56 protein-coding genes and 1 pseudogene (2 of these 57 cut by a window edge) are annotated in these 56661 nt (G+C 62.9%); 29 read left to right on the forward strand and 28 right to left on the reverse strand.

Translation table 11 applies throughout. The features are described 5' to 3' along the window. Positions 1–402: the 3' portion of an alpha/beta hydrolase gene (locus tag V1273_RS22565; protein WP_334410890.1), read on the forward strand. The gene continues 1716 nt to the left of window position 1, outside the view; 402 of the gene's 2118 nt are visible here — the last part of the coding sequence; the start codon falls outside the window, past its left edge; it ends in the stop codon at positions 400–402. 21 nt (positions 403–423) lie between these two features. Here the strand turns inward: V1273_RS22565 and hisI are convergent, their stop codons facing one another. Together hisI and folE are read right to left on the reverse strand one after the other, a co-directional pair. Beyond that, positions 424–852: a phosphoribosyl-AMP cyclohydrolase gene (hisI, locus tag V1273_RS22570; protein WP_334410891.1), complete on the reverse strand. Its 429-nt coding sequence runs from the start codon at positions 850–852 to the stop codon at positions 424–426. A 31-nt stretch (positions 853–883) separates the two neighbouring features. Continuing rightward, positions 884–1606: a GTP cyclohydrolase I FolE gene (gene folE / locus V1273_RS22575; RefSeq protein WP_334381712.1), complete on the reverse strand. Its 723-nt coding sequence runs from the start codon at positions 1604–1606 to the stop codon at positions 884–886. 244 nt (positions 1607–1850) lie between these two features. On the opposite strand from folE, the gene V1273_RS22580 reads away from it, so the two are divergent. Next, positions 1851–2300: an iron-sulfur cluster assembly scaffold protein gene (locus V1273_RS22580; protein WP_028349133.1), complete on the forward strand. Its 450-nt coding sequence runs from the start codon at positions 1851–1853 to the stop codon at positions 2298–2300. A gap of 150 nt (positions 2301–2450) precedes the next feature. Here the strand turns inward: V1273_RS22580 and V1273_RS22585 are convergent, their stop codons facing one another. Continuing rightward, entirely contained in the window at positions 2451–3308 is an 858-nt protein-coding gene (locus V1273_RS22585; RefSeq protein WP_442893838.1) for a hypothetical protein, read from the reverse strand. A 322-nt stretch (positions 3309–3630) separates the two neighbouring features. Here V1273_RS22585 and yidD point away from each other — a divergent pair, with 322 nt between their 5' ends. Beyond that, on the forward strand, positions 3631–3984 hold the full coding sequence (yidD, locus tag V1273_RS22590) for a membrane protein insertion efficiency factor YidD (RefSeq protein WP_334363450.1): 354 nt from the start codon (positions 3631–3633) through the stop codon (positions 3982–3984). A 25-nt stretch (positions 3985–4009) separates the two neighbouring features. On the opposite strand, the gene V1273_RS22595 is transcribed toward yidD, so the two are convergent. Then, the gene (locus V1273_RS22595; RefSeq protein WP_334368943.1) at positions 4010–5245 is read right to left on the reverse strand and encodes a hypothetical protein; all 1236 of its coding nucleotides are present in this window, start codon (positions 5243–5245) and stop codon (positions 4010–4012) included. A gap of 2 nt (positions 5246–5247) precedes the next feature. After that, a complete protein-coding gene (locus tag V1273_RS22600; protein WP_334410893.1) occupies positions 5248–6618 on the reverse strand; it encodes an APC family permease in 1371 nt (456 codons plus the stop codon). A gap of 293 nt (positions 6619–6911) precedes the next feature. Here V1273_RS22600 and V1273_RS22605 point away from each other — a divergent pair, with 293 nt between their 5' ends. Then, positions 6912–8222 (forward strand): alpha/beta hydrolase, encoded by a 1311-nt coding sequence (locus V1273_RS22605; RefSeq protein WP_334363453.1) that lies wholly within the window; start codon positions 6912–6914, stop codon positions 8220–8222. A 172-nt stretch (positions 8223–8394) separates the two neighbouring features. Here V1273_RS22605 and V1273_RS22610 read toward each other — a convergent pair whose 3' ends face one another. Together V1273_RS22610 and V1273_RS22615 are read right to left on the reverse strand one after the other, a co-directional pair. Further along, the gene (locus V1273_RS22610) at positions 8395–10731 is read right to left on the reverse strand and encodes a TonB-dependent receptor (protein ID WP_334381710.1); all 2337 of its coding nucleotides are present in this window, start codon (positions 10729–10731) and stop codon (positions 8395–8397) included. An 80-nt stretch (positions 10732–10811) separates the two neighbouring features. Next, entirely contained in the window at positions 10812–12002 is a 1191-nt protein-coding gene (locus tag V1273_RS22615) for an MFS transporter (protein ID WP_334363455.1), read from the reverse strand. 296 nt (positions 12003–12298) lie between these two features. Between V1273_RS22615 and thrS the strand changes: the two genes are divergently transcribed. Next, positions 12299–14344 carry a threonine--tRNA ligase gene (gene thrS, locus V1273_RS22620; RefSeq protein WP_334381709.1) on the forward strand — a complete coding sequence of 682 codons (2046 nt, stop codon included), beginning with the start codon at positions 12299–12301 and terminating at the stop codon, positions 14342–14344. Between the two features lie 82 nt (positions 14345–14426). Next, positions 14427–14990: a nitroreductase family protein gene (locus V1273_RS22625; protein WP_334363457.1), complete on the forward strand. Its 564-nt coding sequence runs from the start codon at positions 14427–14429 to the stop codon at positions 14988–14990. A 2-nt stretch (positions 14991–14992) separates the two neighbouring features. On the opposite strand, the gene V1273_RS22630 is transcribed toward V1273_RS22625, so the two are convergent. Together V1273_RS22630 and V1273_RS22635 are read right to left on the reverse strand one after the other, a co-directional pair. After that, the gene (locus V1273_RS22630) at positions 14993–17476 is read right to left on the reverse strand and encodes a putative bifunctional diguanylate cyclase/phosphodiesterase (RefSeq protein WP_334410894.1); all 2484 of its coding nucleotides are present in this window, start codon (positions 17474–17476) and stop codon (positions 14993–14995) included. A gap of 250 nt (positions 17477–17726) precedes the next feature. Beyond that, complete coding sequence (locus V1273_RS22635) at positions 17727–18800, reverse strand: hypothetical protein (RefSeq protein WP_334368944.1); 1074 nt, start codon at positions 18798–18800, stop codon at positions 17727–17729. Between the two features lie 234 nt (positions 18801–19034). Between V1273_RS22635 and V1273_RS22640 the strand changes: the two genes are divergently transcribed. Then, positions 19035–20090, forward strand: coding sequence for a patatin-like phospholipase family protein (locus V1273_RS22640; protein WP_334363458.1), 1056 nt, complete (start codon positions 19035–19037; stop codon positions 20088–20090). A 73-nt stretch (positions 20091–20163) separates the two neighbouring features. Here V1273_RS22640 and V1273_RS22645 read toward each other — a convergent pair whose 3' ends face one another. Then, positions 20164–20592 carry a CBS domain-containing protein gene (locus V1273_RS22645; protein WP_213289447.1) on the reverse strand — a complete coding sequence of 143 codons (429 nt, stop codon included), beginning with the start codon at positions 20590–20592 and terminating at the stop codon, positions 20164–20166. A 188-nt stretch (positions 20593–20780) separates the two neighbouring features. After that, positions 20781–21584 (reverse strand): rhomboid family intramembrane serine protease, encoded by an 804-nt coding sequence (locus V1273_RS22650; RefSeq protein ID WP_334363460.1) that lies wholly within the window; start codon positions 21582–21584, stop codon positions 20781–20783. A gap of 594 nt (positions 21585–22178) precedes the next feature. Here V1273_RS22650 and V1273_RS22655 point away from each other — a divergent pair. The 5 genes from V1273_RS22655 to V1273_RS22675 all read left to right on the forward strand — a co-directional run bounded on the left by V1273_RS22655 (position 22179) and on the right by V1273_RS22675 (position 25795). Continuing rightward, on the forward strand, positions 22179–22733 hold the full coding sequence (locus V1273_RS22655) for a PAS domain-containing protein (RefSeq protein WP_334410895.1): 555 nt from the start codon (positions 22179–22181) through the stop codon (positions 22731–22733). Between the two features lie 231 nt (positions 22734–22964). Continuing rightward, positions 22965–23741 (forward strand): transporter substrate-binding domain-containing protein, encoded by a 777-nt coding sequence (locus V1273_RS22660; protein WP_334363464.1) that lies wholly within the window; start codon positions 22965–22967, stop codon positions 23739–23741. 22 nt (positions 23742–23763) lie between these two features. Beyond that, entirely contained in the window at positions 23764–24426 is a 663-nt protein-coding gene (locus V1273_RS22665; RefSeq protein ID WP_334363465.1) for an amino acid ABC transporter permease, read from the forward strand. A 3-nt stretch (positions 24427–24429) separates the two neighbouring features. After that, positions 24430–25080, forward strand: coding sequence for an amino acid ABC transporter permease (locus V1273_RS22670; RefSeq protein WP_028349152.1), 651 nt, complete (start codon positions 24430–24432; stop codon positions 25078–25080). Further along, on the forward strand, positions 25067–25795 hold the full coding sequence (locus tag V1273_RS22675) for an amino acid ABC transporter ATP-binding protein (protein WP_334410896.1): 729 nt from the start codon (positions 25067–25069) through the stop codon (positions 25793–25795). Before V1273_RS22670 ends, V1273_RS22675 begins: the two co-directional genes overlap by 14 nt. 9 nt (positions 25796–25804) lie before the next feature. On the opposite strand, the gene V1273_RS22680 is transcribed toward V1273_RS22675, so the two are convergent. Continuing rightward, entirely contained in the window at positions 25805–26578 is a 774-nt protein-coding gene (locus tag V1273_RS22680; protein WP_334381705.1) for an enoyl-CoA hydratase-related protein, read from the reverse strand. Between the two features lie 217 nt (positions 26579–26795). Here V1273_RS22680 and V1273_RS22685 point away from each other — a divergent pair, with 217 nt between their 5' ends. Then, positions 26796–27413, forward strand: coding sequence for a PilZ domain-containing protein (locus V1273_RS22685; RefSeq protein WP_247513120.1), 618 nt, complete (start codon positions 26796–26798; stop codon positions 27411–27413). A gap of 332 nt (positions 27414–27745) precedes the next feature. Beyond that, the gene (locus V1273_RS22690; RefSeq protein WP_334363468.1) at positions 27746–28375 is read left to right on the forward strand and encodes a transglutaminase-like cysteine peptidase; all 630 of its coding nucleotides are present in this window, start codon (positions 27746–27748) and stop codon (positions 28373–28375) included. Between the two features lie 142 nt (positions 28376–28517). Here the strand turns inward: V1273_RS22690 and V1273_RS22695 are convergent, their stop codons facing one another. Continuing rightward, the gene (locus V1273_RS22695; RefSeq protein WP_334363469.1) at positions 28518–28787 is read right to left on the reverse strand and encodes a hypothetical protein; all 270 of its coding nucleotides are present in this window, start codon (positions 28785–28787) and stop codon (positions 28518–28520) included. Positions 28788–28962: 175 nt separating this feature from the next. On the opposite strand from V1273_RS22695, the gene V1273_RS22700 reads away from it, so the two are divergent. Further along, complete coding sequence (locus V1273_RS22700; RefSeq protein ID WP_334363470.1) at positions 28963–29175, forward strand: hypothetical protein; 213 nt, start codon at positions 28963–28965, stop codon at positions 29173–29175. A gap of 75 nt (positions 29176–29250) precedes the next feature. On the opposite strand, the gene V1273_RS22705 is transcribed toward V1273_RS22700, so the two are convergent. From V1273_RS22705 to V1273_RS22715, 3 genes are all read right to left on the reverse strand, one after another. Further along, on the reverse strand, positions 29251–29568 hold the full coding sequence (locus V1273_RS22705; protein ID WP_334381704.1) for a hypothetical protein: 318 nt from the start codon (positions 29566–29568) through the stop codon (positions 29251–29253). Between the two features lie 83 nt (positions 29569–29651). Further along, on the reverse strand, positions 29652–30107 hold the full coding sequence (locus V1273_RS22710; RefSeq protein ID WP_334381703.1) for an Hsp20 family protein: 456 nt from the start codon (positions 30105–30107) through the stop codon (positions 29652–29654). A 354-nt stretch (positions 30108–30461) separates the two neighbouring features. Then, positions 30462–32144 carry a phospholipase D-like domain-containing protein gene (locus tag V1273_RS22715; protein ID WP_334410897.1) on the reverse strand — a complete coding sequence of 561 codons (1683 nt, stop codon included), beginning with the start codon at positions 32142–32144 and terminating at the stop codon, positions 30462–30464. Between the two features lie 307 nt (positions 32145–32451). On the opposite strand from V1273_RS22715, the gene V1273_RS22720 reads away from it, so the two are divergent. Together V1273_RS22720 and V1273_RS22725 are read left to right on the forward strand one after the other, a co-directional pair. After that, positions 32452–33339, forward strand: a complete 888-nt coding sequence (locus V1273_RS22720) for an alpha/beta hydrolase (protein WP_334381701.1) — start codon at positions 32452–32454, stop codon at positions 33337–33339. Positions 33340–33494: 155 nt separating this feature from the next. Beyond that, positions 33495–34001, forward strand: coding sequence for a hypothetical protein (locus V1273_RS22725; protein ID WP_334363476.1), 507 nt, complete (start codon positions 33495–33497; stop codon positions 33999–34001). Between the two features lie 244 nt (positions 34002–34245). On the opposite strand, the gene V1273_RS22730 is transcribed toward V1273_RS22725, so the two are convergent. The 3 genes from V1273_RS22730 to V1273_RS22740 all read right to left on the reverse strand — a co-directional run bounded on the left by V1273_RS22730 (position 34246) and on the right by V1273_RS22740 (position 37144). Next, positions 34246–35085 carry a ShlB/FhaC/HecB family hemolysin secretion/activation protein gene (locus V1273_RS22730; RefSeq protein WP_334410898.1) on the reverse strand — a complete coding sequence of 280 codons (840 nt, stop codon included), beginning with the start codon at positions 35083–35085 and terminating at the stop codon, positions 34246–34248. Then, on the reverse strand, positions 35046–36146 hold the full coding sequence (locus V1273_RS22735) for a two-partner secretion domain-containing protein (RefSeq protein WP_334410899.1): 1101 nt from the start codon (positions 36144–36146) through the stop codon (positions 35046–35048). Before V1273_RS22735 ends, V1273_RS22730 begins: the two co-directional genes overlap by 40 nt. 599 nt (positions 36147–36745) lie before the next feature. Continuing rightward, a complete protein-coding gene (locus tag V1273_RS22740; protein WP_334410900.1) occupies positions 36746–37144 on the reverse strand; it encodes a hypothetical protein in 399 nt (132 codons plus the stop codon). 113 nt (positions 37145–37257) lie between these two features. On the opposite strand from V1273_RS22740, the gene V1273_RS22745 reads away from it, so the two are divergent. Both V1273_RS22745 and V1273_RS22750 read left to right on the forward strand, forming a co-directional pair. Further along, positions 37258–37479 (forward strand): hypothetical protein, encoded by a 222-nt coding sequence (locus V1273_RS22745; RefSeq protein ID WP_334363480.1) that lies wholly within the window; start codon positions 37258–37260, stop codon positions 37477–37479. After that, on the forward strand, positions 37476–37646 hold the full coding sequence (locus tag V1273_RS22750) for a hypothetical protein (protein ID WP_334363481.1): 171 nt from the start codon (positions 37476–37478) through the stop codon (positions 37644–37646). Before V1273_RS22745 ends, V1273_RS22750 begins: the two co-directional genes overlap by 4 nt. Before the next feature lie 309 nt (positions 37647–37955). Here the strand turns inward: V1273_RS22750 and V1273_RS22755 are convergent, their stop codons facing one another. After that, positions 37956–38486 (reverse strand): gamma carbonic anhydrase family protein, encoded by a 531-nt coding sequence (locus V1273_RS22755; protein WP_334363482.1) that lies wholly within the window; start codon positions 38484–38486, stop codon positions 37956–37958. A gap of 72 nt (positions 38487–38558) precedes the next feature. After that, positions 38559–38888, reverse strand: coding sequence for a DUF6949 family protein (locus V1273_RS22760; protein ID WP_028349167.1), 330 nt, complete (start codon positions 38886–38888; stop codon positions 38559–38561). A 306-nt stretch (positions 38889–39194) separates the two neighbouring features. Between V1273_RS22760 and V1273_RS22765 the strand changes: the two genes are divergently transcribed. Continuing rightward, positions 39195–39842: a hypothetical protein gene (locus tag V1273_RS22765; protein WP_442894165.1), complete on the forward strand. Its 648-nt coding sequence runs from the start codon at positions 39195–39197 to the stop codon at positions 39840–39842. A 168-nt stretch (positions 39843–40010) separates the two neighbouring features. Here the strand turns inward: V1273_RS22765 and V1273_RS22770 are convergent, their stop codons facing one another. Both V1273_RS22770 and cysE read right to left on the reverse strand, forming a co-directional pair. Beyond that, a complete protein-coding gene (locus tag V1273_RS22770; RefSeq protein ID WP_025590201.1) occupies positions 40011–40229 on the reverse strand; it encodes a DUF3126 family protein in 219 nt (72 codons plus the stop codon). 107 nt (positions 40230–40336) lie between these two features. Further along, positions 40337–41164: a serine O-acetyltransferase gene (cysE, locus tag V1273_RS22775; protein WP_213289429.1), complete on the reverse strand. Its 828-nt coding sequence runs from the start codon at positions 41162–41164 to the stop codon at positions 40337–40339. 206 nt (positions 41165–41370) lie between these two features. On the opposite strand from cysE, the pseudogene V1273_RS22780 reads away from it, so the two are divergent. Beyond that, positions 41371–42738, forward strand: a pseudogene (locus tag V1273_RS22780) (hypothetical protein); the annotation flags it as partial. Between the two features lie 3 nt (positions 42739–42741). On the opposite strand, the gene V1273_RS22785 reads toward V1273_RS22780, so the two are convergent. Both V1273_RS22785 and V1273_RS22790 read right to left on the reverse strand, forming a co-directional pair. Further along, entirely contained in the window at positions 42742–43494 is a 753-nt protein-coding gene (locus tag V1273_RS22785) for an alpha/beta fold hydrolase (protein ID WP_334363485.1), read from the reverse strand. A 56-nt stretch (positions 43495–43550) separates the two neighbouring features. Further along, positions 43551–44711 carry a hypothetical protein gene (locus V1273_RS22790; protein ID WP_334363486.1) on the reverse strand — a complete coding sequence of 387 codons (1161 nt, stop codon included), beginning with the start codon at positions 44709–44711 and terminating at the stop codon, positions 43551–43553. A gap of 249 nt (positions 44712–44960) precedes the next feature. Between V1273_RS22790 and V1273_RS22795 the strand changes: the two genes are divergently transcribed. Next, the gene (locus tag V1273_RS22795; protein WP_334363487.1) at positions 44961–45206 is read left to right on the forward strand and encodes a zinc-finger domain-containing protein; all 246 of its coding nucleotides are present in this window, start codon (positions 44961–44963) and stop codon (positions 45204–45206) included. Between the two features lie 7 nt (positions 45207–45213). After that, on the forward strand, positions 45214–46416 hold the full coding sequence (locus V1273_RS22800; protein WP_334410901.1) for an FAD-dependent monooxygenase: 1203 nt from the start codon (positions 45214–45216) through the stop codon (positions 46414–46416). Positions 46417–46447: 31 nt separating this feature from the next. Here V1273_RS22800 and V1273_RS22805 read toward each other — a convergent pair whose 3' ends face one another. Next, the gene (locus tag V1273_RS22805) at positions 46448–46888 is read right to left on the reverse strand and encodes a twin-arginine translocation pathway signal (RefSeq protein WP_334410903.1); all 441 of its coding nucleotides are present in this window, start codon (positions 46886–46888) and stop codon (positions 46448–46450) included. A gap of 652 nt (positions 46889–47540) precedes the next feature. Between V1273_RS22805 and V1273_RS22810 the strand changes: the two genes are divergently transcribed. Continuing rightward, positions 47541–48128 carry a TMEM175 family protein gene (locus V1273_RS22810; RefSeq protein ID WP_334368945.1) on the forward strand — a complete coding sequence of 196 codons (588 nt, stop codon included), beginning with the start codon at positions 47541–47543 and terminating at the stop codon, positions 48126–48128. On the opposite strand, the gene V1273_RS22815 is transcribed toward V1273_RS22810, so the two are convergent. Further along, entirely contained in the window at positions 48125–48859 is a 735-nt protein-coding gene (locus tag V1273_RS22815) for a lysophospholipid acyltransferase family protein (RefSeq protein ID WP_334363490.1), read from the reverse strand. The genes V1273_RS22810 and V1273_RS22815 overlap by 4 nt on opposite strands. Positions 48860–48964: 105 nt before the next feature. Here V1273_RS22815 and V1273_RS22820 point away from each other — a divergent pair, with 105 nt between their 5' ends. Beyond that, a complete protein-coding gene (locus V1273_RS22820) occupies positions 48965–49822 on the forward strand; it encodes an alpha/beta fold hydrolase (RefSeq protein WP_334363491.1) in 858 nt (285 codons plus the stop codon). 270 nt (positions 49823–50092) lie between these two features. Here the strand turns inward: V1273_RS22820 and V1273_RS22825 are convergent, their stop codons facing one another. Beyond that, on the reverse strand, positions 50093–51715 hold the full coding sequence (locus V1273_RS22825; protein WP_334410905.1) for an ABC transporter substrate-binding protein: 1623 nt from the start codon (positions 51713–51715) through the stop codon (positions 50093–50095). Positions 51716–51992: 277 nt separating this feature from the next. Here V1273_RS22825 and V1273_RS22830 point away from each other — a divergent pair, with 277 nt between their 5' ends. The 4 genes from V1273_RS22830 to V1273_RS22845 form a co-directional block, all read left to right on the forward strand. After that, positions 51993–53123 carry a M20/M25/M40 family metallo-hydrolase gene (locus tag V1273_RS22830; protein WP_334410906.1) on the forward strand — a complete coding sequence of 377 codons (1131 nt, stop codon included), beginning with the start codon at positions 51993–51995 and terminating at the stop codon, positions 53121–53123. A gap of 248 nt (positions 53124–53371) precedes the next feature. Beyond that, on the forward strand, positions 53372–54313 hold the full coding sequence (locus V1273_RS22835; RefSeq protein WP_065748014.1) for an ABC transporter permease: 942 nt from the start codon (positions 53372–53374) through the stop codon (positions 54311–54313). 12 nt (positions 54314–54325) lie between these two features. Next, positions 54326–55216 (forward strand): ABC transporter permease, encoded by an 891-nt coding sequence (locus V1273_RS22840; protein ID WP_334363494.1) that lies wholly within the window; start codon positions 54326–54328, stop codon positions 55214–55216. A gap of 148 nt (positions 55217–55364) precedes the next feature. Then, positions 55365–56661, forward strand: the 5' portion of a protein-coding gene (locus tag V1273_RS22845; RefSeq protein WP_334363495.1) for an ABC transporter ATP-binding protein. The gene runs 344 nt beyond the window's last position; 1297 of the gene's 1641 nt are visible here — the first part of the coding sequence; it begins with the start codon at positions 55365–55367; the stop codon falls past the right edge of the window.

A 56661-nucleotide genomic window follows, 5' to 3' on the forward strand; every position in this document is an offset into this window, starting at 1 on the left:
GCGTTGCGCATGGTGGTGGTCGCCGGTCCCCGCATTGATCCAGCGTCGCTGCGTGCGCCGGAGGGCGTCGAGATAAGGTCGTTCGTTGCCAATCTCGACCGGCATCTCGCAGCGTGTGACCTGGCGCTGGTTCAGGGCGGGCTCACCACTTGCATGGAACTCGCGGCTGCCGGGACGCCGTTTGTCTATTTTCCGCTGCGAAACCATTTCGAGCAGAACTTTCACGTCGCTCACCGGCTCCGCCGCTATGGCGCAGGCATCCAAATGGACTTCGCTTCGTCGACCCCCGATATGATCGCCGACGCCATGATGTTGGCTATGTCGAGGCCGGACAGACCGAAACCGGTCGAAGCCGATGGCGCAAGACGCGCAGCCGCCATGATCGGTGAGCTGTTGGCATGACCAGCCCGGAACCGACGCCAGTTATTTCCGGTAAACATTGTTCGGATCGAACTGCCGGTCGGCATCGACGAACGTCAGCAGCGCACCGCCCCCGGCGGCGTCGATCTTGCGGTAGAAGCAGGAATGCCGCCCGGTGTGACACGCAGCGCCCTGCTGCTCGACGCGGATCCAGATGGCATCCTGATCGCAATCAATGCGCATCTCGACCACGCGCTGGGTCTGACCTGACGTCTCACCTTTTCGCCACAACGCATTGCGGGACCGGCTGAAGTACCAGGCGTCGCCGCTTTCGATCGTCTTGCGCAGCGCTTCCTCGTTCATGTGCGCGACCATCAGCACGTCGCCGGTCGCAGCATCCGTCGCCACGCAGATCACGAGACCGGACGCGTCGAACTTGGGCTGGAAGGCCAGCCCCTCTTCACGTTCATTGGTCGTTGCGGAGGTGGACACGACGGGGCCTCGCGGAGAAATTTCGGCGAGGCTACCGGTTGGACCCTCGCACCAGGGACAGGAAACGCTGCTGCTCCGCCGGGTTGTCGCGGAACATGCCGGTGAAGCGGCTGGTGAACGTCATCGCGCCATGCTTGGCGACGCCGCGCACCGACATGCAGGTATGCTCCGCCTCGATCAGCACGGCAACGCCGCGGGGTTTCAGCACCTCGTCGATCGCGGCCGCGATCTGGGCCGTCAGGTGCTCCTGGGTCTGCAGGCGGCGGGCGAAGATATCGGTGAGCCGCGCCAGCTTCGACAATCCGACCACCCGCTCCACCGGCGTATAGGCGATATGCGCCTTGCCGTAGAACGGCATCATGTGATGCTCGCATTGCGAGGTGAACTCGATGTCGCGGACCAGGACAAAGTCGTCATAGCCGGCGGTTTCGCCAAAGGTGCGGTCCAGCACCTCGGCCGGGCACTGATGATAGCCCTGATAGAGCTCGTCGAAGGCTTCGACCACGCGGCGGGGCGTATCCAGCAAACCCTCGCGATCGGGGTTTTCGCCGATATAGCTGAGCAGCGTGTGCACGGCATGTTCGGCCTCGGCGCGCGACGGGCGCGGCAGGTCGGCGCGGACGGCAGCGGCCAGGAACTCGGCCGGATCGAGCTCGGTCGGGCGGGTTTCCGGGGCCACGTCGGGCGATTTCACTTCGGAAGGCTTCAAATCGGAAGGCTTGCCAGGGCGGAGGGATTTGATCAATGCGTCCATGTCTTCTCCGTTCGACCGGCCTGCAGAGACCGGAGTGTCACCGGGCAGACGGGGCGGTTTTGCCGCCGGGCGCCTGAGTCCCATCCACAACACGTTGACGGCCGAACTGGTTTCCATGTCTGGTCCATGTCCGTCCGCCTACGGCAAACGGCCGGGCTGTTTTTCCGCCGTTCCTGTCCATATATAGGACGATGAAATCCAGCCGCCAAGGGCGCTCGGATCGCCGCCCGGGACACCGATTCTCATGCTGAACGACATCTACAACAAGCGGATCATTGAATTGGCGGGCAATATTCCCCGCCTCGGTCGCCTCCCCGACCCCCACGCCAGCGCCACCGCCCACTCCAAGCTGTGCGGCTCGACCGTCAAAGTCGACCTCAAGATGGACGGGCCCGTGGTCAGCGACTTCGCCCATGACGTGAAGGCCTGCGCGCTCGGACAAGCCTCCTCCTCGATCATGGCAAGCCATGTGGTGGGCTCGACAGCCAGCGAGTTACGTGAATTGCGAGAAACCGTGCGCAAGATGCTGAAGGAAAACGGCGGTCCCCCGCAGGGCAAATGGGCCGACATCGCCCTGCTCGAGCCGGTGCGCGACTACAAGGCCCGCCACGCCTCGACCATGCTGACGTTCGACGCCGTGGTCGACGCCATTGGCCAGATCGAAGCCAAGGCCAAGCAGCCGGCGCAGGCGTAAGGGAAGTCCCCGCCTATACCCAATCCTGTCATGCCCGCGAAGGCGGGCATCCAGTACGCCGGGAATTCCCGTTTGATCACAAGCGCCGCGGCGTACTGATCATCCGCTTTCGTTTTCGCGGATGATGACACCGAGTGTTGGGGACGCAGCCTATTTCTGTTGCGGCTGATTCTGTTGCGGCTGAGCCGGCTGCACCGGCGCGGTCGCAGATCCGCCGGTCGGAACCGCGGCTTCGGCAGTCTTGGTCGACTTGCCCGCCTGCGACTGCGCGTCGCCCTCCGTCGAGGAACTGACGAAGCGATCCTGCGGCTTGGAAGGCTTCGCCTCGGCCATCGGCACCGACGCATTGTCCTGCGGGAACACGTCGGCGATCGCATCGGTCGTGACGAGATTGGCCAGGCGCAATTCATCGCGTGACAACTGGTGCAGATCTTCCCACGGCGGAACACTGAGCGCGAGCGACAGCAAATCGCCGGTGCCGCCCATGTCGAAGGTATATTTCGTGAGGCGACCGATGTCGCGTTGCACAATCATCAGGTCCTGCGCGCTGTAACTCGAGGCCTTGGCGTCATCGGCGCGATCACCCATCCAGATCTGGTGCACGCGGACGTGCGCGACCGGCGGCACGTAACGGGTCTTGCCCGCGAGAAGCAGGAACACGCACATCGACTCACAATAGGCTTCCGGCGCCACGCTGACGCGTTCACCACGCGGGGTCTTCGTGCGCACGGTGGCGCCGACCGTGGTCAGCGCGCCGAGACTGCGGAACCGCCGGCCAAGCGCGATGGAATCGTTGACCGAGCCGCCGCTGGAATCCAGCACGATGGTCGCGCCCGCGAGCTGGCGACCCTTGGCGAATTCGTCGAACTCCCGCGGACTATCCGCTGTGACGATGCCGACGGCCGAGACCCAGCCCCTGCAATCCGGCTGGCATGCATTCCACTTGAAATGCATTGGCTGTTTGCGTTCTTCGAGGGTGCCACCGGCATATGCCGAATTACCCAGCATCGTGATCGCGCCCGGCAATGCGAGACAAAAGGCGGTGGCACCGAGAAGGGCCCAACCGCGAAGTTTCAGCGACGTCTCAAACCTCAATTTGGTTCCTTCCCCCAAGCCCCGTTTACGACTAGTGGCAATGGCCCCGTTTTAGCGCGAGATGATTCTGTCATCGATCCGTATGAAAACGGTAACTGTGCTGACGTGTGTCGTCCATAATACCTTGGCTTGGTACGCCGCATTGCAGTGCGATAATTCCTAAGTGTGGCTAAATATCTGCAGGAATTGAGTTCCTTGCTTGGGAACCCCCGCAAGACTACGTACATAGTGCTGCATGGCATCGGCAGGTCCTTCATCGTCACAGCAAAAACAATGCACGGATTGTGCCAGCATCGCCCGTCGTCTGCCGCGCAATGCCGGACGCGCGCTGATATGGATCTATCGGCATTCGCTGTCGCTGCTGGTCGGCTACAACTGCCGGCATCTGCCGACATGCTCGGTGTATGGCGACGAAGCGATCGAACGTTTCGGTTTGTGGGGCGGCGGCTGGATGACGCTTGCGCGGCTGTTGCGCTGCCATCCCTGGGGCACGTCCGGGATCGACAACGTGCCGCTTACGGCGCCCGCGGGTGCGCGATGGTATCTGCCGTGGCGCTACGGACGTTGGCGCGGCGTCAACGCTTCCTGAGTACGACGCTTGCAGCGATTGCGGCTTAGCGCCAGACGAAGAACCCGCCGCCCCATGGCTGTGGTCCGCCCCATTGCTGCGGTCCGATATTCGCAGGCGGCCGCGGCCTGCGCGGGCGCAGTGGTGGCGGCGCCGCCTCCGCCGATGCCGTGGCGTCGATAGCGGGCGATCCATCGTCCGGCAATCTCACCGACAGCAGCACATTCGTTTCCGGCGTGCGCCAGCGATAGCCGATGCCGAAATCGACCGGCTGTGCGCGGCGGAACAGTGCAGCATACGACTCCTGGTAACGCCCCGCGAATTCGTCGATCGGTCCGAGATAGCGGCCGAAGGGGAACAAGCGCCATTTCCTAGTGCTGTAGTAAGCGAGCGGAATTCCGGAATCGTCCTGGATGATGGTGGCGCTGTTGTTGAGCAGGAAGTCGCGCACCGTGGTGAAGTTGCCGGAGTGCAGCAGATAGGACGCGCTCTTGACCAGGCTGTTGCCAGGCGCGAGCGTCGCACAGAATTTCAGGAAACCGCTCGCCTTGACGCCGGAGTTGGAAAGATCGGTCGAGAAATAATACAGCGTCTTTTCCTGACCGTCGGGGTCCACGAAGATGATGCGCACGCCGCGCACGGCATTCGGCCCGGGATTTTCGCCCGCGAAATACGCCGCGCCCTTGTCGTCCAGCGAGATCGGACTGACCTCCCTCACAGTCATGCCCGAGCGCGCCAGGAACACGTAGAGGATCGGCAGCGTGCCGCTGATCTGCCCTGCCTGCAGATCGGTCTTCATCTGCTTGGTGATGAAAAAGCTGAAGCTCAGGATTGAACTGAGCGAACGTTCGACGTTGTAGAGCGCCGACGCGATGCCGCCGCGCGGCAGCCTTGTCAGATCGGGCACCGAGCCGACCGGCTCCAGCGCACTCAGCACATAAGTCGATGCCTTCGAATAGAAGGCATTTGCGTAGAGAAAGTCCGGGCCTGAGAACATGTAGAACATGGTGGGCTTCGGCGCCGCCAGATTGGTATCGGCCCAGGTGCGGATCCGCGATATCTGGCGCTGCTCGAGTTGGCCGAACGCAGTGTCGAAGAATTTGGCGTGCCGTTGCCAGGCAGGATCTTTGGTGAGCGGCGCCAGCGGCGAGTCCGCCGAGGGCATCAGGCCTGCGAGAAATTTCGCGGTGTCGTCCACCGTTGCGGTTTGGGCGCGGACGGCAGCCACGGCCGCCAGCAGCATGACAGCAGCAAGCGTCGCCGTTCTCAGACAGTGCAGCATGCTCATTCGCGACCCGTTGCGGCCACGGCGACTTGATCTGCCCGCTTGCGGAAGACGGCGTAAATCAAGAGACCTGAAAACATGATCAAAAGACCCAGCAGCGACTGCAAGGGACGTTCGGTCAGAAGGTAGTACATCATGAACCCGGTCACGAGCAGGAAAACCACAGGAGTTACCGGGTATCCCCAGGCACGGTAGGGCCGCGGCAGGTCCGGCTGCGTGATGCGCAGCTTGATCACCCCTAGCACGGTAAAGAACGAGCAGAACAGCAGCGCGAACTGGATGAAGTCGAGCACCGCCTCGAAGCTTCGCGTAAGCAGCATCAGGCTCGCGACCGTGAGCTGAAACAGAATGGCGTAGGCCGGCGCACCGCTGGCCGAACGGCCGGCGAACGGCCGCAGCACCGGAATGTCCTCGCCCATCGTCATCATGACGCGCGGCCCGATCCACATCATCGCGCTGATCGAGGAGATCAGCCCGAAGCAGATCATCGCGCCGACGATGCGGCCGCCGAGCTCGCCGAAGATGTAGCTGCCGGAGATGCGGGCGACGTCGAGCTGGCCCGCAAGCTTGTCGATCGGCGCGGTGTGCAAGAACACGGCGTTGAGCGCGACATACAGCACGAGCACGATCAGTGTTCCGACCAGCATCGCCCGCGGCACGTTGCGCTCCGGCAACCTCACCTCGCCGATAATGTAAGTTGCCGCGTTCCACCCTGAGAACGAATACATCACGAACACCAGGCTGATCGCGAACGGTGCGCTGACGATATGGGTGAAGTCGGACGCCGATGGCGCGAACGAAACCGGCTGTGCGGTGCCGATCACGAAGCCGCAGACCAGGAAGGCGATGATGAGTACCACCTTCAGGATGGTCGCGACCAGTTGAAAGGTCGAGGAGTGCCTGATGCCGGCGAGTTGCACCAGCGACACCAGCCAGACCACGCCGATCGCAAGTGCCAGCGGCGGCGTGTTGGGCAGCACCGACTTGCCGTACTCGCCAAACGCCATGGCGGCGAGCGCCACCGGCGCTGCAAAGCCGACCGTCGCCGACACCCAGCCCGCCACGAAACCGAAGGCCGAGTGATAGGCCCGGCCGAGGAAGTTGTACTCACCGCTCGAGCGCGGAAACATCGCGCCGAGCTCGCCGTAGGAAAACACCCCGCACAACGCGACGATACCGCCGACCGTCCACAGCAACAGGATGGAAAAGCCCGAGGGGATATCCTTGACCTGAAAGCCGAGGCTGGTGAAGACGCCGACACCGACCATATCGGCAACCACGATGGCAACCGCCACTAGGACCGAAACGGTCGAGCCGCTGCCGGAGCGCGAGCCAGGCCAGGACCGGCTTTCCGTTTCTGATGCCGCCATCTCGGACCGTACCTTCAGCGCCCAGCCAGGACCTCATCGTGCAGGCTGACGCCCCTCAATTCAAGCAATGTTAACAAGGGTTTAAATTGAGACATAAAATAGGTTGCATGGTACCTCCAGCTGCCCGTGCCACTACTGGATTGCGAAGACATCGTGGCGGTCCCACAATCGCGACACGATTGCATGGTCTCCTTTGGGCTTCCGGATGCGGGGAGTTTTTCCGGACGCTTAACGTCGCCTAAAGGCGTGCGAGCTTACGCCGGTTGACGGTGGATCTTGGGACATTGGGGTGGATGGTCGGAGCTAATCCGAATTTCCCGACAGTTGATCGCGCCAGCCGGGCGACGTCTCCGGCCATGCCGCGCCGTGCGCTGCCCCTTCGATGGCACTGGGCGGCGATAGCCGCGCTGATCGTGCCGCTATCCTTCGTCCTGGTTCAATGCGGCAAGGCGCCGACCCCGGAAATGCTGGCGGCGAACACGGATGGCGCCAAATCCCGGGCCGCCAAGCCGCAGGCTTCCGCCGACACGTTCGACGACCGTTTCCCCCAGCCGCAATTCGCCGACCGTTTCCCGACCGCGGGTGAAAGCTTGCCGCAAGTCCAGCGCCAGGTCGCACTGGCGCCGCAGCCGCACGCGGTGCGTACCGAGCCAATGCGGGTCGCCTCGCTGACGCCAACGCTGACGCTACCCCGCAATGAGCGTGAAGAACTGACCACGCTGGTCAGCATGAAATCCTCCGCCTTCCCTTATTTCGGCACCAATCCGCGCTCGGAAGAACCGTTCCTCAACATCGTCAAAGGCGACCGCAAGGGCCATCGCAGCTACAGCGGCAAGGTCTACTGGCAGGACGAGACCTACAACGACAGCCGCGTGCTGGTACATGTCCCCGAGACGTTCGATGTCAGGAAGCCGGGCGTGATTGTGGTGTTCTTCCACGGCAACGGCGCGACGCTGGAGCGCGACGTCCGCGACCGCCAATTGGTGCCGCAGCAGATCTCGGATTCGGGCGTCAACGCCGTGCTGCTCGCCCCGCAAATGGCTGTCAACGCCGCCGACTCCTCGGCCGGCAAGTTCTGGCAGCCGGGCGGCTTCAAGCGCTTCATCGAGGAGTCGGCAAGCCACCTCGCCCGCCTCCACGGCGATCCGAAGTCGGCGCAGGCGTTCGCCAACATGCCGATCGTGATCGTCGGCTATAGCGGCGGGTTCCTGCCGACGGCGTGGAGCCTCGAAGTCGGCGGTCTTCCCAACCGGGTCCGCGGTGTGTTCCTGCTCGACGCCGTCTATGGCGAACTCGACAAGTTCGCTTCATGGATCGAGAAGAACCGGACCGGCTTCTTCGTCAGCTCCTATACCCGCTACACCAAGCGGCACGATCTGGAGCTGATGCAGATGCTCCGCGACAGGGGCATCAGCGTCACCGAGAGCATGGACGGGCCGTTGAAGCCCGGCAGCGTCGTGTTCGTGCAGACGCCTGACGGCGTCACCCATCGCGATTACGTCACGCAGGCCTGGACAGAGCATCCGGTCAAGGACGTGCTGGTCAAGATGGCCGCAACGCCCGCTTTGACCCGCGTCGCCGGTGCGCCCGACGCCAATCGCTAACGGCCTCGGCGCGGTATCGCGGCGTGCCTGCCATCATCCCGGATCGAATGGTCATCTTGATTGCGCGTGTCCCATGTCCGAACACGAACGCTTTGCCGGCCTCGGAAACCATGCGCGTCGCAGCCGGCGGAGCACGACGACGCCTGCTGCGAACGAGCATTCCAGGATCTACCTACCACCGCGTACGGAGAGAAAGCTCGAAGGTCCGCGGCGCGCCGAGAATGACGTAGTTCGCATCCGTAGCCCAAGCTGCATAGACCGCGTCGGTGATATTACGAACGCGGAATGTCAGGTCGGCGTTTTGCGCAAAACGGTAGGTGGCAAAAACATCCGCGATGGTGGCCGACGGCAACGTCACGAGGTTGGCATCGTCAGCGTTGATGGAGGCCCTGTGATTGATCCACGCGCCGACCGCCCAGTTTGTAAACGGCTGCCACGTGGCACCAAAGTTCGCCACGACCTGCGGCACATTCGGCGGCGTATTGCCCGTGTAATTCGCGGTCGTACTTGTTCGATATTCGTCATACCGGGCATTCACGTAGGCAAAGTTCGCCTCAAGGCGCAAAGTCTCGATCGGGCGATAACTGCCGGAAATCTCAAAGCCGCGGGATGACTGCTTGCCCACCTGAACCGTAAATCCCGTCAGAGGATCGGTTGAGGGGATATCGGTCTTTTCGATCTGATAGACGGCAGCCAACAGCTCACCTCGTCCGTTCGCGAAGGCGTGTTTGATACCGCCCTCCACCTGGCGCGCATTGGTGAGGCTGAAGGGAGTGTCGGTGACGCCCAATGTGAACAGAGCGAAGCGCGGCTCAACCGCAGTTGCATATTGCGCGTAGAGCGTCGTGTCGGCGCGAATGTCCCACAGTGCACCCATGCGATAGGTGCTGGGTTCGAACGTTTTGCTGTAGAGCTGGTTCGCCGGCCGCCGATTGTAGTCCACCTCCATTTGATCGACTCGAAACCCGCCAACAATTTTGACCCCTTTGAGCACCTCCAGGCGCGCCTCGCCGAAAACCGCCTTCTGCGTCAGATCCGCGCGCACGTTTTGTGTCCGTGCAGTGCCTCGGGTGAAGAAGTCCGTCGGTGCGGGATTATAGGGATCGACGAGTTGAAGCGATGTCACCTCGTTGCGCGGACTGTCCCATCGCGTGCTTGCAACCTCAACGCCCATGACCGTCGACAGCGGCATCGCTCCCAAGCTGCCGTTCCAGTTCACGTCGAAACGATCGCCGATAAAGCGATGGTCGTAGCCGAGATTCTCCCATGTTTGCCGGCAGACTTGGTCTGTACCGGTGTTGTTGAGGAGGTTCTGCCCGCGGAAAGAGCAGGTGCCGCCTGCGGGAATATAGGCAAAGCGGTACGTGTTGATCCAATCGCGATCGGATTGATAGGACCAGAAGCGATTGCGGATCTTTAGCTCCTCGGTGTCATACGTCGTATTCCAGCGCAGCCACAGCACACTGTCGTCGTATTTGTTGTTCGGCAGGTTGTTGTAGTTGACCTCGCGGAGATCGGAGCGGATTTTCCCTCGCACCAGGGGCGTGCCCCAATACGCGTTCTCGATTTTCGATTTCATGTAGTCAAAGTCGACGGTCGATGACAATTGCGGCGTCACATCCCAGCGCAAGGCACCTGCGACATTGCCGTATCTGACCTGGTTGTCATCGACCGGGCCGTTGTATCCGTTGACGACGCCGTCGAGTCGATAAGAGAAGCCATTCCCCAGCGGACCTCCCTTTCCCACGGCCTGGCGGACGCCTTCGCGAGTAGTGAGCGAGGAGATTGTTTCCGACGGCTCGGTGACCCCGCTCGGTTGCTTGCGAACGAGATTGACGGCGCCGCCGATGGCGCCTTCACCGTAAAGGACCGACGCCGGTCCGCGCAGCACGTCTACCCTATCGAAAATGAAGCTGTCGTAGTTGCGCGTGCTGATCGTGGTGTTGGTGACACGGATTCCATCATAGAGCACTGCGATGCCGTTCTCGGTGAACCCCCGCGTCGATGCAACGCCGGCAGCTCCTGGCCGGACGGCGGACGTAAAGCCGGTCAAGCCTTGAAGGGCGTCCACCCAACTAGTCTTGCCTCGCTCCTGCATCGTCGCCTGATTGACGCTCTCCGCGCTGCCCGGGATGTCGCGAGCCGTGCCCGGCAGTCGCGATCCGGTCGTATTGGGCACGTTGAGATCGGTCGTCGAACGGATGTGGTCGCGCGGCAAGCCACCTGGCCATCCGTCGATTGGGCCTTGCGGCGCTCGATCCGCGCCGGTCTGCGCCTGGCGCGCGACGGACGCAGCCCGCATCTGCAAGCGCTTGCTCGTTCGCTGCTTTTGCTTGGTGGCTGGCCGTCCTTCCACCGTAATCGGAGGCAGGACAGCCTGAGGAACGGTTTGAGCAATGGCGGGCCGTGCACCGCCCGCGGCAAAGGATGCTGCGGCCAGAACTGCCAAAAACCGCATTCGGCGTCCGATCCGCCTCCCGACTTCACACCAATTGCCAATCTTTTCCATTACTTACAGCCCCATAGCGCAATGTTATAACATTACATCTATGGAACTCGCGTAAGGATGTCAAAAGTCTTCGGCCAGCATCAGCGCGGTGCGCTTCCCTGGCCCTTTTTCGGCTTGGTTAGAATCACCGTCACCAGCGCCAACGCGACAAAGGTCGCCCCGACATAGCCATTGGCGAAGAGCAAATCGCGCGCGTACAGAAAACCGCCGATGGCCGAACCAATGGCCTGTCCGACGTAGAGCACGGATGTGTTGAGCGACACCGATGCGGACGCCAGCGCAGGCGCGGCGCCGACCAACCTCACCTGCTGCATCGAATTGGTGGAAGCAAATCCAATACCCCAAATCGCGACGGAGACAGCCATCAGCGGATAGATGCCGGCGCTGAGCGCCCATCCGCCCACGCCAGCCAGCAACACCGACGTGAACAGCATCGAAGTCTTCCATGCGCCCCAGGAATCGACGATCCGGGTTCCGATCGCGGTGCCGATGACACCACAGATACCGTAGACGGCGAATACCACGGCGATCGGGTCCGGGCCCGCCGCCGTCAGCCGCGCTAGCAACGGGCCCATATAGGTGAACACCACGAATTGGCCGGACATCTGCGCGGTCGTGATCAGCAGCAACAGCAGGATCATCCGGTTGCGGCCGATGGCCGCCCAGGTCTTGAGGTCGACCGGCGCACCCATCAGCCCGCGGGGCAGACGCCACGCCAGCAGGAGGAAACTCAGGCAGCTCATTGCACCAATGGCGCCATAGACCGCCTGCCAGCCATAGCGGCTGGCGATGAAGGTGATCGCCGGCAGGCCGACGGCTGCAGCCAGCGACCAGCCGAGAAAGATATAGGCGATGGTACTGCCGCGTCTTGCTTCAGGCACGATCAGTGCGGCCGTTCCCGCCGCTTGCGGCGTGTAGAGCGCGCCGATTGCCAGCATGACCAGGCGAATGGCGAGCAGGCTCGCATAGTCAGGCGCAAAGGCGGAGGCAATGTTGGTAAGCGCCAGCACCGCAAGGGTGGCCGTCAGCAGGGTGCGGCGCTCAATCTTGGAAGTCAGCCACGCCGTGACCGGCGAACCGACACACAGCATGATCGCGCCGAAGGTGATCAGAAGACCAGCGGTGCGGATCGAGACGTCAAGACCGGCAGACAGTTCGACCAGCATGCCCGCCGGGGCCAGCACCGAGCAGCCGGTGACGACGTTGCCGAGCATCAGCGCAGTCGGTGCAAAGCGGCGCTCGGCGTGGACGGGCCCGGGCACATGTTTCATGCAGATGCATGTAGACTGTGGGCCGTGCCAAGAAAAGGACGCGATACCGGATTATTTGTCATCGCTCGTTATGAGTTTCATTGATTTGACGGCGCTGATGCCGAGCGGCTCTGCGTACGTCGCCGTGACGGGGAAGCATTCTTTCCCGGACGATGGGGCCAGATGTTTGCCCTGCGGCCCTGCCATCACGGCCTATTTCGCGAAATTGCCCGATTGCAGGGGCCGAATCCCCTGCTATACCGCTGCTTTCCCGCTTACCTGCGCTCGTTCGCAGGAGTGAGCTTTAGGAGACGCCAATGCCTGACAGCAATGCACCCGCATCGGGGTTCCAATTTGGCCTTGCGAATTTGAAACCGGCCGAACCCGTGCAAAAAATCACCCTCACCTTCCCCGACGGCGCGAAGCGCGATTTCGCCAAGGACACCACCGGGCTCGACGTCGCCAAGGGTATATCGCCCTCGCTCGCCAAGCGCACGGTCGCGATGGCGCTGGACGGCGTGGTCGCCGATCTCAACGATCCGATTTCGCACGATGCGAAGATCGAACTCATCAGCCGTGAAGACCCGCGCGCGCTCGAACTGATCCGGCACGACTGCGCGCATGTGCTGGCCGAAGCGGTGCAGTCGCTGTGGCCGGGCACGCAGGTCACGATCGGCCCGGTGATCGAGAACGGTTTCTATTACGACTTCTTCCGCAACGAGCCGTTCACGCCGGAAGATTTCGCGGCGATCGAAAAGCGGATGCGCGAGATCATCGCGCGCGACAAGCCCTTCACGAAGGAAGTCTGGGATCGCGAAAAGACCAAGCAGGTGTTCCGCGACAAAGGCGAGGCCTTCAAGGTCGAGCTGGTCGACACCATTCCCGGCGACGAGCCCATAAAAATCTATTTCCAGGGCGACTGGTTCGACCTGTGCCGCGGCCCGCATATGAGTTCGACCGGCAAGATCGGCAACGCCTTCAAGCTGATGAAGGTGGCGGGCGCCTATTGGCGCGGCGATGCCAACAACCCGATGCTGACGCGCATCTACGGCACGGCATTCGCCAGGCAGGAAGAGCTCGATACTTACCTCAAGCAGATCGAGGAAGCCGAGAAGCGCGACCACCGCAAGCTCGGCCGCGAGCTCGATCTGTTCCACTTCCAGGAAGAAGGCCCCGGCGTGGTGTTCTGGCACCCGAAGGGCTGGACCATTTTCCAGGCGCTGATTGCCTATATGCGCCGCCGCCTGACCGGCGACTACGACGAGGTTAACGCGCCGCAGATCCTCGACAAGGTGCTGTGGGAAACCTCGGGTCACTGGGACTGGTACCGCGAGAACATGTTCGCGGCACAATCGGCCGGCGACGAGGCGGAGGATAAGCGCTGGTTTGCGCTGAAGCCGATGAACTGTCCCGGCCATGTTCAGATCTTCAAGCACGGGCTGAAGAGCTATCGCGACCTGCCGCTACGCCTTGCGGAGTTTGGTGTGGTGCATCGCTATGAGCCCTCGGGGGCGATGCACGGCCTGATGCGCGTGCGCGGTTTTACGCAAGACGACGCACATGTCTTCTGCACCGAAGCCCAACTCGCCGAGGAGTGCCTCAAGATCAACGACCTGATCCTGTCGACCTACGCCGATTTCGGCTTCGAAGGCGAGCTCACGGTCAAGCTCTCGACCCGGCCGGAAAAGCGCGTCGGCACCGACGAGATGTGGGATCATGCCGAGCGCGTGATGGCCACCGTGCTGGCGGAAATTCAGGCCGGCGGCAGCAACCGCATCAAGACCGCGATCAACCCTGGCGAAGGCGCGTTCTACGGGCCGAAGTTCGAATATGTGCTGCGCGACGCCATCGGCCGCGACTGGCAATGCGGCACCACGCAGGTCGACTTCAACCTGCCCGAACGGTTCGGCGCGTTCTACATCGATGCCGACGGCTCGAAGAAGGCGCCGGTGATGGTGCATCGCGCGATCTGCGGCTCGATGGAGCGTTTCATCGGCATCCTGATCGAGCACTTTGCCGGCAATTTCCCGCTCTGGCTGGCGCCCACCCAAGTTGTGGTGACGACCATCACCTCCGAAGGCGACGAATACGCCAAGGTGGTCGCGGCTGCCGCACGAAGGGCCGGCTTGCGCGTCGAGATCGACCTGCGCAACGAGAAGATCAATTACAAGGTCCGCGAGCACTCGCTGGCGAAGATCCCTGCCCTGCTCGTCGTCGGCAAGAAGGAAGCCGAGACCCATTCGGTCTCGATCCGCCGGCTCGGCAGCGACGGGCAGAAGGTGATGCCGACCGACGAGGCGCTGGCCGCCCTCGTCGAGGAAGCAACGCCGCCGGACGTGAAGCGGATGCGGGCGGCCGCCTGATCATAATCGGTCTAAATCGGCTTCCGCTGAAGCGGCTGTGCCACTATCTCTGGCACAGCCATTTCCGACGAAAGAGACCCTTGTGCCCGACGCCCTTGAACTCCTGAAGATCCGCCGCTCGGTAAAGCCCCGCGAGATGAGCGGGCCCGGCCCGACGCCAAGCGAACTCGAGACTATTCTGACCATCGGCGCGCGGGTGCCGGACCACGGCAAGCTGACGCCCTGGCGCTTCATCGTGTTCGAGGGCGACGGGCGCCTTCGCGCAGGCGAGGTCATCGCCACGGTGTTTGAACGTAAAAATCCGTCGGCGCCGGCTGCCGATATCGAGATCGAGAAGCGCCGGCTGATGGACGCGCCGCTGGTGATCGGTGTGGTCAGTTTCACCAGGCCGCATCCAAAAGTACCGCCCCTGGAGCAGGAGCTGTCCGCCGGCGCCAGCGCGATGAACATTGTCAACGCCGCCACCGCGCTCGGTTACGGCGCCTGCTGGCTGACCGGCTGGTTCGCGTTCGACCGCGACGTGCTCGACGGGCTCGGATTGAAGGCGGACGAAAAACTCGCCGGCTTCATCCATATCGGCACACCGTCGAAACCGGTCGAAGATCGCCCTCGCCCGGCGCTGTCCGAAATCGTGACGCGGTTTTAGGCCTAGGCAGCCCTCGAGGCGCGGGCGCCAAAATCGGACAGCAATGCCTCGAGCTCGGATGCCGGCTTCGCCGCGCTGAACAGAAAACCCTGCACCTCGTTGCAGCCTTCGGCGCGCAGCCAGTCGAGCTGGTCCATGGTCTCGACGCCTTCCGCTGTCGTCGTGATGTTCAAGCTGCGCCCGAGGCCGGAGATTGCGCGTACGATCGCGACACAGTCGGTCCGCTGGGCGAGGTCTTTCACGAATGAGCGATCAATCTTGATCTTGTCGAATGGAAAACTCCGCAAGTAGCTCAGGCTCGAATAACCGGTGCCGAAATCGTCCATGGATATGCTGACGCCGAGCTCGCGAAGCTGATGCAGGATCGCAAGATTGGCTTCGGTCTCGGCCAAAAAGACCGACTCGGTGATTTCGAGTTCGAGCCGCCGCGGCGACAGACCTGAATGCGCCAGCGCCGAAATCACCGCCTGAACCAGGTTGCGGCTGCGGAACTGGACCGGCGACAGGTTGACGGCGACCTTGATGTCTTCCGGCCAGTTCGCAGCTTCGGAACAGGCCTCGCGCAGCACCCACTCGCCCAGCGCCACGATCAATCCGATATCTTCGGCGACCGGAATGAAATCGGCCGGCGAGATCATGCCCTTTTCCGGACTGCGCCAGCGCAACAGCGATTCGAAACCGCTGATACGGTTGGCGGCAATATCCACCAGCGGCTGATAGTGCAGTTCGAATTCGCCGCTCGCGAAGGCGCGACGCAGGTCGCGCTCCATGTCGCGGCGCTTCTGTGCCTGGCGGTCCATCTCGCGCTCGAAGAAGCGATGAACGTTGCCGCCATCCGATTTCGCCCGATAGAGCGCCATGTCGGCGTTGCGCATCAATTCCTCGCAGCTTGCACCATCGCCGGGCGACAGCGCGATGCCGACGCTGGCACCGATGACGACCTCGATACCATCGAGGTCGTAGGGCGCGCTCAACACACCGATCAGTCGGTCGGCAAAGTCGCTCACCTCGTTCGGCGACACCTCCGAGACCATCACGATGGCGAACTCGTCGCCGCCGAGCCGGGCGACGAGATTGTCGCCACGAACCTCGGACTTCAGCCGCTCGGCTACCGCCTTCAACAGACGATCGCCCATTGGATGGCCGAATGAATCGTTGACGTTCTTGAACAGGTCGAGATCGACGCACAGCACCGCCACGCGCCTGTTGCCGGACGCCGCCCGTTCGAGCGCCCGGCGGAGGCGCTCCTGATAGAAGTCGCGGTTCGGCAGGTTGGTCAGGCCGTCGTGATGGGCCATGTGGGCGATCCGCGCCTCCGCCGCGCGGCGCTCTGTAATATCAACCGCGGCCACCAGATAGCCGTCGTGTCCGTCGAAGGCGACGCGCCGTCCGAACGTCAGCACGTGGATTTCGCTGCCGTCGGCCTTGAGATGCCGCCAGTCGCGGCTCGAATTGTAGATGTCGCCGAGCTGCCGCAGCGCCTGGCTGTGGCTGGCCCATTCGTCCTCCGGCCAGATCTGGCGAAGCTGCATCTGCAGGAACGTCTCGCGCGGGTAGCCGTAATGGCGCACGGCCGCGTCGTTGACATTCAAGAACCGGGTCGTTTCGGCGTCAAACACCCACATCGGCATCGGATTGTTGTCAAACAGCAGGCGGAACGAAACCTCGCGTCGCTTCAGCGCCGTGACGTCGGAGACCGTCAACGAAAGCATGTCGCCGAACGCCGTCACGCCCAGTCGCAGGCAGCGGTCCTCACCATCGATTTCGATCTGATCGCCATTGCCGCTGACGACGATGTCGCGCAGACGCTCGGTCACCTCCGGCGCGCATAACAGGTTTCCGCCCGCGGCAAGCCGTCGCCATAACAACTCCGTCGACGGCTGCCGCAGCAGTCGCGCGGCGCCCTGATTAAGATGGACGATCTGGAAATCGGACGGCTGCCCGTCCGCATCGCGAACAGCCGCCAGCGATAGCACGCCCTCGTCGGTCGCTGAGAAGATCGTGTCCAGCAGATTGAATTGCGCATCGCGCTCGTTGACATAGGTCCCGATCAGGGTACCGCCCCAGCGCGACAACGTCGGGAGCGCCAGCACATCATAGGTCCTAACCAGACCGTCGCGCACGCAATGCGCCGTGGCGAGGTACGGGCGGCAGTTCTGCAGCGCGTTGGATGCCGCCTCGCCGAGCGCGGTCGCGCAATCCGGCGGCAATGCACTTAAGGAAATGTCCCAGCGATCATCATTCAGCCATTGCTGGACGTAGCGGCCGGTGTGCGAGACGGAAAGCGTGTCGTTGTCGTTCCGAAGCAGCACGACGTGATCCGCCAGCCGGCCGAGGCTGCCGAGCATGACGTCTTCATAGCGTGGCAGCTTCTCGCCCGGACGCAATGCAGCCTGCCATTTGCGCTTCAGGACCGGGACGTCGGCGAACATCTCGGTGTTGAATTTTTCTGACGACTTTTTCGATGATCTGTTGGCCGCAACCATAACCTGCCCCGCTACGCGCACTCAGTCCCCGGGCATCCAATGCAGCCGGGTTTAAGGCTATGTAAAAATGGCGGCGGCGGTACGCCGATATGGCGATTATGACAGTTCTAAGTTGTGCGATGGTTAGTGCGCATTAGAGACTATGACAGCCAAATGCGCAGGCCTGCTTAACTGCCGCGTTTCTTCACGCGAACCGGAAATACCTTCGGATCAAGTCCGAGGGTATGCTTTCGCTCGAAAAGGCTATGGTCTAGCGCGCCACGACCTCGACCTCGCCGTCGACGCCGTTGACGACGTTGAAGGAGCGCTCGAACACCTTGCCTTCGTTCTTGGCAATCGCCCGATACTCGCCTTCGGACAGCACCACGCGCGGAAACGCGCCGATCGATTCCTTGATGACGTCGCCGCCTGGCGTGATCACCGACCATGCGGTGTTGGCGAGAGCCTCGCCGCCCCTGTCGCTGACCAGTTTCAGCGTAATCACCGCCGCGCGGTGGGAGACGGTCACGTCCGTCAGCTTGCTGGCCTGGACGCGGATGTCGGAACGCACCACCGAATTGGCGTCGCCATAGTTGGAGATGATGTAGTAGGTGCCCTCCGGCAGCAGCGCGACGTCGCCCGCGGCGACGTTCGGAAGCAATGGGGTGCGTTCGGAGCCTTCGAATTGGCTGCCCTTGTAGATCGCGAACGAGATCTGGTTCGGGGGAATCTTGCTGGTGCCGACGCGGCCTTCGATGCGCAGTCCGCCGGCCGGAAGCACGAAAGCCACGCGGTCCGTCTCTGCTTTCAGGCTCACCGCCCGCACCGCGCTGACCAGGCCGAGAGCCACATGGACGACGTAATTGCCGGGCGGCAGCACGATGTTCGGAGTCGCGCCGCGCTCCTCGCGGATCAGCTTGAACGTGCCGGTATCGTCGGGCTTGTCGGCAAATACCCGCCACACCAGTCCGCCGTTGATGACAGGCAGATCCTTGCCGTAGCGCGCCGTCAGCGATAGCACCCCCTGACCTGCAGTGGCCGCACCCGGCGGCGGTACCACCGGCGGCACGGCGGTGACTTGTGGCTGAACGATGGTCGGCTGGTTCAGCGGCGCGGGAAGCGGTGGAATCGCCCCCGTCCCCGATGGCGGCGCCAGATTCATGGCAGGCCCGGTCTGAGTGTCCGGAACCACGGCGGGCGGCACCGGTGGCGGGCGGTCCGAGAACCACTGGGCCGAAACCGGGGCTGGAAGAAGCAAAGCAACCAGCGTGAAGGCGACGCCCAGCGCCGGAAAAGGCCATCTGCCCCGCCCGTATCCTGCGATACCGTTGCCGCCCGAAATCATCGCCATGCTTTTCACTGAAAACGCGGCAAATTCAAGCCTTCGTGGCCGAAGTTTGGCGAGGCGCTTGCTAGCGGAACCCGCACCGGCACCCGATGTTAATGCAGCGGTCGTGGTCCAGTCACATTCCCTGCCTAGGCCGGCATTCGCCGGGCATAAACCATGCATCCGGAATTGGAATGGACAATTCTGGCGCGGCAGCGCCGCGGCGGTTATCGTTGAAGCCGGAGGGCTTGCGTGTTGGATAGCTGGATGGGCCGCGGCCAAAAAGGCTCCGGTGCCGACGACAAGGTAGGGCTCGGCAGTATCCGCCGGCCGGTGATCGGACTGGCGCTGGGTGGCGGCGCCGCACGCGGCTTTGCCCATATCGGCATCGTCCGGACGCTGGTGGCTCACGGAATCATGCCCAACGTCGTGGTGGGAACCTCGATCGGGGCCGTAGTCGGCGGCGCTTTTGCTGCCGGACATCTCGACACGCTGGAAGAATGGGCACGCAGCCTGCAGCCGCGAACGGTCCTCTCCTATCTCGATATCCGCCTGAACGGTTCGGGCCTGATCGGCGGCGCCAAGCTTGCGGCCCAATTGGAGGCGGCGCTCGGCCAAAGCCTGATCGAGGATCTGCCGGTGAAATTTGCCACCGTCGCGACCGAAGTGCGCACCGGCCACGAAATCTGGCTGACCCATGGCCCAATGGTGGACGCGATGCGTGCCTCCTACGCGCTGCCGGGAATATTCTCGCCGATCCTGGTTGGCGACCGCTGGCTGGTTGACGGTGCCCTGGTCAATCCGGTGCCGGTGTCGGCGGCGCGCGCGCTCGGCGCGGAAATCGTGATCGCTGCCAATCTCTCCAGCGATGTCTTCGCGCACGCCACGACGATCTATTCCCACGGCCAGACGGCTGGCGTTTCGGTATCGGTGATGCCGGAAGCGCTGCCCGAACCCGGGCCGCGCAAACGCGGCATCGGAAAGTTCTTCTCCGCCGAGCGCACGATGAAGCGTGAATTCTTCGGTGGCGGGGGACGGCCGGGCATCTCCTCGGTCATGGTCGATGCTTTCAACATCATGCAGGACCGCATCACCCGCGCTCGGCTTGCCGGCGATCCGCCGGACCTCCTGATCTCGCCCCGCGTCGGCAAGATCGGCTGGTTCGATTTTCATCGCGCTGACGATCTGATCGCCCACGGCGTGAAAGCGGCCGAGCGGGCGATCGATTCGATCCAGGAGGCGATCCATATCCTCGCGCCGCCGCAGATCGAAGCCGAGAAGGCGCTCGAAAAGCCTGACAAGGAATAGCGTAGCTTTCTCAAGCGAAGCTTGCCCGCGGACGTGATCCGAGGGTCACGCCAAGAAAACGCGTCAAAAAAGCTCACGCCGTCTTGATGTAGTCGCGCAGCGCTTCCTGCTCGGCCTCATATTCCTGGACACGGCGCTTGACGATGTCACCGATCGATATCAGGCCAACCACCTTGCCGTCCTCGATAACGGGCAGATGCCTGAACTTACCGAGCGTCATCATTTCCATGATCCCCGCGACGGTGTCGGACTGCCGGCAACTCACGACCTTGCTCGTCATGACCTCGCTGACCGGCTCCTCGAGCACTCTGGCGCCGCGCTCGCCCAACACGCGGACAATGTCGCGCTCCGAAAGGATCCCCTCCACACGTCCCTGGTTCATCACCAGCACGGCGCCGATCTTGCGTTCGCCAAGGATCTTGATCGCGGCCGAAAGCTTGGCATCCGGCTCGATGCTCGTGATCTGATGGCCCTTGGTGTCGAGAATTGAACGTACCGTCATTGTCGCCTCCCTGAATCCGTTCGTGCCCAAGGGGCCGGACTTGCCGTGAGTCTTCAATCAACAGTTCCGCGCCGGTTTCGTTTCAGGGCGCAGTTTGCACGCGCGGCTGTCATCCATGGCAGCGGCATTGGCTTGCGTTACAACCAGTGCGGATGATGAATGAAATCGGCCCTCGCCGCAAGCGGCGATCAGACGCGGCCAGACTCGTCCGGCCATGAAGCATCCGCGGCATGCGGCGTCGCACGCGGTACCGGATCGAACAGCGAAAACAGCATCAAGCCGGCGAGAAATCCGCCGATATGCGCCTGCCAGGCAACGCTGGCGCCTTCGGCGCCGATCGAAATCGACCCAAGGCCGAAGATGATGTTGACGCCGAACCACACCGCCAGAAATCCGAGCACGCGCGCGTTGCGCAACGCCCGGGAAAGCGACAACGCCGGAACCTTCGCGGCGGCGTCCGCATCGCCCCGGTGGAACGAAAGAAAACTTCCCCGCACGAAGGCAAAGCGGATGGCGGCGGCCATCGCGCCGGATACCGAGGCCGAGGCGCCGATCATTGGCGCGATCGTGTGTTCATGGGTGACGAGATGCGCCAGGGCGCCCGCCGCGGCCGTCACCGCCATGAAGACGAAGAACCTGACGGCACCGAACCGGCGCGCCAGCGCGCTACCGAACGGCAACAGCCACAACAGGTTGAACCCGATATGGCTGAGATTGGCATGCAGCAGCGAATAGGTGACGAAGGTCCATATCTTGGCGCCGGCCCCGCCGGGAAAGGTGATGTTGATGTTGAGTAAGGTGGAATCGTAGCGCTTCGGAATGAAGCCGAAGACGTCGATGGTCCAGTTCTCCAGTTCAACCGGCAGCAGCACCCGCAAATGAATCGCAGCGATCAGCGCGATATAGGCCGTGAGCGCGCCTGGTAGCGTCAAGATCGGCTCGTGCGGGGCGTCCGGCGGCCCGACCGGGGATGAGTAAGACTGGGATTCCAAGGGGTCCAGGACCTTAGCTGGCGGCTTCGAGTCGTATGGGCCCAGATAGGCGGCTTTGCCCGCCCTGTGCAAGTGCACAATCGCAGCTATCCGTGTCCCGGACGCGGCGCGGCGCTCCTCGGAGGTGCGACGCAGAGCCGGGACCCACCATGCAGTCTGTTTGGGTCCTGGCCCTGAGGCGCACCGCTAAAGGGGCGCTGCGTTGCGTCCGGGACACGAGCCTGCAAAAAGAAAAAAGGGAGAGCTCTGAGAAAGCTCTCCCTTGTCTTGCTGGCCTTTTCGCGCCTGGAGCCGGGATCACATCCCCCGCCCCTCCCCGCGCGATGACCAAACTGTTTGATGCCACCTGTGTACCAACCGCGCCGAACAGATAAGTCGGCGCCGCCTGATGCGTTCCACATTACGCGCGCCGCAGCGCCACCGCCAACCTCATAGTTAATTTAACGTTAACAACGCAAAGCCGCGCCCCACGCGGCCGAATCGCGTCCCCGGCATGGACGCTGCACAGCCTGTCCTGCACAACGAACAAGGGAAGGCGTGTTGCGCAAAAGCGGGACAGATGTGTCCCGCCAAGGCAAGCCGGGGAAGGTAAGCATGAAACACCCATCGAGCCGCGAGTTCTTCGCCTATTGGGACGCGAAACGCGGCGACGCGCGGGCACCGGACCGTAGCGAGATCGAACCCGGCGCGGTGCGCGAGCTGCTCGGCGACATCTTCGTGCTGTCCTATGACAACGAGGCCGGCTATCCGTTTCGTGTCGCCGGAACACGGGTCTGCGCCCTGCTCGGCCGCGACATGAAGGACACGAGTTTCTCGGCGCTGTTCACTCCGGACAGCCGCCGCGAGATCGAGGACATCATCAGCTACATCGCCGAAGAAATGCTGGCGGCCATTGCCGGCATCACCGCGACTTCGCAAGATGGTACGACGGCGCATCTGGAGTTGCTGCTACTGCCATTCAACAACCGCGCGCATGCGCCGATCAGCCTGACCGGATTGCTGGCGCCGTTCGAAAGCGATCTCGGCACGATCAGGGATTTCAAGGTGACGTCGTGGCGCTATCTGCATCGGCCGCAAAAATTCGTCCCGCGCGCCTTGCGCAAGCTCGCGATCGCGCGCGGCTTCATGGTGTATGAGGGCCTGCGGTAGTCACGAACCGTTGGGTATGTCGAACGCTGCAGCCCAACGCATGGTCGCGTGATCATGCTCGAAATCGACCCACAAAGAGCCTCCAAAAAAAGCACGGCCAAGCATTGCCTAAATGCGAGGCGTCAGGCAGGGTCGAACCGCGACGTGGAGCCGGGCCACATCCGCTGAATGAGACGCACCGAGAGAAAATCTCGGAGGCGCGTCTTCGCCGTAACCTCGGAGATCCTAAGTATGCTGTTCAAGAGATTGATGCTTGCCGCTGCAATTGCCACTGCCGCGGTGGCGACGCAGGCCCATGCCGACGCTCTCGATTCGATCATGAAGTCCAAGGTGATCAAGATCGCTGTGCCGCAGGATTTTGCGCCGTTCGGCTCCGCCGGGCTCGATCTCAAGCCGCAGGGCTACGACATCGACATGGCCAATCTGATCGGCAAGGAACTCGGGGTGAAGACCGAAATCATTCCGGTGACCAGCGCTAACCGCATTCCCTATTTGCAGACCAACAAGGCCGACCTGGTGATTTCCAGCCTCGGCAAGAACGAGGAGCGCGAAAAGGTCATCGACTTCTCGATCGCCTATGCTCCGTTCTTCTCCGGCGTGTTCGGTACCAAGGCGATCGCAGTGACGAGCGCAGCCGACCTCAAGGGCAAGACCATCGGCGCCACCCGCGGCGCGATCGAGGAGCAGGCGCTGACCGCCTCGGCGCCGGATGCGACCGTCAAGCGTTTCGAGGACAACAACGCGACCATCGCGGCCTTCGTGTCCGGCCAGGTCGACCTGATTGCCACCGGCAACACGGTCGCGGCTGCGATCGCCGAGAAGGTCCCTGCCCGCGCACCGACGCTGAAATTCGTGATCAAGGACAGCCCCTGCTACGTCGGGCTCAACAAGAACGAGCCGGCGCTGCTCGCCAAGGTCAACGAGATCATCACCAAGGCGAAAGCATCGGGCGAGATCGGAAAACTGTCGGAGAAGTGGCTGAAGGCACCGCTGCCCCCCGGCTTCTAGGTGTAACGCTGGGACGCCCGCAGTGTCTTACAAGCTGCAATTCGCCGAGCTGCTTCCCTACTGGAACGTGCTTCTGTACGGGCTGGCCTTCACGATCGTACTGACTATCGTGTCGACGGTCGTCGGCATCGCGGTCGGCACCGCGGGCGCCGCGGCGCGCACCTTCGGGCCCGGCTGGCTGGGCCGTATCGTCGCTGTGTACGTGGAATTGATCCGCAACACGCCGTTCATCGTGCAGTTGTTCTTCATCTTCTTCGGCCTGCCGGCGCTCGGGCTGAAACTCAGCGAGACCACCGCCGCCTTCCTCGCCATGGTGATCAATCTCGGCGCCTACTCGACCGAGATCATCCGCGCCGGCATCGAGGCGGTTCCGAAAGGCCATATCGAGGCCGGCCTGAGCCTTGCGATGAGCAAATGGGAGGTGCTGCGCCACATCGTGCTGAACCAGGCGTTCCGAAAAATCTATCCGGCGCTGTCGTCGCAGATCATCATCGTGATGCTTGGCTCGGCGGTGGTGTCGCAGATCTCGGCGGAAGACCTCACCTATGCCGCGAACTACATCGCCTCGCGAAACTTCCGCAACTTCGAAGTCTACCTGTTCGTTGCGCTGGCCTACCTCCTGCTGGCGATGCTGACGCGCTCGCTCTTGCGGGCGCTCGGCCGCGTCATCTTCAAGGCGAGGTGAACGATGCTGCAGTTCAGCTTCTGGGACATCCTCTCCAACCTCTTGATCGCCACGCAATGGACCATCGTGCTGTCGCTGATCGCCTTTTTCTGCGGCGGCATCGTCGGACTGGTGCTGCTGTTCATGCGCACCTCGCGGATCGCGCCGCTGGAATGGTTCACCAAGATCTACATCGAGTTTTTCCAGGGCACGCCGCTATTGATGCAGTTGTTCCTGTTCTTCTTCGGCATCGCGCTGTTTGGCGTCGAGGTTTCGCCGTGGATGGCCGCGACGCTGGCGCTGACGTTCTGGACCAGCGCGTTCCTGACCGAGATCTGGCGCGGCTGCGTCGAAGCGATCCCGAAGGGCCAATGGGAGGCTTCCTCCAGCCTCGCCCTTAGCTACATCGAACAGATGCGCTACGTCATCCTGCCACAGGCCTCGCGCATCGCGGTGGCGCCGACGGTCGGGTTTTCGGTACAGGTGATCAAGGGCACCGCGCTCGCTTCGATCATCGGTTTCGTCGAACTGACCAAGGCCGGCACCATGCTCAACAACGCGACCTTCCGCCCGTTCCTGGTCTACTCGCTGGTCGCGCTGATCTATTTCTGTCTGTGTTTCCCGCTGTCCTGGTGGGCGAAGAAAATCGAAGGCCGCCTCAATGTCGCTCGTTAGCATCCGTGACGTCAGGAAGAGTTTTGGCCCGAATGAGGTGCTGAAAGGCGTCTCGCTCGACATCGCCAAGGGCGACGTGGTGGCGATCATCGGGCGCTCCGGCTCCGGCAAGAGCACCCTGCTCCGCTGCATCAACGGCCTGGAGACCTATCAATCCGGCAGCATCGTCGCTGATGGCATCGAGGTCGCCGGCGCCAACACCAACCTGCGCGAACTGCGCCGCCATGTCGGCATGGTGTTCCAGCAGTTCAATCTGTTTCCGCACCTGACGGCCGCCGAGAACGTGATGCTGGCGCCCACCGTCGTCAATAAGGTATCGAAGGCCGAAGCGCGCGCCACCGCCGCCGAGGTGCTGGCGAAGGTGGGATTGTCGGAAAAGATGGACGCCTATCCGAGCGAGCTTTCCGGCGGCCAGCAGCAGCGCGTCGCGATCGCGCGATCGCTGGCGATGCGGCCGAAGGTGTTGCTGTGCGATGAGATCACATCCGCCCTCGACCCCGAACTGGTCAACGAGGTGCTGCGCGTAGTCGAGCAATTGGCGCGCGAGGGTATGACGCTCATTCTGGTGACGCACGAGATGCGCTTCGCCCGCGACGTCGGCACCAAGCTCGTCTTCATGCATCACGGCAAGGTGCATGAGGAAGGCGTGCCGAAAGAGGTCTTCTCCGCCCCGCGAACCCCGGAACTGCAGCAGTTCGTCGGCCAGGTCGGTTGAGTTTCGGCCTCAGCGTCCGGTAAACACCGCCGCACGTTTCTCGAGGAAGGCCTTGCGCCCTTCCACCGCGTCCGCGCTCAGGCGAATTTCCGCCTGCGTTTCGATCTCGCGGCGGAACTGGTCGGCATAGCTGGCGTGTTCGCTCTCGTCGATCAGGCGGCGCGTCGCGACCAGCGCCCGCGTCGGGCCATCAGCGAGCCGGCGCGCCAGCTCAAGCGCCCCGTCACGAAGCGCCGCATCGTCGAACACTTCGCGGACCAATCCCCATTCCTTTGCCAGGTCGGCAGACAGCGGCTCGTTGGTCATCATCAATTCGAGCGCACGTTGCCGGCCGACGAGGCGCGGCAACAGCCAGGTCGAACCGAGATCAGGGACCAGCGCGATGCGGCTGAACACCTGAATGAAGCGAGCTGAACGTGCGGCAACAATCATGTCGCCCGCCATCGCAAGGCTGAATCCGCCGCCCGCCGCCACGCCGTTGACCGCGACCACGACCGGCACGCGGCATTCGCGTAGCGCCTTGAACGCCGGCCAGTAATATTTCATCACGCCGGCCGCGATGTCGTCGCCCAGGATTTCCGCCGCCTTGAGGTTCTGGCCCGAGCAGAAGCCGCGCCCGGCGCCCGTCAGCACCAACGCCCTCACCTGCGAATCATCGTTGGCTTCACCAATGGCAACGGCGAGGTCCCCCAGGAGAGCGGGCGTCATCGCGTTCAGGGTGTCGGGCTCGTCCAGTATCAGCACGTGGACGTTGCCATCGCGCTCTCGCTTCACTCCGGGCATCTATTCCTCCGCTGCTGACGTTTTGGGCCGGCCCGGCCGGGCGCGACGCGTGCCATAATCCAAACATCACTTTCCGCGCGCGCCAAGCGCGCCGCAGCGCGCCAAATTGTCCGCCCCTAAATCTTGAGCGCTTCATGCAACCGGCGCTAACACATCGTTAACCCTGTCGGCCTTAGGGTCTTCCTGACGCCGAAGGACCGGCTGTCTGGTGGCGAAGATGTCGTTTGCGCAAAAGAAAACTACCACTGTGCCGTCCGCGGAGGAGCGGCGGCGCTTTCAGCGCGTCAAGGTTCACTTGCTCGGCCGCTACATGCTGCCGGATCGCCGCGAATTTCCTTGCCAGATTATTAACATGTCACCGGGGGGACTGGCGCTGCTCGCGCCGGGCATCGGCAATGTCGGCGACCGCGTGATCGCCTATCTCGACCATATCGGCCGGGTCGAGGGCAAAATCACCCGCATCATCGACAACGGCTTTGCCATGACGGTCGGCGCCACCGCGCGCAAGCGCGACAAGCTCGCCGCCCAGCTCACCTGGCTCGCCAACCGCGATATCCTCAATCTGCCCGAAGACCGCCGCCACGACCGCATCGTGCCGCGCAACCCGATCGCGCTACTGACCCTCGAGGACGGCAGCAAGATGACTTGCCGCATCATCGACCTGTCACTGTCGGGCGCGGCGATCGCCGCGGAGAACCGCCCGCCGCTGAAGTCGCTGGTCATGCTCGGCAAGGTGCAGTCCCGCGTGGTGCGAAACCTCGAAGAAGGCTTTGCGCTCGAGTTCGTCCACGAGCAAGTCGCCGAGGCGCTCGAAGACGCGGTTACCGCGCGGTAAAGCGTCAGCCGCCAAAAATCCCTGATTTTTCAGCGTCCAAAGGCGGTATCCGGGTTGCCGGATGCCGGCTTTTCGCTGTCCGGCCCCCGCCAAAGTCGGTTAACGGGGGGCGCTTTTGCCCGCGCATTCCCCTGCTACTGCAGCGCCACAGACGTTAATCCGTACAATTTGAATCAATTGCAGTTGTTTCAAATTTTATTCGAAATCTATTCAAGTATAGATCGAATTCGCCGCTAGCTTTACTAGTATTCGCGTTAAATGTACTTGCCCGACTTAGCGCCGGCGCAAATCCTTCGTGCGAAACGTGGTCCCAACAAGAAACGGGGGCCACGATGTTGTTCAGGGGACAGGGGAAGGGACTGGCGGTGATCGCCGTCCTGATAGGGATGAACGCTTCGATGAGCGTCTCGGCGAAAGCCGGCGACGCGCTCTATGCCAGCCTGGGCGATACCGCGCGTTCGCCGATCGGCTGGGTCGAATTCTGCGCTGAAAACGTGGGCGAGTGCCGCGGCGGCGCTTCACAGCCGCGCGACATCGTGATGTCGCAGACGGCGTGGCGGGATCTGCTGCGGGTCAACAAGTGGGTCAACGAGACCGTCAAGCCGATCACCGACATGGATCATTGGGGCGTGATCGAGAAATGGTCGTTGCCGACGGACGGTTACGGTGACTGCGAGGACTATGTGCTTCTGAAGCGCAAGATGTTGATCGACGCCGGATGGCCGCGCGAGGCGCTGCTGATCACGGTGGTGCGCGACAAGAAGGGCGAAGGCCACGCAGTGCTGACGGTGAAGACCGACAAGGGTGAGTTCGTTCTCGACAACCAGAACGAAAACGTCCTGGCCTGGACCGAGACCGGCTACCGCTTCGTCAAGCGTCAGTCGCAGAGCGACGCGAACGTATGGGTCTCGCTCGGTGACAGCCGCCCGGCGGTCGCCACTGCCTCGTCACGCGATCGATAACGAGAGAAGGAATTTACCAACCCGCGACCCGGTCACATCCCCACCCCTCCCCGTCCCAGACCGGTTCGCGCGCGGCCACCCTTCCCCCAAAGGGTGGCCGCAACTTTTTTGCGGCCTTTCACTCGCAGCTTTGCACCTGATTCTAGTACTGGTCGCCGAGCAGCGCGCGATCATGCGAGTTGACGGTGTCGTAGCATTCGCAGGCCGCCTCCCGCAGCGCTTCCAGATCGAGGATATGGATTTTGCCGCGGGTGTATTTGATGATGCCATCCCACCATGGCGGCCTCGACGATCTCTCCGGTGGGCAGCGCGACGACCAGCGAAATGACGGCGCCCGTCGGAAAGTACACGGTGCAGATCGGGTCGCCCGCTCATGCAGGGTTTGCATTTGCTGCAGGCTGACTGGTTTCAACCGAGGCTCAAGCGCGGCAGCGGCGCCGCATGGGTATTTTGATAAGGGATGACCTTAGGCCTGCGGCTGCAAGTTGCGAGCATTTAAATCCCTTATATGACCACTGGCAGACAGACAGGACCGACGGCTTGTCGCTCAAATTGGTCCTCTATTTTCGTCGGCTTGGAGGCCCAAGATGATCCATGTGGACGACCGTACCGCGGCAAATCTGGATGTGGTTCTGGAAGAAGCCTGCAGGGGATTGAAACACGGTGGCGACCACGAAACCCGAAAAAAGATTGCCATGAAACTCATTCAAGCTGCCAGGAAAGGAAATACCACTCTTGGCGGCCTGAAGGCTGTGGCTGATCGCGTGCTGGCGGAGGTGGTCCACCGCAAATCGGCCTGACGGCGATTTCGACGGGGCGCAAATGAACGGCGACGGCCTTTAGGCCGCCGCGCATTGTCGTGTTTGATCTGACGACTACGCCGCCAGCGCCACGCGCGAGGTCGATTTTTGCCGCATCGGCTTGCCGCCGGGCGATCCCGGCGGTTTGCGGTCGAGCATCGAAAGCGCTTCGAGTACCTCATCGATGGTCACGAGGCGCCTCGTGCCCGCCAGCTCGCGCAGCGCGGGATTCGAAGTCAGGGCCGCCACATCCGACGCCCACGAGGCGAGGATCGCGCGCTTTTCGCTCAGCGAAAGTGTCGCGTCGGCGACCACATCGCGCGGATGGTCGAACACGGTCGCCGGATGCAGAACGGCATTCAGGTCAAAGACATTGTCCGTCTGACCGATCATCGGTTCATCCTCCCTAAAGGTAGAAGGCGCTTCTCGCCCGCAATGCTCGGCGGAAGCCTTTCCCTTCGCCGGGCGCGACGGCCTTAGGCCGCCTTCGCCTCGATCTGCTGGATGTTGCTCGGCGCCGCGCCGTTGATGGCGATGCGACGTGGCTTCATCGCTTCCGGGACCTCCCGGAACAGCTCAATCCGAAGCAAACCGTCCTCAAACGATGCGCTCTTCACCTGCACATGATCGGCAAGGCTGAACTGGCGCTTGAAGGGACGCGCGGAGATGCCCTGATAGAGATATTCGCGCTGGTCCTTCTCGGCCTTGCGGCCTTCGATCGTCACCGTGTTCTGCTCGGCGGTCACGGAGATCTCGTCGACTGCGAAGCCGGCGACGGCCAGCGAAATCTGATAGCGGTCTTCGCCCAGCCGCTCGATGTTGTAGGGAGGATAATTATCCTCGCCGGCGCGTTGCGCGGTTTCGACGAGATCGAAGAGGCGGTCGAAGCCGATGGTCGAGCGCCAAAGGGGTGAGAAATCGTATGTGCGCATAGCCAAATCCTCCATGGAGCAAGTTGGATACGAGCGGCACCGGACACGACCGGTGCCCGTCTCAAGGCCGGACCCATCAGGCGCCCGGACCGCCGCCCAGCGGCGGCAGCAAAAAAATTAGAAAACCGCCTTTTGGTTTCAATGCCGCCGACAAAAATTTTTAGGCGGCCTAGCTGCCGGGCCTCCCACCCTCAGCGGCCTTTTGCACCGCGCGACCGATGTGCGATGATGGCTCTGGCAGCGGGGAGAACGCACCTTGGCACACAGCCACGTCCTCCGCCCGGCTCAAACCGATTGGCTGGTCGGCGCACAGGAACGACTGACGTCTCACTTGCCCGCGCACGTTGCACCGGCCTAGCCCTCCGGCATCCAGAACGCGAGCATGCGTTTGGTTTCGCCGGTCTTTCGACGCCGTTGCCAATTTGGGTTGCGCGAGAGAAATTGAAACGGGTCCCTGTGCTCTCTCGCGGCCTCTTCGAGATAGGCCCGCCAGCGATAGTGACTGTAGGTCTGCATCGCGTTGATCGAATAGTGCATCGCGATCTCGCGATGGCCGCGAATGACCAGAAAATTCTCATCGTTCTTGCCGCTCGCAGCCTTCGAGAAATTGTGCGAGCCCGTGACGACGATGGGATCGTCGCCGAACGGGTCGATCACAATCATCTTTGAATGTGTAATGGCGTGGCCGATATTTGCCCGGAACTCTGCCGCCGTGCCCTCCACCGCCCATTCACCAACCGTCTTTCTGACTCCTGTTGCCTGCGCGGAATCGAGGAAGAAATCCTCGGGGTTCTGTTTCAGCAGCTTGAACTCCTCCGCGCCCGCGCCGGTGAATTGCGTCGCCACACCGCGGACGTACAAATTCTTTTCCTCCTGCATCCGAAGCAGCGTACGTACGGGCTCATTGCCCGGCTGGAACATCACGAAGAGCACACCTTGCTTTGCGTTCGTCACGAGATCGACGAGTTCCTCGATATCGATCTCTCCGCTCAATTTGGTGAACCAGCTATCGACTGTGGCGTCGCCGAGCGGGATTCCTCGTTTCGGCTGGTTGTTTGAGGCGAGCAGTTCGTTGGACACGACATCGCCCGCTTCTGCCAGTAGCTGGAACTGAGCCTCGAATCGCTCCGCCAGCTCTTCGTGAATCAGCATGATTCCGTTGTTGAGCTGAGTACAGAGACCGGTCGGCGTCCAATTGGTGCTGCCGGTCCAGACCTTTTCCGGCTTGAACCCGCCCGCTGTCCGGCGGCCCAGAACCACGAACTTGTTGTGCGCCAGGGCTTTCGGTGCGAGGAAACGATCGTGAACCACGGCGCCAGCGTCGTTCAGCCGGGTTCGGGCCTCTTCATTCTCGTCCTCTCCCTCCACCTCAACGCTGCCGTTGGCCAGCACGACATGCGCGCGCTCGCCTATCGCAACGAGACCATCCACCAGTTCCTCGTCGCTCAGCTCGTATAATGCGGCATGGAGTTCAAGCCCGTCATCATCCGCCACTTCGGCCATCATCTGCAGCATGGTCTCGCGCAGCGTTCCGCCGAGGAAGGCTCGGGCTTCGCGGTCAACCTCCTGGCTGACAATGACGGCCGTCTCTTTCAGCTCCGCAAGGGTGATGCCCTTGCGCTTCATGTAGCGCGCCATGAATTGCGACAGCACGTAACCACGGTTGAAGTGCACGCTCACGCCGTCGCCGCAGTCCGCGCTGAGGGTCAGCGTTCTCGACCATTCACTCGACGGCCCGTCATGCAGCTTGCCATCGGCGCCCACCACCCTGGCAACCACGCGATATGCGATCACATCCCCCAGATCGGCTGCGTGATCGGTCCAATCATAGCGCTGAAACGGCCATATCTGAGAAGAGCGTGAGGTAAACTGACTGCCGTCGCCGTCGACTTCCACATCGTCTTCGAAGCCGACGCGGTTCGACAGATATTTGGGCTCCGCGTCGCCCCGCCGGCATTCGATGGCGAACCCCAGGCATCCCGGAATGTCATCCGCGTGCGTCCAGACAAGGTGCACGTCGTCGGCATTCGAAAACACCTTGAGATGGATCTCCGACATTCCCGCCCCCATTGAAGCAAATTGGCGCTGAAGGAATTCGCCTGACTTGCGATCCAGCTACATGGATTGGCTACTGTCATTCGCCTCCAGTGCATCTGTATCGCATACGGATACAACGGCTGGATGAAGGTTGTTTTGGAATGTATCACATCGCTTGCGTGTGTTATGCATGAAATAGGGATGCCGCCGCCATTTCGGGGGTTTCACGCGCGGCAAGTTCGGCTATCGCCTTTTGCGTTGCCGGGCCGGCGTGCGATGATGGCCGGCGCCCCGGGGAGAACGCACCTTGGCTCACAGCGAGATCGACGCCATCCGCGCATTGCTGGGTTCGAAGCCGCGGCCGGTCGGGTGGTCGGAGCGGCGGCAGCGGCTCGACGAAGTTGGATCGACCTGGCCGGTGGCATTCGACGTGGAATGCGAGGCGGTCGATTGCGACGGCGTTGCCGGCGAGTGGTCGATCGTGCCCGGCAGCGAGAAGTCACGTGTATTGCTGTACTTCCATGGCGGCGGATACTGCTCCGGCTCGATTGTCAGTCACCGCCGCCTGGTGACGGAAGCCGGGCGCGCCGCGGGCATGCGGACGCTTGCGATCGACTACCGGCTTGCCCCTGAACATCCCTACCCCGCCGCCAATGAAGACGCGCTGACGGCGTGGCGTTTCCTGCGCCGGCAAGGCATTGCGGTGACGAGCATCGCGGTCGGCGGCGACAGCGCCGGCGGCAACCTGACGCTCGGGCTGATCAACCGGCTGCGCGCGGCAGGAGAACCGCTGCCCGCCTGCGCCTGGCTGCTTTCGCCGTGGACTGATCTCACCATGTCCGGCGAAACGCTGGCCACCAAGGACGCCATCGATCCGCTGATTCACAAGGCCTATCTGGCTGAACTTGCGGACGCCTATGCGCCACCACCCATCGACCGCCGCGATCCACTGATCTCGCCGCTATTCGTCGATCTCACCGGCTTTCCCCCGGTCCTGATTCAGGTTGGATCGGCTGAGACGTTGCTGGCGGACGCCACGCGGCTTGCCGAGGCCGCGGGGGCGGCCGATGTCGATGCGACGCTGCAGATCTGGCCACACATGATCCACGCTTGGCCGGTCTGGAATGCCAAACTCGAAGACGGGCGCCGCGCGCTGGCCTGCGCCGGGCAATTCATCAAGTCGCACATCCGATAGCACTGAACATCCAGCTCCCGCTGGTCGACGCCAGAAGAGCCTGATTCTCAAGGACTTGGCCGGAATTCCTCACCGGCCCGGCAAATCCCGGGTTTGTACGGCAGCGCGGCTGTGCTATTTGGGGACTTTGAAATCACGTCCGGATTTGGAGTCGCATGCTCGAACTCGCCCCCCGGAGTGCCAGCCCCGTCGCGCGTTTCGGCGGTCAGCCGATTGCGATCGCCGCTGCGGCTCTCGTCATTGTCGTGCTTGGAGTAGGCTTTATCGCCCTGTGGCGCGCCTATACGGGCAGCGCCCCCGAGACCGATCGCGCGGCCGCGACCCGCCAATTACAGGCGCGCGCCGCGCAAGCGTCCGAGCAACTGGTCGAGAAGACCAAGGGCTTGGAAGCGACCCAGCAGGAATCGATCGACCAGTTGCAGGTGGTGCAGGACCAACTGCTCACCGTGCGCCGCCTGCTGGCCGCGCAGCAGGCCGATACCAGAAAGCTTTCCGAGCAGGTCGGAACGCTGACGGATGCGATCGACGGCTTGCGGCAATCCTTTGCCAGCGCGCAGGCCTCCGAACCCACCGCCGCTCCGGCGCCGCGCAAGCGATCAGCCAAGGCCAAGCCCCGCTCGAACAGGACGGCGAACCGCAGCCGCGCCAAAGGGCGCGGCTGATAGGACTGGACGACGGCTGGCGATGATGCCCCGCTCAGGGGGCTGATGCCAGCACGCCCTTGCCGGAACTTTTTTCCACCTTTGTGAACTGGTTCACATATCTCCGGGTGAATCCCGGGCATCCTGTAGCTCACCGGATGGCGTGAGCCGATTTCATATCCGGGGCTGGCAAGGTCGTTGACGGTATACTGCGTCGACGGCCTTGTTTTTTGTGCCTCCCTTGAGCGGCCGCGGTTGCAAGCCCTCAATAGCTGACCGACGCCTGCAATGAGACGCGCCAGGATCCGGCCCGGCTGTGCAGCCCGTCGGTCAGCGCCCTCACCGCCAGCAGCTTGGAGTTGAAGTTCGATCCGGCCGCAAAGTCGAATCCGGCCCCGATTGACGACAGTGTGATGTCGCGCCGGAAAAACAGATCGCGCCCCCAGCCGACATCGGCCAGCAGGAACGGTGCCAGCGTGCCCGGCATCCAGGAGGGCATGCTGGGCATCGAGGCGTAGAGCGAATTGCGCAGGATCAGGGCCTGGTCGACAACGCCGTCCTCGGTCACATAACCGCGCACGGCGCTCATCCCGCCGAGTGCGATGCGTTCGGTATCCGGTAGCGGCTTGGACGAAGCGAGCACGGAGACTTCCGATTTCAGCGACAGGCCCTTCGGCAGCGGCGTCACGCGGCCATACTCGAGGGTCACGAGGTTGGTTTGCACATCGGTGACGCGTCCATTGGTGAAGGCGCTCCAGGCGCCCGAATTGTTGCCGGACAGAATGCCGCCGGGATTGAACTTGAAACGGACATCGAGATTGTTGGTGCCGAGATTGTCCGACCAGCGCCCATTCCATCCCACCACCAATTGCGCGACGTCGGCGCTGCCCTCGGCGACCGGTGTCCCATCGAAGACGGTGGTGCGTAGCTGATGTTCGAGCTCGACGCCGCCGAGTAGATCGCCGGTCGTCGGCGGCAGCAGATCGGACAGCGCGGTGCGAACGATCGCCGAGGCCTGGCTGGTTTGAGTCTTAATCCGGAACAGGTTGTTGGGCCGCTCATTGGTCAGCACATGGTCGCCGACGACTTCGAGACTCGTGCGCAACCCGAGCGGCGTGAGCAGCCGCCCCGCCTGGCTGACATACTTGCACCGCCGCGGCCTTTTGCAGTGATGGCGCCGCCGACCACGACCTTGTCAGCGCTGACGATAACGTCGCCGCCGGTGAACGAGCGACGTGCGGCGACGCCTGCGCGCGCTGGTGCAGCGTCTGCCTGAATGCGCCGCGCTACCACCTTCTGCGTCAGGTTGACCGATCCGCCCTCGGCCGTAAGAAAGATTCGTCCGCCCTTGCTGGCAAAACCCGTTGCCGAGATCGCTCGCCCGGTGTTGCCCGCGAGCGCATAGATGTTGCCGCCATTGGCGCGCAATTCCACTTCCGCGGCGCGGATCGCGCCGCTGTTGCGGATCTCGCCATTCTGCGCCGGACGCCGCACCAGCACCTTGCCATTGCCGAGCGATCCGTCGCTCAGCACCACCTCGCTGCCGGCCGCCATCGCGGCGGTGCCGTTGCGCGCGGTCAGCGAGCCGTCGTTGCGAACCTGGCGCGCGACCAAAACGACGTCGCCGTTCGAAGCGCCGATCTTGCCGAGATTGACGACGGAGGCGTTGCTGTTACCGCTGAAGGTCAGCGATCCGCCGGCGCGGAAGTCCGCGTCCCTGACATCGAGCGTCGAGGCGACGAAACTGCCGCCGGTCTTGACCACGCCCGTCGGTCCGACCACGATTCCCGACGGATTGACGAGATAGACCGAGCCGGTCGCAGACACCACGCCGTTGATCGACGACGGCACATTACCGGTCACACGGTTGAGTGTCGCGCCGCTACCGTTGTTGAATTGGACCTGGTTGCCCTGCCCGACCGAAAAGCTTGACCAGTTGACGATGCCGGTGCGGCTCGATTGGGTAACCGTCAGATTGGTCGGCGACGTCGAGCCGATCGCAACGTTCCCACTCACCACCGTTCCGCCGGCGGGCAGCGATTCCGCCATCGACGGCTGCGCGCAACCCAGGCCCCACAACAGTGCGAGCGAGCAGGCGGAAGTTCGAAACTCTCTAGTGCACGATTTGATCGCCGGCGAGAGACACGACGTGGATGAGACGATCATGAACCAAACATCCGCTTACGGCCGGCCACATTTCAAAGCTGCTCGTCTCCACAAATTCTTTGTCAGACATGCGCGGGTTCCGCGCGCGGAACCGCAAACTGGCAGGGAACCACCTAAGGGTGTATCAAAGAACAAACGCCATTTTTCCGAAAATTGCGCATAATGACGCTGCCGGCAGATTCCGGCTATTGCGCGGAACATGACCGTGCGCGGGTAGCGGGTCGCCTACCCGAACCAATCGCCCCTGCGATGTGGTCTCGGCATCCGACGCGGCCTGGACTTCATCTGTTCGATCTCCCAGAACATCCAGACGAAAGCTGCACCAAGAGCAGTTACGACAATCAAAAACATCAATGTCAACGCAGGTGCTGTGAGCATGTTCAACATCCCCGATGTGACGCGAACGGCATTCCTCCAAACAGCGATCTCGGTAACATCGCGGCGCAGCATTTCCCGCCGTGGCCTTGGCCTCGACGAAGTCGGCGCATTCGCCGCCGGACCCGCGAGGATCCGGCGTCAAGTCTAGATCGATTTCTCGGAGATGGCTTGAGCTATTTTGGGCTGTTTGCGCTCTTCCGTGAGCGGGCCGGAAAGCGATGTCAGCAGCCGCGGCAGATGCCCTTGAGCTTGCGGTCGACTTGCTTGTTCTCTTCATCGATCTCGGCGTCGCCGGTCGTCGTTCGTGATCTGCCCATGCCGGTCGTTGCGCCGCCGCCTGACGACTGCGCGGTGCCGGCACTGTTGGTGCCCGGCGGAGGCGGCGACGCGAGCCCGGAGGGGTTCGCCGTGCCACCTGGACCTTGACCGGCATTGGGAGCGGCCGGCCCGGGAACGCCGGTGACACCTTGCGTGCCCGCACCGACCGAACCTGCGCTCGGCGAGCCCGCGGCGGCGCCGCCGCTGCCCGTGGATCCGCCCACGCTCTGAGCAAACGACGCGATCGCGGATACCAGGATTGTGATCGCCGCGACAGCGGCGGCTGCAGACGCCAGCTTCATCGGAAATCTCCTTTTTCAGAAGCAACGACAGCGCCCCGGCCTTGTTCCTGCCGGAACGATTCCACTGCCAGATCATTCATTCACATCCGCTCGACGGCCGGAGTGGCCACGCTTTGCGCAAATTGATCGCCTTCGACGATGACACGTTCGACAAGCTCAAACAGCTTGCACGTGACCGGATGGCGACCTTTCAGGAACTGGCTGACGAAGCCTTTGCGGACCTCTTGAAGAAGCACGGCATCCCCATCGACCTCAAGGACGCGCTGCGGAAAAGCGCAGCCGCTTCCAACGAAGCGACGCCAAAAAGATCGAAAACCCGAAAGGCGGCATCATGAATTCCGACCCCGACCCTTTCGAGCAAGGCCAGCGCGCCGCGCGCCAGCACATTCCGGCGGAAGCCAATCCATATCGGGATGGCAGCGAGGAGCATGCGCTCTGGGCCGCCGGCCATGAAAGGGTCGCCGGTCCGCCTCGCGAGGCGAACGAAAATGAAGGCGGCTGAGCCGCCTGCGATCGTTACGCCGCAGCTTCGGTCGGGGCCGCAACATCGGTCTGATCGGTCCGGTCCTCGACCATGCTCACGAACAAATGGGATTTGCGTTCGGGCCCGCCGATCTGAAGCCGCCGCACCGCAATGGTGCGCCGGCCCTTGACCGGGTTATCGACGGTCGACGATCGCTTCGAGCTGCTGCTTGCGCTCCAGCAACTGCCGATCGCGCCGTTCGATCAATTCGGCAGCCGACTCCGGAAACAGCTCGCGGGGTGTTTTCCCCATGATGAGCGCCCGAGACGAAACCAAAGAAGGCTGCCTTCAGCCGATCTTCTTCAGTCCGTTTTTGAATCGCGGCCCGTTGAGCGCGTAGAATTTCGCAGCACTCCCCATCGCCGTCACCTGCTCGGGCGACAAGGTGCGGACCACGCGCGCGGGCGAGCCGATGATCAGGGAATATTCGGGATATTCCTTGCCTTCTGTGATGACCGACCCCGCACCGACGATGCTGCCGCGTCGTATCTTCGCGCCGTTCATGACGATCGAGCCCATGCCGACCAGCGCGTCGTCTTCGAGCGTGCAGCCATGCAGGATGACATTGTGACCGACGGTGCAGCTCTTGCCGATCGTGAGCGGAAAGCCGCGGTCGGTATGGCAGGTGGAATTGTCCTGCACGTTGGAGCCCTCGCCGATCTCGATCCACTCATTGTCGCCGCGCAGCACCGCGCCGAACCATACGCTGGCCGAATTGAGAAGGCGCACCTTGCCGATCACGACGGCAGTGTCTGCGATGAAATAGTTTCCATTTGTGGGGAGTTCAGGCCCCTGTCCGTCGAGTTCGTAGATCGCCATAACAAAAGATCTCCGTTGGCGGAGACCTTGGCACAGCCCCAGGCAGCGGATCAAGCGAACAGGCCGCCAGCCTCAGGCCAGCACGCCCGCGGCTCGCAGCGTCATCAGGAAGAACGTGCCGGACATCATGCTCCAGAAGCCTGAAAGCACGGTCGCCATCATCACGAATTCGAAGCGACGGCGCTCGATCTTCGCGCCGCGTAACGTGTTGCGCATGATGATGAAGGGCGCGGCGAAAACCAGAAACGGCACGGCCGCAAATGTCTTCGGCGCCACGCCTTCCCCAAGCAGCCCGAATCCCGCCGGCCGCGCTGCCATCGCCTGATAGCCGCTGGCGAGCGCGCCTGCGAGCGCAAAGCCGATGCACAGGGAGAACAGGGAATTCAACGCATCGGGCGACATGACAACTTCTCGTACTCGACGAACCGTGCCCTGCTTTCGCAAAATTGGCCGGCCGCCGCCACAGTGTCCTTAAGGAAGGGTTAACAACGAACCGCAGGCACCTCGTTTGCGCATGGCTGCAGGGCCGGAACTCCCGTGAAATCATGCGGAAATCACGCTGCCCATGGCATATTCGCGGGATGATTCGCCTTAGCTCTCGGGATCGTGCCCGAGCCTTGAAACCCGACCGATGCCTCGTTCATGACCCTGCTTTCGACGGCCCAGCACCTCGCCCGCGACACCCGCAGGGATCCGCGCTCGCACATGATGCTCATCATGGTCGCGGTAACCATCACCGCGGGCGCCATTGCCCTCGTCGCTTATTTGCTGTGGCCAACCTGGGTGGCGCGGCCCGCCAGCGCTCCGGGCCGGTTGCCGGTCAGCGTCGGTGCCACGCTCTTCAACGTGCCGACAGCAGCGATCCGCCGTAAGATCCAGCGTCACTCCGGGCCGCAGGAACGGGTCGATCTCAGTTTCGTCTTCCCGTCGCTTGAACCACCGGATGCGCCGAAGCACGTCAGCGCCGATACGATCGAGGAGAAGGTGCAGCCGATCGACCGGATATTCCTGTCGATATCGGCCCACCACGACTCGCTGCCGCCGGACACGCGGGTGCGTACGATCTATCCGCGCTACCTCGAACAGAAGGCAACACCGATCGACGACGGATTGACGATGCGCGCGTTCCGCGACGGCTCGCCCTACGCCAACGAGGACCTGCTCTCCGCCGGCGCACCGAGCCTCAACGCGCGCTGCACCCGCGACGGCCTGACTCCCGGCATGTGCCTGAGCGAGCGTCGCGTCGACGGCGCCGACCTGACGTTCCGCTTTCCGCGGAGCTGGCTGTCGCAATGGCGCGACGTTGCGAATGCGATGGATAGCCTGACGGCGCAAATGCGCGGACCGAAGACCTAGCGACCGGCACGTAGCCGTCTAGAGTGGGCAAAGCCACCGGGTCGCACGAATGCGCGCCCGATGACAGGCTCCGCGTGCCCACCAATTATCTTTCTTGTATTGTGAGTAGCAATGGTGGGCACGGCGCAATTGCGCCTTTGCCCGCCCTACGACGTCGTGGCACGCGCCTCACCCGACGTCGGCCAGATCTTCCTCGAGGATCGCCATTTGAAACTGGAACGAGCGATCGTCGTCCTCGTCATCGACGAACAGCACACCGATGAACTCCTCGCCGATATAGACTTCGGCGGAGTCGTCTTTTTTCGGCCGCGGCACGACGCGGATCTTTGGATTGCCGAATACGCGCTTGAGATAGGCGTCGAGCTTCCTGACTTCCTGAACGTCCACGGCGGTCTCCAATCGGATTCTTTGAATTTCCGGGAGGTTTTTAGGACGAGACGGCGCAGACTACCAGCCGTAACTTCACAAATGCGGCTGCCAGAAAGTGTGGAAAATCAAAGCCCGATCGCGCCGAGCATCTGATCCATGGTGCGCGATGGCTCCGCGCAGCCCGCCTCGCCGACGATCTTCGCGGGAACGCCGGCGACCGTGACATTGTGCGGCACCGGCTTGACCACCACCGAGCCCGCGGCAATGCGCGCGCAATGGCCGATTTCGATATTGCCGAGAATTTTGGCGCCTGCCCCGATCAGCACGCCGCGCCTGATCTTCGGATGACGATCCTCGTTCTCCTTGCCGGTGCCTCCCAGCGTGACGCCGTGCAGGATCGAAACGTCGTCATCGATCACTGCGGTCTCGCCGCAGACGAAGCCGGTCGCGTGATCGAGGAAAATGCCGCGGCCGATTTTGGCGGCGGGGTTGATATCGGTCTGAAACACCGCCGACGAGCGGCTCTGCAGATAATAGGCAAAATCCTTGCGGCCCTTTTGATAGAGCCAGTGCGCCAGGCGATGGGTTTGCAGCGCGTGAAAACCCTTGAAGTAGAGCAACGGATCAATGAAGCGCGAGGTTGCGGGATCGCGGTCGTAGACCGCGACCAGATCGGCGCGGAACGCATTGCCGAGATCGGGCTCGTCACGCAGCGCCTCGTCATAGGTCTGCCGGATCAAGTCGCCCGATAGCGCCGAGTGATCGAGCCGCTCCGCGAGACGATGCACCACCGATTCCTCCAGGCGCTCGTGATGCAGCACGGTCGAGTAGAGGAAGGAAGCAAGCTCCGGCTCGCGGCGGACGATGTCCTCCGCCTCGCCCCGGATGCGGTCCCAGATCGGATCGAGTGCGGCGAGCTTCGACGCTTGCGGATTGACCTGATGCACTGCCATGATTGCTCTCGCAAATTCCCTGATTACGTTGCTACTATAGCACGGCGGGCGGACTTCTGTCCCGGGCAGGCGCAGGCTAGCGTAAACCGCCTCCGAATGCCGTGGGGGTCAGTTCAAGGTGGTCAGCGAAATCAGGAAATCAAGCCGGCGGGCCTGCGACTATTGGTGAATTTCGGCGGACCTGCCATTCGGCGGATGCTGCCCGGATGGGGGGAAGCCACATAAGCACGCAGATATTGCGGGCGCGTACCGCTGCGAATTCGCGCTCGGCCTGGATCGCCGCCATCGCCATCCCATTGATGTTGCTGGCCCCCGCCCTGTGGAATGGCTATCCCCTGCTCCAGTGGGACACCGGCGGCTATCTGGCCCGGTGGTACGAGGGCTATCTGGTCCCCAGCCGCTCCACCACGTTCGGCCTCTATCTTCATTTCGGCGAGGATTCGAGCTTCTGGATCAACCTCGGGATCAACGCGCTGGCGACGCTGTGGATCCTGCAGCTAACGCTGCGCGTGCTCGGTATCTCCGAGCCGTTGCGGCTCCTGGCCATGAGCTTCGTGCTGGCCCTGACCACCTCGTTGCCTTTTCTTGCCAGCACGCTCCTGACCGACATTTTCGCCGGGTTGTCGGTGCTTTCGCTGTTCATCCTGGTCGTGCTTGGCGAGCGGACTTCGATCCCGGAAAAATGCCTGCTGTTCGGCCTCACCGCTTTCGCCGCGGCGACCCACAGCGCGACGCTCGCGGTGCTGCTCGGACTGTGCTGCATAGGCTGGATCGCGCGTCCCTTTCTGCGCGGGCGGATTTCCATTTCCGGACTGACGCAGGGCAGCCTGACCATCGTCGCGGGAGCTGCGCTGTTGCTGTCGACCAATTTCGCCTTATCCGGGAAGTTGGCGTGGACGCCGGGCGGTTACGGCGTGGCATTCGCACGGATGCTGCAGGACGGCATCGTCGCGCAGTATTTGCGCGATCATTGCCCGAAGCAGAATTTCAAGCTCTGCCCCTATCGAGACAATCTGCCGGCCACTGCCGACCAGTTTCTGTGGAGCAACAGCATGTTCAACACGCTTGGCCGCTTTCAGGGACTGAACGACGAGATGGGCTTTATCGTGTTGCATTCGCTGGCCGAGTATCCGGCCTGGCAGGCCAAGGCGGCGGCCATCGCCACTGCGCAGCAATTCGTCTACGTCGGGACCGGCGAAGGCACCGACGGCTGGCTCGGCCATACCTACGGCATCATCGAGCACTTTCTTCCCGCACAGGTGAAGCCGATGCGTGCGGCGCAACAGCAGCTCTGGCACTTCGACTTCACCGCGATCAACCGGATTCACATTCCCGTTGCGCTGGCGTCGATGCTGCTGGCCGTCATCCTGTTCGGCCGCGGCGTGCTGCGCCGACCGTTCGACGATCTCACCTTGCTCGCCGGCACGGTCTCGTTCGCGCTGCTCGGCAATGCTTTCGTCTGCGCCGTGATATCCGGTCCGCACGATCGCTACGGCGCGCGGCTGGCGTGGCTTGCGACCACGGTGGTGCTGATCGCGGCTATCAGGCAATTCGCCGGTGAAGAAGCGCGCGACCGCTCATTGCCGTCGCGACAGGAAATCGATGACACCGACTTTGTAGACCTTGTCGCCGACCGCGCGCATATGATCGCGGTTCGGAATGTCGAGCACCTCGGCGCCCGGAATGATCCTTCCGAGTGCCGCGGCTGAGCCGGCGATTTCATCCCTGGTGCCGACCGCAATCAGGACCGGCACGCGGATCTCGGCGGCTTCATCCGATGTCATCAGCCGCCGCGAGCCGCGCAGGCAGGCGGCAAGAGCGCGGTGGTCGGATCGGGTCTGATCGGCGAAGGCGCGAAAGGTGCGGCCGACCGGATCGGTGACGTCCTCCAGCGACGGCGCTTCCAGCGCGATCGCCACGTTCTCGCCGGGACCGCCGCCCTCGATCAGTCCGATCCCGATGCCGCCGAGAATCGCCGAGCGCAGCCGCTGCGGCTGCTCGCGCGCCAGGATCGCCGTCATGCGCGATCCCAGCGAATAGCCCATGATGTCGGCGCGCTCGATTCCCAGATGATCCAGCAGCGCAATGACGTCGCTTGCCATGATCGCAATATCGTAAGCAGCGGAATCGTAGAGCTTTTCGGAATCGCCATGGCCGCGATTGTCGAGCGCGATCACGCGGCGGCCGTCTTTCCTCAAATCGGAAACCCAGGTCGGATAAACCCAGTTCACGTTCTTGCTGGAGGCAAAGCCATGCACGAGGACGATCGGATCGCCCTCGCCTTCGTCGAGATAGGCAATTTCGACAGCGCCGTTGTGAAAACTCGGCATCATCAGTTCCATTTTTCGGGGGATCGGAAATGGACGGCCTTGCAAGGACTGCAAGTCTAACCGTGTGCGGCAGCGCCCGCCAGCACCGGGGCGGCCGGCAAGCATGCTGCCGCCGCCTCCTTTCTCAAGCGCCGCGCTTTCTTGCGGCGAAGCCACGCTTCGGTCGCCCGCTCGGTGGTCGCCTTGATCGACGACAGAAATCCGAACAGCGCCAATAGCGCACCGAACACCCACATCGTCAGATTGAAAGCGCCGGTTGCCAGCAGGAGCGCGCCGCGGCCGAGCACCTTCAGGATCGCGCGGGTCTGGCCGCCCTTGGATTCGGCAAGCCGCGCGGCGCGGGCGATGTCCTTCGGGCCTTGTGCGATGCGCAGTGCGTCGAGCGCGCCACGCGTGCCGGCCTTTTCGCCGACGCGTCCGACGTCTTTCGCCAGCCGCACCAGCGCACCGGCTTTCTCGGCGCGGAACGCTGCCTTGATTGCGCTGATGGTCTGGCCGGGCCGCAGCACCGAGCCTTTCGCGACCGCCTGCTGCAGGACCGGTGCATCGACGACCTCGCGCGCCGAGCGGCCTGCCCATTGCGTCAGCCCCTCGCCGAGACGTCCGACCTTGCGGGCACTCTTGACCATGGAAAGACCGGCACGCAGCGGAGCAACACCGCCGACCGAGGCGTAGGTCGCGGCGGTCACCGCGAGCCCGACCGTCGCCAGGCCCAGCACCAGCCGGTCCACGTCCTCGCCCGTCGCGAGGTGCTTGCCTTCGCGAACAACGTCCCTGATATCGCCGTAGACGAAGAGATCGCCGGCAACCGTACCCGACAGGCTTGCGACATCGTCGGCATTGCCGACCACGAAACCCGTGGCAAAGCGCTTGGCAAAATGCGACGCCGAACCTGCGTCGGCAACGGCATCGCTGACGCGCTTCGATAGTTCGTCGCTGACGGCAATGCCTTTGTCGCGGGCGAGTTCGACGAAGCTGTTGGCGAGATCGGAATCGCCCTCCGCGAGCGCTGCCTCGATATGGCTGGCGACCAGCGCCTGGTTGGCCCGCAACGCGGAGTTGATCTGGATGTCGGACAGTGTCGCGGGATCGTCCTGCGCGGCCAGAATGGCGCCGGCCTCGCGGGCGTGCGGCCACAACGCCGCGAACACCGCCGCGCTGAGCGCCAAGCATCCTAGCGCCCCTGCCAGAGCCGAACCGAACCGCAATCGCCTCATCCAAAAAAGTCCAATGTTTTCGTCTTTCTCAAGATGGTATGCCGTTTTTAAGACACAACTGCCCCGACGAAAGAAGGGCTTTTCTCCGACGACAGAATTGTGTCGAATTTGCATGAGCAAATGTGCGGCGGGGACATCCCGAATCGGCTCTAGGAATCATCGGCACCCCCCACTATGGTGCGCGGCATTTCGAAGCTGCCGCGTCGCGTTGATTGCGTGCGCTCATCGTTGAAATCCAAGGTGAAGCTGATGTCCGACCATGTCGTCCCGCATTTCCATAACGACGCCGGAGTCTCGGTAATCGAGATCGGCTCGCAGGAATTCATGTGCGTGGGCGCCAGGCCGCCGTTCGATCATCCCCACGTGTTTCTCGACCTTGGCAACGACAACGAGATCATCTGCCCCTATTGCTCGACGCTGTACCGCTTTGCCCCCGACCTCGCCGCAGGCGAAGCCCGCCCGCCCGAATGCGTCCTGAGGGACAAGGTCGCCTGACCTTTCGGTGGCCGCCGCGCGCACCATCATCGTTGCTGGTGCCGGGATCGGGGGACTGACGGCAGCGCTTTCGCTCGCAGCCAAAGGCTTTCGCGTCATCATTCTGGAAAAGGCCGAGCGGCTGGAGGAAGCCGGCGCCGGCCTGCAGCTTTCGCCCAACGCCAGCCGGATCTTGGTCGACCTCGGCCTGCGGTCACGGCTTGCGCCACGCGCCGTGACACCTGAAGCCATTAGTATCGTGAGCGCGCGTGCGGGCGGCGAGATCGCCCGCCTGCCGCTCGGCGAGGCCGCCGGCCTTCGCGCCGGCGCGCCCTATTGGGTGATGCACCGCGCCGACCTGCAAGGCGCCCTGCAGGCGGCGGTCAACGACCATCCGGACATCGACCTGCGGCTTGGTTGCCAGTTCGAAGACGTGACTTCGCACGCCAAGGGGTTGACCGTGGTGCAACGCCGCGGCAATGCACGCCAACAGGAGTTGGCGGTGGCGCTGGTCGGCGCCGACGGCATCTGGTCCGCGGTGCGGAACCATTTGTTCCCGGAGGTGCAACCGCAATTTTCCGGCCTGATCGCCTGGCGCGGGACCCTCGATGCGACCACGCTGCCGCGCGAATATACCGCTGCTCGGGTGCAGCTCTGGATGGGGCCTGGCGCACATCTGGTCGCCTACCCGATCTCGGCCGCGCGGCAGATCAACGTGGTCGCTATCGTGCCGGGAACCTGGAACAGGCCGGGCTGGAGCGCGCCCGGCGATGCCAATGAACTGAAAAACGCATTCGCCTCGCAGCGCTGGCCCGCGACTGCGCGGATGCTGATTGGGGCCGTCGACGAGTGGCGGCGCTGGGCGCTGTTCACCCTACCCGATGTCGGCGAATGGACCGACGGCGCAATCGCGCTGCTCGGCGACGCCGCGCATGCGATGCTGCCGTTTGCCGCGCAAGGCGCGGGAATGGCGATCGAGGACGCCGCCGTGCTCGCCAAATGCGTGAGCGAACACCCGGGCGATCCTATCGCGGGCATCCCGGCGGCACTGAAGCGCTATGGCCGGCAGCGGCGCGGCCGCGTGCTGTGGGTGCAGCGTGCGGCCCGACAACAGGGACGCATCTATCATCTCACCGGACCGCTGGCGCTGGCGCGCGACCTCGCGATCAAAGCCATGGGCCCGGAGCGGATGCTGGCGCGGCAGGATTGGATTTATAATTGGCGTCTGTAGAGCGAAGTTCGAGGCCGCACCCGACAACGTTCTAATTTGCCGGCCGGCTTGCCTTCGTACGACCCTTGGCAACGGGAGCTGGCGCGATCGATGGCGGGACCGGCGCCGGCCTGGCTTCCGGTTTCGGTTCCTGACACCTGTTCTTCTGCCAGGCTTCATCGGCCAGCTTCGACTGTCCGCGCAACGCGATGTAGTCGTTGCGATAGGCAAGCTCCGCCACCACGGGACCGGCGACGCCAGTTTCGGCCTTGGTCATCAGCCCCTGCAACTCCGCGGTGCGCGTCGCGAGGCTCTTGCGCTCGGTCTCGAGCTGCTTGCAATCGTAGAGATCGTATTTGGCGGGATCGGCAAAGGCCGGCGAAATGGTGTCGCTCATGCCGGCACATCCGGACAGGCCCGCACCGAGCGCAACCAGCGCCAACGCCGCGAGGCTGCGCGAGAGTAACCGGCGATGGGACAGCGAGTTGGGCATCGGACCTTCGTTACGTGGATTATCTTGAGATTGCCTAAAGCTCGCCGCAGGTAAACACCCCAAGTGTCCGCATTGAGGCTTTGCTTCTGCGCCGCGCTCACTTAAAGGTGGGGAGCGTTTGGGCCGGAGATTTATCCCAATTCCACTTCTCCGGAAAACACGCTAAGTATCTGATCTTCTGGTGAAAGCGGGCGTGGCGAAATGGTAGACGCAAGGGACTTAAACGCTTGAGTGCTCTTGGGGAAACCCAAGCTGTAGAACTGCTCAAATTCGGGGAAACCTTTCATATGGCAATCCCGAGCCAAGCGCCCGAACCTAACGGTTGGTGCGAAGGTGTAGAGACTAGACGGGCAGCACCTAAAGGCACGAACGCGCCAATGGTGAAGGTATAGTCCAGACCACAAACGAGCCAGCGCGGATGCCCACGCTGGCGAGGCGGCGAAAGCCGTAGCTGGTAAGAAAATCCCTCGGTTCGAAAGGACTGTGCCGGTTCGAGTCCGGCCGCCCGCACCAGCCTTCGCTCGCGAAGCGAGTGAGGGCTGCCACGCCGAAGCCGACAGGCGAAGGCGGGCTTTGTGTCTGCGAGCTACGGCTTGGCAAGCCACCCTGGCGAGCGAAGCGAAAGCGTGGACCGATCAGGGGAGACTGGGGGATCACATTGCCGCAAATCCATCTGTTCGAAATGCGCCGGCTGGAGATGCTGAGCAACACCATCTTTGGCGTTGCCATGACCCTGCTCGCCTATGATTTGCCGAAGGCCTCCAGTTTCACGCAAGCGCCCGATTGGCACGACGTGCTTCGCGTCTATGCCCAGCCCGTCATCGCGCTGACGATCAGCTTCGTCGTCGCCGGCCTGTTCTGGTTCAGCCATCACCGGCGGCTGGCGGTGGCACCGGAAGCCGGGCGCGGCGTGGTGTTCCTCAATCTGTTCTTTCTGCTGTCGATCATCATCCTGCCGGTGACCAACGGCCTCTACGGCGTCTACCGGCTCGATGGCGTCGTCGCGGTGATCTACGGCTTTCACCTGCTGGTGATCGCGGCACTGAACGCGGTATTGTGGGTTCTGGCGCTGCGGGGCCGCCACGATCCGCAATTGCTGGCGACGGCGCTGTTTCCGGTTTTCGTTTTCGCGCTTGGGATCGTTGCGGCGTTCGCCGCGCCGCGGGTTGCGCAGTTTGTCTGGTGCCTGGCGTTTCTGGCGCCACTCGCGGGCTGGGTTGCCGCGCGTCGCTCCGCCTAGCGCACCTTCGCCTCGCTCAGCGTAAGCAGCCGGCTCGCCTCCTCCGCAATCATCCGCTCCATCTTTTCCTGAAATTCCTTGCGCGGCAGGCCCGGCGCGATCGGCGGCAGGAAGGACAGCGTGACGGTGCCGGAGTGCATGATCAGCGTCTTCTTGCCCCAGAACAGTCCGGAATTGCACGCCGCGGGAACGACTGATACTTCGAGGTTGGTGTAGAGCGCTGAGATGCCAGCGGACTGGAATCTCATCGGTTCATCGATCGCCTGGCGGGTGCCTTGCGGAAACAGCAACACCTGACGGCCCTCGCCGGTCGCGCGCCTGGCTTCATCGACCATCTGGCGCAGCGCATGGCGGCCCGCCGAGCGATCGACCAAAATCATCGGATAGCGCTCCAGGAACCAGCCGACGAACGGCACCTTGCGCAGCTCTTTCTTGGCGACGATGCTGGCGTCCGGGAAAAGCGCGCAGAGCGCCGCGGTTTCCCACAACGACTGATGATTGCAGGCGATGATGCAGGGACCATCGGGCACGTTCTCGCGCCCCTGCACCGTGTAATCGAGGCCTACGACATGCTTCATCAGAAACATGATGCCGTTGACCCAGACCTGCGAAACCGCACGCACCGTCGCGCCGCTGGCATTGAACAGCCACATCAGCGGCACCGTCAGCGACACGGCAAGCGTCAGGATTACCACCGCCGTATCGAAAATGATCGATCTCAAATAGTGCAACGATTGTCCCCTTGGGCATCCGGTCGCGCCTCCCAATACAGCACTTTTCAGCCGTTGCACAATTCCGTCATCGGCCGGCCGGAATTGGCTCGTTAGGTTCGCCGCATGCCGGCGTCAGAGCAAATCACCATCGCCCCGCATCTCATCTTCGACACCATCAGCGCCGGCACGCCCGGCGCGCCGCTGGTGCTGCTGCTGCACGGCTTTGCGGAATCGATGCATTGCTGGCGTGCGCAGGTGACGGCCCTCGGCGACATGGGCTATCGCGCGGTGGCGCCGAGCCAGCGCGGCTACTCGCCGGGCGCACGGCCCGATCCGCGGGAATTTTCGCACTACCTGATCGACCGCCTGATGGACGACGCCATGGCGATTGTGGCGGCTGCCGGCTATGGCAACGCGCGGTTTCATCTGGTCGGCCATGACTGGGGCGGCAGCATCGCCTGGGGCATCGCCGAGCGCCATCCCGAGCGGCTGGCGTCGCTCACCATTCTCTCGCGGCCGCACCCGAACGCGTTCAACCGCGCGCTGGCAACCGACGGCGAGCAGGCGCAGCGCTCAAAGCATCACAAGGCGTTTTTGGAGCCGGATGCCGCCGATATCGTGCTCGCGAACGATGCCAAATGGCTGCGCGAGCGTCTCGCCGCCAATGGCGTTCCCCCTGATGGGATCGAGAGGCATCTTGCCGTGCTTGGCAACAAGGACGCGATGGAAGCGGCGCTCGCCTGGTATCGCGCACGCGGCGCGATCCGCGGCCCGCTCGGTCCGATCCGCGTGCCGACACTCTATATCTGGGGCGACGCTGACGACACCGTCGGTCGCGCCGCCGCCGAAGGCACGGTGGATTTCATCGCTGCGCCCTATCGTTTCGAGGTGCTGTCCGGCGTCGGGCATTTTGCGGCGGATCAGGCGCCGGAACGGGTGGGCGAATTGCTGCTGGAACATCTGGCCGCGCATCCTGCGTGAGGAACGCAACGCCCGCAAAAATGTTGTCGTGCACAAAATGGAGTACGACAATATGACCAGTGAAAAAGATCGGGAAAAGGCTGCAGCCGAGCGCAAGCAAGCGCGGGATCAGCGCTCTCCGTCGCCGCCACCGCCGCAAGTCTCTCCGCCGCTTGAGAATGACGGCCCGGAACTGGTACGCGATACCCACTGCTGACGATGAAAACAAAAACGCGACGGAGGAACAGTCCTCCGTCGCGATTGCTTGATGTTCGACTTAAAGCGAACCGCCTACTCGCTCTTGTCAATATTCCAGAAGACCGGCGTCGCCGGGCCGTCGAGCACACCGTTGAGCGATTTGCGCCAGCCGCTCGCGATCAGATACTGGCCGAGCGGGATATAGATCACCTGCTCATAGGCCTGCTCCTGGATTTCCGCAGCGATCTTCTTCTGCTCGTCCGGAGAGGCGGAGCGCGCAAACTTGTCGCGGAGCTCTTCGATCTTGGCGTCTTCGGCCCAACCGAACCAGCCGCCATTCTTGCCGCGGCCGCCGACCGAAGCATTGACCACGGGATTGGAGACATCGGCGGCGACCCAGTTGGTGAAGAACATGTTCCAGCCACCTTCCTTCGGCGGCTTCTGGCTGGCGCGGCGGGTCACCACGGTCTGCCAGTCGGTGGCCTGCACATCGACCTTGAATCCGGCTTCACGTAGCAACTGCGCCGCGACGATCGGCTGCGCCTTCAGCGTCACGACATCGCCGGGAGCCATGATCACGACAGGCGTGCCATCATAACCGGACTCGGCGAGCAGCTTCTTCGCCTCCGCCATGCCGTTGCCCTTCACCAAGGTCTCGGCGCCGACATCAGTCTCCAGCGGCGTGTTGCACACAAAGAGCGCGCCACAGATCTTTTGGTACTTGGGATTGCCGACCAGGGCATCGAGCACGTCCTTCTGCTTCATCGCCAGGAAGGCGGCTCGGCGAACCTTAACGTTATCAAATGGCGGATAGAGGAAGTTCATCCGCCCCAGCGTCTGGAAACCGAACTTGTTGAGGACGTCGACCTTGAGTTCCTTGTTCGCCTCCAGCACCGGCAGCAAGTCGAACGGCAGATTTTCCATGAAGTCGATATCGCCCGACTGCAGCGCGTTCACCGCGGTCTGCGCATCCGGCATCGTGATCCATTCGACGCGATCGACCTTCACCACCTTACCGCCTGCGGTCCAGCTCGGCGGCTCCTTGCGCGGCACATAGTCGGCGTTCTTTTCATAGACCGCCTTCACGCCCGGCTGGAATTCAGCTTGCACGAACTTGAAGGGACCGGATCCCACCTGCTCCTTGATCTGCTGGCCGGCGGGCGTTTCCGCGAGCCGCTTCGGCATCATGAACGGCGTGTAGGACGACGGCTTGCCGATCGATTCCAGCACCAGGCCGTAGGGCTCCTTTAGTTTCAGCGCAAAGCTCTTGGCGTCGATCGGCTCGATGCTGGCGGTAAAGTCCATCAGCTTCTGGCCCATATTGTCGTTCTTGCCCCAGCGCTTCAGCGAGGCGACGCAATCCTCCGCCGTCACCGGCGTGCCGTCATGCCACTTCAGGCCGTCGCGCAAGGTGAAGGTGTAAGTCAGCTTGTCGTCTGAGACTTTCCAGTCCGCCATCTGCGGCTGGACCTTGAAATTGGAATCGGTCGCCAGCAGCGTGTCGTAGACCATGTAGCCATGATCGCGCGTGATGTAGGCGGTGGTGAAGCCGGGATCGATGACGCGCAGGTCCGAATGCATCACGGCGGTGATGGTCTTCTTGCTGGCGGCAGCGGCCTGCGAGGTCGGGCCTAGCGACGTCAGCGCCGCCGACAGCGCAAGCACCGACAAAGCAGTCGCTATCGTGGGACGTTTCCAACGCATGATGTGGAACATTCGATCTCTCCTGACGTGAAACTGTTCAATGTCCGCTGATTCATTATGCATGCGGTTCGTTATTTGGGCGAACTAACACGCTGTAAATCCTGACTATTTGAAGACTTGCATCAAGCGCGTGGCACGTCAATCCGCTTTGAGGCGGCTACCGCGCTGCGGATACCGCAGGACGCGCGTTCATGTTTCGCTTTACAAATCCGCGCGAGATCATTCTCGTACGCGGCGGGCCGGTACCCTATCGGTCGAAACCCAAAATTAAGAAAACCAAGAGAAGCCCATGAACCCAGCCAATCTTCCCTTTGATTCCGAGGCCATGCTGCAGGGGTTGCGCGGCTGGGTGGAGTGCGAAAGCCCGACCTGGGACAAGGCTGCGGTGGAACGCATGCTCGACCTCGCCGCGCGCGACATGGCCATTATGGGTGCGACCATCGAGCGCATCGCCGGCCGCCAGGGATTTGCCGGCTGTGTCCGCGCCCGCTTTCCGCATCCGAAGCAAGGCGAGCCCGGCATCCTGATCGCCGGCCACTTGGATACCGTCCATCCCGTCGGCACCATCGAAAAGCTGCGATGGCGGCGCGAAGGCAACAAATGCTTCGGTCCCGGCATCTTCGACATGAAGGGCGGCAATTACCTCTCGCTGGAAGCGATCCGGCAACTGGCCCGCGCCGCGTTCACGACGCCGCTGCCGATTACGGTGCTGTTCACCCCCGACGAGGAAGTCGGTACGCCCTCGACCCGCGACATCATCGAGGCAGAAGCCGCGCGCAACAAATACGTGCTGGTGCCGGAGCCCGGACGGCCCAACAATGGCGTCGTCACCGGACGCTATGCGATTGCGCGCTTCAATCTGGAGGCCGTCGGCAAGCCGAGCCATGCCGGCGCCACGCTTTCTTCCGGCCGTTCCGCGATCCGCGAAATGGCACGCCAGATTATCGCGATCGACGGCATGACGACCGAAGATTGTACGTTCTCGGTCGGCATCGTGCATGGCGGCCAGTGGGTCAATTGCGTCGCCACCACCTGCACCGGCGAAGCGCTGAGCATGGCCAAGCGCCAGGCCGATCTCGACCGCGGCGTCGAGCGCATGCTGGCGCTGTCAGGCACCAGCAACGACGTCACGTTCACGGTAACCCGCGGCGTCACCCGCCCGGTGTGGGAACCAGATGCCGGCACCATGGCGTTATACGAAAAGGCGCGCGGGATTGCCGCGCAGCTGGGCCTCGAACTGCCCCATGGCAGCGCCGGTGGCGGATCCGACGGCAACTTTACCGGCGCCATGGGCATCCCGACGCTGGACGGGCTAGGCGTCCGCGGCGCCGATGCGCATACGCTGAACGAGCATATCGAGGTCGACAGCCTCGCCGAACGCGGCCGCCTGATGGCGGGATTGCTGGCGACGCTGGAGTGATGGCGGCGGTCTCTCCGCCGTCATTGCGAGGAGCGAAGCGACGAAGCAATCCATACTTCCTCGCGGCCCGATGGATTGCTTCGCTTCGCTCGCAATGACGACCACGGCTGCGGCTTTCCGAACCGATTAGCTGCATCGCAAAAAACGCAGGCGCAATGGCACGGGACTTGCTGAAATGCTACGCTGGTGGCGCGGAAACCAAGTCTAAGGGCGACGCTGCCCAGTTCACCTACAACTAACGGATCAAGATGCTCGGATATCTGCTTCGTCGCATTCTCGCCGCCATTCCCGTCATGGGCGTGGTGGCGCTGTTTGTGTTTCTTCTGCTGCGGCTGACGCCCGGCGATCCCGCCGCGATTCTCGCCGGCGACAATGCAACGCCCGAACAGCTCGAGCGCATCCGCACGTCGCTCGGCCTCAACGAGCCGCTCTACACCCAATTCTTCACCTGGATCGGCAAGCTGCTGCAAGGCGACCTCGGCGTCTCCTTGATCTCGAACGTGCCCGTCTTGAAGATGATCAGTCAGCGCGTCGAGCCGTCGATCTCGATTGCCCTTTCCACGATCATTCTGGCTATTGTCGTTGCGGTGCCGCTCGGCGTGATTGCGGCGTGGAAGCACGGCACCTGGATCGATCGCTTCGTAATGGGATTGTCGGTGGTCGGCTTCTCCGTTCCGGTATTCGTGATCGGCTACGTCCTGATCCAGATCTTTGCGATCGACCTGCGCTGGGTGCCGGTGCAGGGTTTCCGCAGCATCACGGCCGGCTTCGGTCCGTTCTTCGAGCGCATCATCCTGCCGACCTGCACGCTATCCTTTATCTATGTCGCGCTGATCGCGCGCATGACGCGGGCCGCAATGCTCGATGTGCTCGGCGAGGATTACGTCCGTACCGCGCGCGCCAAAGGCATCAGCGAGACCGGCGTGCTGCTGCGCCATGCCCTGCGCAACGCCGCCGTGCCCGTCATCACCGTGATAGGTACGGGATTCGCGCTGCTGATTTCCGGCGTCGTGGTCACCGAGAGCGTGTTCAACCTGCCCGGCATCGGCCGCCTCACGGTCGATGCGGTGCTGGCGCGCGATTATCCCGTCATCCAGGCGATGATCCTGCTGACGTCGCTGATCTATGTCACCGTCAATCTCCTGATCGACGTCGCCTACACCCTGCTTGATCCCAGAATTCGTTATTGAGGCTGGCTACTGATGGCGATCGAAACCCTTCCCGGACCGTCAATCCCTGTCACCACGCCGTTCCGGCCGCGACTTGGATTCCTCACGGCGACGCCGATCATCGCGACCGCGACCGTCTGCCTCGCACTCGTCATCGCGATGGCGATCGCAGCCCCCCTGCTCGCGCCCCACGATCCGCAATTGCTGGCGCCGGCACAGCGGCTGAAACCATCAAGCGCGCAGTTCCTGCTCGGCACCGACGCGTACGGCCGCGACGTGCTCTCGCGCATCATCTATGGCGGGCGGATTTCGCTCCTGATCGGCCTGGGTGCTGCGGTCTTCTCGATCGGCATCGGCCTCGTGATCGGCCTCGTCTCCGGCTTCTTCAAATGGGTCGACGCCGTGATGATGCGGGTGATGGACGGCTTGATGGCGATCCCTTCCATCCTGCTCGCGATTGCCGTGGTGTCGCTGTCGGGCGCCAGCCTGATGACCGTGCTGGTCGCGATCACGATTCCCGAAATTCCGCGCGTGGCGCGGCTGGTGCGCTCGGTCGTGCTGTCGGCGCGCGAAGAGCCTTATGTGGAGGCCGCGATCTCGGTCGGCACCAGCCTGCCCAAGATCATGTGGCGGCATTTGATGCCGAACACCATTGCACCGCTGATCGTGCAAGGCACCTACGTCTGCGCCTCCGCCATTCTCACCGAGGCGATCCTGTCGTTCCTCGGCGCCGGCATCAGCCCGGAAACGCCGACCTGGGGCAACATCATGGCCGAGGGCCGCGCCTACTTCCAGGTCAAGCCGTCGCTGATCTTCTGGCCGGGGCTATTGCTGTCGATCGCGATCCTCAGCGTCAACCTGATCGGCGACGCCGCCCGCGACGCGCTCGATCCGCGCATGAAACAACGGGAGGCGGGGAAGTGACGAAGACCTCACCCCGTCATTGCGAGCGAAGCGAAGCAATCCATCTCGCCGCGCAAAGGAGGAATGGATTGCTTCGTCGCGGAGCCTGTCATCGGGCGCGCATTCGCGCGGCCCGTTGGCTCCTCGCAATGACGGCTGAAAGATTTGCATGACCAACATCATCCTCGATATCGACAACCTTGTCGTCGGCCTCGGCAAAAATCCTTCCGGCCAGCGCATCATTGACGGCGTCTCGCTGCAGGTGCACGAAGGCGAAACCCTCTGCGTTGTCGGCGAAAGCGGCTCCGGCAAATCGGTGACGTCGCTGACCGTGATGGGGCTGTTGCAGAAAGGCGCGCTGGTGCCCTCCGGCGGCAGCGTCAAGCTGGTCGGCGAGGAACTGCTCACCGCCACCGACAAGCGCCTGCGACAGTTGCGCGCCACGAGGATGGCGATGATCTTTCAGGAACCGATGACGGCGCTCAATCCGGTGGTGCCGGTCGGCCGCCAGATCGACGAAGTCTTGCGCGCCCACACCGATCTCGACGCCCGCGCCCGCCGCCAGAAGATTTTGGCAATGATGGAGCATGTCCGGTTGCCCGACGTGGAGCGCATCTTTGCCTCCTACCCGCACCGGCTGTCGGGCGGACAGCGCCAGCGCATCATGATCGCGATGGCGCTGGTACTGGAACCGAAACTTCTGATCGCGGATGAGCCGACGACGGCGCTCGATGTCACCACGCAGAAGCAGATCCTCACCCTCATCCGCGACCTGCAGCGCGATCACGGCACCGCCGTGCTGTTCATCACCCATGACATGGGCGTGGTCGCCGAGATCGCTGATCGCGTCGCGGTGATGCGCTACGGCCGGCTCGTCGAGACTGGCACGCTCGACAGCATTTTGCGCACGCCGACCATGGAGTACACCCGCAACCTGCTCTCCTCGGTGCCGAGCCTGGTGCCGCGGGCGCCCCGCGTGGAGACCGACGAACCGGTGGTGCTGGAAGCCAATGAGCTGGGCAAGGTCTATCGCGAGCGTTCCTTCCTCGGAAAGGCGCGCGAAGTCGCCGCCGCCAAGGACGTCACCCTCACTTTGCGCAAGGGCCGCACGCTCGGCATCGTCGGCGAAAGCGGCTCCGGGAAGTCGACGGTGGCGCGCTGCATCGTCCGCCTGATCGATCCGACTTCCGGCGGCGTGCGGCTCGCGGGCCGCGAAATCTCCGAGCTGTCGCGCCGGCTCTTGCAGCCGCACCGCAAGAAGATCCAGATCATCTTCCAGGACCCCTACCGCTCGCTCAATCCGCGCGTGACCGTCGGCGAAACCATTGCCGAGGGTCCGATCAATTACGGCATGCCGCGTGCGGAAGCGCTGGCAAAGGCGCGCGATCTGCTCGAACTGGTCGATCTGCCGGCCGATGCAGTGTCGCGCTACCCGCATCAGTTCTCCGGCGGACAGCGTCAGCGCA

This window comes from Bradyrhizobium sp. AZCC 1721, from assembly GCF_036924715.1.
Classification (GTDB): Bacteria; Pseudomonadota; Alphaproteobacteria; order Rhizobiales; family Xanthobacteraceae; genus Bradyrhizobium.

Coding starts and splice junctions, on each gene's coding strand:
- folE (WP_334381712.1), bottom strand. CDS start 1,606: ATGGACGCATTGATCAAATCCCTCCGCCCTGGCAAGCCTTCCGATTTG.
- V1273_RS22580 (WP_028349133.1), top strand. CDS start 1,851: ATGCTGAACGACATCTACAACAAGCGGATCATTGAATTGGCGGGCAAT.
- V1273_RS22585 (WP_442893838.1), bottom strand. CDS start 3,308: ATGCTGGGTAATTCGGCATATGCCGGTGGCACCCTCGAAGAACGCAAA.
- yidD (WP_334363450.1), top strand. CDS start 3,631: ATGGCATCGGCAGGTCCTTCATCGTCACAGCAAAAACAATGCACGGAT.
- V1273_RS22595 (WP_334368943.1), bottom strand. CDS start 5,245: ATGCTGCACTGTCTGAGAACGGCGACGCTTGCTGCTGTCATGCTGCTG.
- V1273_RS22600 (WP_334410893.1), bottom strand. CDS start 6,618: ATGGCGGCATCAGAAACGGAAAGCCGGTCCTGGCCTGGCTCGCGCTCC.
- V1273_RS22605 (WP_334363453.1), top strand. CDS start 6,912: ATGGTCGGAGCTAATCCGAATTTCCCGACAGTTGATCGCGCCAGCCGG.
- V1273_RS22610 (WP_334381710.1), bottom strand. CDS start 10,731: ATGGAAAAGATTGGCAATTGGTGTGAAGTCGGGAGGCGGATCGGACGC.
- V1273_RS22615 (WP_334363455.1), bottom strand. CDS start 12,002: ATGAAACATGTGCCCGGGCCCGTCCACGCCGAGCGCCGCTTTGCACCG.
- thrS (WP_334381709.1), top strand. CDS start 12,299: ATGCCTGACAGCAATGCACCCGCATCGGGGTTCCAATTTGGCCTTGCG.
- V1273_RS22630 (WP_334410894.1), bottom strand. CDS start 17,476: ATGGTTGCGGCCAACAGATCATCGAAAAAGTCGTCAGAAAAATTCAAC.
- V1273_RS22635 (WP_334368944.1), bottom strand. CDS start 18,800: ATGATTTCGGGCGGCAACGGTATCGCAGGATACGGGCGGGGCAGATGG.
- V1273_RS22645 (WP_213289447.1), bottom strand. CDS start 20,592: ATGACGGTACGTTCAATTCTCGACACCAAGGGCCATCAGATCACGAGC.
- V1273_RS22655 (WP_334410895.1), top strand. CDS start 22,179: ATGAAACACCCATCGAGCCGCGAGTTCTTCGCCTATTGGGACGCGAAA.
- V1273_RS22660 (WP_334363464.1), top strand. CDS start 22,965: ATGCTGTTCAAGAGATTGATGCTTGCCGCTGCAATTGCCACTGCCGCG.
- V1273_RS22670 (WP_028349152.1), top strand. CDS start 24,430: ATGCTGCAGTTCAGCTTCTGGGACATCCTCTCCAACCTCTTGATCGCC.
- V1273_RS22675 (WP_334410896.1), top strand. CDS start 25,067: ATGTCGCTCGTTAGCATCCGTGACGTCAGGAAGAGTTTTGGCCCGAAT.
- V1273_RS22680 (WP_334381705.1), bottom strand. CDS start 26,578: ATGCCCGGAGTGAAGCGAGAGCGCGATGGCAACGTCCACGTGCTGATA.
- V1273_RS22685 (WP_247513120.1), top strand. CDS start 26,796: ATGTCGTTTGCGCAAAAGAAAACTACCACTGTGCCGTCCGCGGAGGAG.
- V1273_RS22690 (WP_334363468.1), top strand. CDS start 27,746: ATGTTGTTCAGGGGACAGGGGAAGGGACTGGCGGTGATCGCCGTCCTG.
- V1273_RS22700 (WP_334363470.1), top strand. CDS start 28,963: ATGATCCATGTGGACGACCGTACCGCGGCAAATCTGGATGTGGTTCTG.
- V1273_RS22705 (WP_334381704.1), bottom strand. CDS start 29,568: ATGATCGGTCAGACGGACAATGTCTTTGACCTGAATGCCGTTCTGCAT.
- V1273_RS22710 (WP_334381703.1), bottom strand. CDS start 30,107: ATGCGCACATACGATTTCTCACCCCTTTGGCGCTCGACCATCGGCTTC.
- V1273_RS22725 (WP_334363476.1), top strand. CDS start 33,495: ATGCTCGAACTCGCCCCCCGGAGTGCCAGCCCCGTCGCGCGTTTCGGC.
- V1273_RS22735 (WP_334410899.1), bottom strand. CDS start 36,146: ATGATCGTCTCATCCACGTCGTGTCTCTCGCCGGCGATCAAATCGTGC.
- V1273_RS22740 (WP_334410900.1), bottom strand. CDS start 37,144: ATGAAGCTGGCGTCTGCAGCCGCCGCTGTCGCGGCGATCACAATCCTG.
- V1273_RS22750 (WP_334363481.1), top strand. CDS start 37,476: ATGAATTCCGACCCCGACCCTTTCGAGCAAGGCCAGCGCGCCGCGCGC.
- V1273_RS22755 (WP_334363482.1), bottom strand. CDS start 38,486: ATGGCGATCTACGAACTCGACGGACAGGGGCCTGAACTCCCCACAAAT.
- V1273_RS22760 (WP_028349167.1), bottom strand. CDS start 38,888: ATGTCGCCCGATGCGTTGAATTCCCTGTTCTCCCTGTGCATCGGCTTT.
- V1273_RS22765 (WP_442894165.1), top strand. CDS start 39,195: ATGCTCATCATGGTCGCGGTAACCATCACCGCGGGCGCCATTGCCCTC.
- cysE (WP_213289429.1), bottom strand. CDS start 41,164: ATGGCAGTGCATCAGGTCAATCCGCAAGCGTCGAAGCTCGCCGCACTC.
- V1273_RS22785 (WP_334363485.1), bottom strand. CDS start 43,494: ATGCCGAGTTTTCACAACGGCGCTGTCGAAATTGCCTATCTCGACGAA.
- V1273_RS22790 (WP_334363486.1), bottom strand. CDS start 44,711: ATGAGGCGATTGCGGTTCGGTTCGGCTCTGGCAGGGGCGCTAGGATGC.
- V1273_RS22795 (WP_334363487.1), top strand. CDS start 44,961: ATGTCCGACCATGTCGTCCCGCATTTCCATAACGACGCCGGAGTCTCG.
- V1273_RS22805 (WP_334410903.1), bottom strand. CDS start 46,888: ATGCCCAACTCGCTGTCCCATCGCCGGTTACTCTCGCGCAGCCTCGCG.
- V1273_RS22820 (WP_334363491.1), top strand. CDS start 48,965: ATGCCGGCGTCAGAGCAAATCACCATCGCCCCGCATCTCATCTTCGAC.
- V1273_RS22825 (WP_334410905.1), bottom strand. CDS start 51,715: ATGTTCCACATCATGCGTTGGAAACGTCCCACGATAGCGACTGCTTTG.
- V1273_RS22830 (WP_334410906.1), top strand. CDS start 51,993: ATGAACCCAGCCAATCTTCCCTTTGATTCCGAGGCCATGCTGCAGGGG.
- V1273_RS22835 (WP_065748014.1), top strand. CDS start 53,372: ATGCTCGGATATCTGCTTCGTCGCATTCTCGCCGCCATTCCCGTCATG.
- V1273_RS22840 (WP_334363494.1), top strand. CDS start 54,326: ATGGCGATCGAAACCCTTCCCGGACCGTCAATCCCTGTCACCACGCCG.